Below are 57,671 nucleotides of genomic sequence, written 5' to 3'. Positions count from 1 at the left end.
CCCAAATAACTTTCATTAAGTTCTTATATTCATCATTCGCCAGTTTATATAGCATTCTCGTATGTTCAAAGACAAGTGCTGGATTAAAGTTTGGTTCTGAGAATGCAAGAGATGTTGAAATATCAATTGCATTTTGCTTGTTTAGTGTGAATTTTGCAAATCGATAAGATGTGTTCAATTCATTGATGACGTGTAAAATATCATTTGTTGATGTTGCATCAGGTACATGAGCAACATTGAAGCAGTATATATCCACAGTAGGATGTTCGTTTTGGAAAGCAGCGATAAGTTGAATTTTTGCGCCAGCTTCTGTCTCTAATCCTACTGAAAAATGAACAGAACCATCATTTTCATCTATATTTTCTTCCATGTATATGTCGTTGGATTTTAAGTAGTCTTTAAAATCTGAAATGTTATGTTTTACTGCAGCTTTCATATGTATGAGCCCCCTGGTAATTGGAATAGATTACTACTATTTATTATAATTTAAAAATATTAAAAAAGATAGTTAGAAAGTTCTGATTTTTCATCCTAAAAAAGAAACCGCACTCTACCTCCATAGAGTACGGTTTCTTTTTATTCATTGTCATTAGACGATGTTTCTGTATCTTCACTGCTATTATCATTATGCTTGTTGTTACTTGATTCATGTTTGTTTGTATCCTCAGAGTCAGTTTCTTTCGTTCTCTCTGAGTTTGTTTTTTTCGAATCGGATGTAGATTCTTTCGTTTTCTCTGAGCTTGTTTTTTTCGAATCGGATGTAGATTCTTTTGTTTTCTCTGAGCTTGTTTTTTTCGAATCAGAGTCAGATTTTGTATATGCAGGTAGCCCAAGGTGACTACGAAGTTCGTTTGTAAGATTAGCTAAGTCTTTTTTATCTGGATTGTAGTAGTACGTTCGACCACCACCAGGAGATTGACTACATGTGTCATCACCTTTTGCCATGTAACAGTCTTCACCTTGAATTTGTAATTTTTCAATAGTAGAATCTGATCCATATTTATAGAATGAAAGCATATCGTCGAATGTTAAGTTTGTAACGAATTGGCCGTTAATATCATCAATGATGTTACCAACTTTTGTTACGGACCCAACGCTTGTTAGTTTCTTTAAAATGGCTTCAATAACGAGTTGCTGACGTTGTCCACGCATCGCATCACTATCAATGTGTCGTGTTCTAGCCAGAGCAAGAGCCTCTTCGCCATTTAACTTTTGAACACCTTTTTTCAGGTGAATGGCCTCAGCATTATCATTGCTATCTTGTTCAGTGAATTCAACTGGTACATCAACTTCAATACCGCCTAAGTCATCGACGATTTTTATAAATGATTTAAAGTTAAATTTTACAAAGTAATCGACAGGAACATTCATTAAATTTTCAACTGCATCAATGCTTGCTTGTGGTCCACCATCTTTTCCATTTTTAGTAGAACCGAATGCATGAGCGTGTGTAATTTTATCTTTTTTCTTTTCTACTGGAATATAAGTATATGTGTCACGTGGAATACTTAATAATTTAACAGTTTTGCTATCTTTATTAAACGTTGCAAGTAACAGTGCATCCGTTCTTATAGCTTCACCATATTCTTTCCCACGGACATCACTTTCATCAACACCCATTATTAAGACAGAGACGTTATTTGTAATAGGTTTTACAGCTTTATCACGTAAATCAGATTTATCACCGCGCGCTAAATCGTGAGCGGCGTTTCGAACAGCAGAAGATGCTTTATTGACTAAAAACCAAGTATAACTGCCACCTACTATTAAAAATAATAGAATAACGCTTATAATAATTTTTGTTTTTTTCCTACTCTTATTCGGGTTGTTTCGTGTATTTTCTTGCAAAGATGGGTTTTGCTCCATTTCTTGTACTCCTTCATTTGGATTGAAATACGACACTCATATCCACTTATTATAATGAAATTTAGCGAAAAAAAACATTACAAATCATTTACATTTCGTAAAAATTCAATTTATTTATAAAAAGTCAGATTTTCTATATTTTATTTATAGGATGAAGAATAAGTATAAGCTGTTTTAGTAGAAATGAAAATATGTATTGTGAGAAAGTGATAGAGAAGTAAGATTTGTTGAAATATAGCCAAGAAGAAATGAGTAGTCGTCCTTATATTTTCTATATAATAAAGAAGAATTTTACGGATGAAGGAGAGAGCATAATGAATCATACATCATTCCGAGCGATGGTCGTGAAAGAAAAGGAAAATAATCAATTTGAAAGAACCTTTGTTGAGAGAGAAGTAAATAGTTTACCTGAAGGAGACGTATTAATACGTGTTCATTATTCTTCATTAAATTATAAGGATGCCCTTTCAGCTAATGGTAATAAAGGTGTAACGAGAACATACCCTCATACACCTGGTATCGATGCGGCAGGAGAAGTTGTTAGTAGTAGAACCGCCTCCTTTAAGGAAGGAGATCAAGTTATTGTAACCGGATATGATTTAGGTATGAATACTTCTGGTGGTTTCGGAGAATATATTCGCGTGCCATCATCTTGGGTCGTTCCTTTACCAGAAGGAATATCTTTGAAGGAAAGTATGATGTATGGGACAGCAGGTTTTACAGCTGCTTTATCGGTATATAAGCTTATTAGAGCGGGAATTACGCCTAGTATGGGAGATGTTTTAGTAACTGGTGCTACTGGCGGAGTAGGTAGTGTAGCAGTTAGCATTTTAGCGAAGCTAGGATATAACGTAGTAGGGGCAACTGGGAAAATGGAAGAGGAGCAGATGCTACTACGTCTAGGAGCGAAAAAAGCTATTCATCGTGAAGAATTGAATGATAAGTCTGGGAAACCGATGTTGAAGGGTGTATACGCAGGTGTTATCGATACAGCTGGTGGGAACATGTTAGAAAGTTCTTTAAAGGTAGTTAAGTATGGAGGTTGTGTAACGACGTGTGGTAATGTAGCAGGGCATGAGTTAAATACAACCGTATACCCATTCATATTACGAGGAGTTAGCCTTCTAGGAATAGATTCGGTTCACTGTCCGATAGATGTGAGAATAGAAGTGTGGGCGTTATTAGCGACTGAATGGAAAAATTCAAAGTTAGTATCTTATACAGAAGAATGTACATTAGAAAAATTAGATGAGAAATTTGCACTTATATTGCAGGGCAAGCTAAAAGGAAGAACAGTTGTTAATATGAAATGAAAAAAGAGACGCTAATTAGAGCGTCTCTTTTCCTATTATAATGATTGTTTTAATCCCATTTTACCTTGTTCTCCTAAAACACCATCAGCAATATTTACAGCGTGATCACCGATACGTTCTAAGTTACTTACCATATCAACGAAAATGATGCTTGCATCACCTGAACAGCTACGTTCGTTTAGACGTAATACATGACGTTTACGAAGAACACGTTCCATTTGGTCAATTTTACGTTCTTTAGCAATAACAGTTTGAGCTAGTTCAGTGTCAAAGTTTGTTAAAGCTTCAACTGCGTCTTGTAATGTTGAAATTGTTAACTCAAGCATTTCATTTAGTTCAGCTAGTGCTTCATCTGATAGTGAAACACGGTTTGAAATTTGGAAATCTACAAGTTCTACAAGGTTTTCTACATGATCCCCGACACGTTCAATATCTCCAACAACACCTGCTAGAACTGAATGTTTTTCAGAGTCTGTAGATGAAAGTGGTTTTTCTGATAGTAAAACTAAATACTCGGTAATTTTTTTATCTAAATTGTTAATAGCTCCTTCTAATTGAGTAGCCATGTCAGCGTGTTTTTTATCTTGTGTGTTTAAAAATTGGTTTGCTTCTTTTAATCCATGTAATGAAAACTCAGCCATACGAATAATTTCTTTTTGAGCTTCTGTTAAAGCAATGGCTGGAGATTGTTCAATAAAGATTGGATTTAAGTGTTGCGGTTTGAAATTAATAGCAGAATCTTCGCCGCGAATAATTTTTGTTACAATCCATGCTAATACAGCAATGAACGGGAATTGAATAATAGTATTTGTTACATTAAACGTTCCGTGTGCAAATGCAATTGTCATTTCTGGATTTAAGTTTAATGACGTTTGGAAGTATTGAATTAAATTTGTAAATGGTACTAATAAAATCGTAAAGATAACTGTACCGACGATATTAAAGATAACGTGAACTAATGCTGCACGTCTTGCTGCAATTGAAGTACCGATTGCTGCTAATACCGCTGTAATTGTTGTACCGATGTTATCACCGAATAATACAGGAAGAGAAGCTTGTAAATCGATTGCGCCTTGACCGAATAGTTCTTGTAAAATACCGATTGTTGCACTTGAACTTTGTACAATTAAAGTGAAGACTGTACCGACAACAATACCTAAAATTGGATTGTCGCTCATGCTAACCATTAATTCTTGGAATGACTCTAAAGAGCGAAGAGGCTTCATACCTGTGCTCATTAATTCTAAACCGAAGAATAACATACCAAAACCGAATACAACTTGACCTACAGAATGTACTTTTTTATTTTTAAAGAAGAATAATAAGATAGCTCCAACTGCCATAATTGGGAGCGCGTATTCTCCGATTTTAATTCCGATAATAAATGCAGTAACTGTCGTACCGATGTTTGCACCCATAATAACACCGATTGCTTGTCTTAATGTCATAAATCCGGCACTTACAAGTCCGACTGTTAAAGCGGTTGTTCCTGAACTTGATTGGATTAATACAGTAACTAACATACCTGCTAGTACACCCATAAGTGGGTTTGTTGTAAAGCGATCTAGAATATCGCGAAGACGATCTCCAGCTGCTTGTTGCAGTCCATCGCCCATGTATTTAATCCCGAATAAGAAAATACCTAATCCACCAATGAACTGGAAGATCATATCTTGAATATTGTATTCCACGCATTCCACTCCTTAAATTTCATGTACGATGTAATTATTAACTAAACCTTGAGGCACTGTAAACGGTTCACCTGTAAAATTTACACTAAATTTACAAAGGGGTGAAAAGTTTACAAATCTTTAAAGAAAAACCTGGATTTAATTGGTTTTCATATTCAATACATGATAATTTTGTTAAGAAGTCATATTTATCACACTATTTATAGGTAGTAAAAATAGGTGAGGAAAACTATCGATTAAAATTTCATTTTTCTACATATTTTTTGATGAAAGTTAAAAAAATATGTAGGACAATCAATGATGTTTTAAATTAAAAAAGCTGCCGAATTATCCAGCAGCTTTTTCATTAGTTTTATCCTTCTGTTTTTGTTTCCGTAAGTTTGTGATGTAAATGAAAAGGAAAGCGATAAGTAATAGGGAGGAATAACGATATACAGTTGCATAGTTGGTAAAGTGTGCAATAAATCCAAATATAATCGCTCCAGCACCAATTCCAAGGTCAAATGCTGAGAAAAATGTTGCTGTTGCTACTCCTCGTCGATGTGGTGCTACTCGATCAATCATCCATGCTTGTAGTGCTGGTTGAATTGCTCCGAAACCACTTCCATAGCACGCTGCCGCAATAATTAAGCTCGGAATTGTAGTTGTATACGACAGTAATATAATACCTGTAAACGTTATAATAACTCCTGGAATAATGACGAATGTATGACCTTTCGCATCATATAATTTTCCGGAAAATGGACGAGTTACAGCGATTGCAAGTGCGTTAAATAAAAAGAAGAGACTAATGTCAGCAATGCCAACTTCCGTAGCAAATAATGTGATGAAGCTCCCAATTCCTCCGTACATTAACGTAATACATAATATTAATAATGAAGGAAGTAAAGCTTTACGCTCAATAAATCCATCCAGAAAGGTACCAGATGTTTGTTGTGGTGGTTGCGGCGTTTTTTTGATTTGAAGTAGTTTCGTTAATATTAATGAAACAATTGTACATGAGAGTGCACATAAAAAAAGAATCGTGAAGTTATATGTTTGCATAAGCCAAAGTCCGATAAGTGGACCGAGTGCCATTGCAATAGTGCCAGAAAGACCGAAATATCCCATGCCTTCTCCGCGGCGAGCTTGCGGAATTAAATCTGAAACGACAGTTCCGTATGTAGTCGTTGTAATGCCGAACCCAGCCCCATGTAAAATGCGAACGGCAAGTAGGAGGAAGACGGTTGAAGCGAAAAGGTAGCTACCCATAGCTAATAAACAAATGGCAGTACCAATCATTAAAATGATTTTTTTATTGAATTTTTGCAAGGCGTTTCCAGTTAGCGGTCTAACAAATAGTGCCGCAACGGTAAACATGCCGACAACAAATCCGATATTTGAACTTGTGCCGCCAATTTCTTTCACATAAACAGGTAAAGTTGGAATTAACATTTGAAATCCTAAAAACATACATAAGTTTGCTAGAATTAACGCAATAAACTCTTTCGTCCATAACGGTTCTCGTTTTACGAGTACTGCCTCTCCCATATATTCATCCCCTATATAAAAGTTTTCTCTGTTCTTTCGAGTATATGTATTGGTCAATGTTACAGTCAAGGAAGGTGCATTGAAAACGCATAACAATTTTTAAGGCAGAAAAACTGACAAATTTGTGTAAAGGCTACACAACTATGAAAAAAAGATGTAAAGTATAGATGTATAGACTAGTATTTGTTATGAATGATAGAAATTGTTTTTTCTTTTCAGAAAGCGGATTCAAAAAGTGGTGAACGAGAAGGGGATACATACTTTTTCACTACATATATTTGAAAGGGTTTACAATATGATGAAGAAAGAGGCGTGTACATATGAGACGATTAGGTATTTCTATTTATCCAGAACATTCGACAGTAGAGAAAGATAAGGAGTATTTAACATTAGCAAGTAAATACGGATTTACACGTGTATTCACATGTTTACTATCTGTAGATGGCGAAAAAGAGAGAATTGTAGAAGAGTTTAAAGAAACGATTTCTCATGCGAATGCATTAGGGTTCCAAGTATTGGTTGATATTAGTCCGTCTGTTTTTGAGCAACTAGATATTTCTTATAATGATTTATCGTTTTTCCATGAACTAGGTGCTTACGGTATTCGTTTAGATGTTGGTTTCTCTGGTTTAGAAGAATCGATTATGACGTACAATCCGTACGGCTTAAAAATTGAGATTAATATGAGCAATGGCACAAAGTATGTAGATAACATTATGAGTCATAGACCAAATCGTGAAAATTTAATTGGCTGTCATAACTTTTATCCACACCGTTATTCAGGGTTATCATACGATCATTTTATTAAATGCTCGAAGCAATTTAAAGATTACGGCATGAGAACGGCTGCATTTATTTCATCATTTGATGCAACATATGGGCCTTGGCCAGTAACAGAAGGGTTATGTACGTTAGAGCAGCATCGTGAGTTGCCGATGACAACACAGGCGAAGCATTTGTTTGCGACAGAATTAATTGAGGATGTTATTATTGCGAATGCTTATGCATCAGAAAAAGAACTAGAGGCACTTGGTGAATTAAATAAAGATAAGCAAACTTTTGATATAGAAATTTATGAAACGACAACAGAGTTAGAAAGAATTATCGTGCTAGACGAACCTCATTTTTATCGCGGGGATGTATCTGAATATATGATTCGTTCTACTCAAAGTCGTGTGAAATATAAAAAAGAGGAATTCAAACCGCATAATACGCGCGGGATTAAGCGGGGGGATCTTTTAATTGATAATGAACAATACGGTCAATATAAAGGTGAACTACAACTTGCCTTAAAAGATATGGTGAATACGGGGAAAACAAATGTAGTTGGCCGAGTTGTAGAGGAAGAAATTTTCTTATTAGATTATTTACAAGCTTGGGATAAGTTTGGATTTACACTAAAGAAATAAATTAATGTGGAATAAAGAAGGTAGGAGGGGATGCTATGGCATCTTCTTTTTTCTGTTGAAATAGTAGTCTATCGTATATAGAATTCAAAGGGATAGATTTTAACTTGGACGGGAGAGAAGTAGAAGGAAAGAATATAAGAATCATAAAAAAAGAGTCAGCCTCAACGTTGAGACTGACTCTTTTATATAGTAATTAGTTTAAAATTTTCACTTTAACTGTTTGGCGTCCCCAGTTACTTGATGAACCTTTATCTGGCATTAAAACGTCAATTTTATTTCCTTTAATAGCTCCACCAGTATCACCAGCGATTGCTACTCCGTAACCTTCAACCCATACTTTTGAACCTAATGGAATCACGCTTGGATCAACCGCAATTAGTTTCATGTTTGGGTTTGCTGTTAAATTATGACCCATAGATGATTTTACTTGGTCGCCTGCTTTGTAACCATTTTCAAGTGGATCTGCTGTATAAGCTGTTGCTACAACTGTTAACTCACGAGAAGAAGATGGCGCACTTGTTTCAGTTTCTTTTGCAACAGGTTGTTGTGTAGCTGGTTTTTGAGCTTTAGCTTTAGTTGCCTCTTGAGCTTCAGCTGCTTCACGAGCCTTAGCCGCTTCACGAGCTTTAGCTGCTGCTTGAGCTTCAGCCGCTGCCTGAGCTTCAGCTGCTTCACGAGCTTTAGCTGCCTCTTGAGCTTTAGCTGCTGCTTGAGCTTCAGCTTCTTCTTGAGCTTTAGCTGCTTCACGAGCTTTAGCCGCTTCTTGAGCTTTAGCTGCTGCTTGAGCTTCAGCTGCCTCTTGAGCTTTAGTTGCTTCACGAGCTTTAGCCGCTTCTTGAGCTTTAGCTGTTGCTTGAGCCTCAGCTGCCTCTTGAGCTTTAACTGCTTCACGAGCTTTAGCCGCTTCTTGAGCTTTAGCTGTTGCTTGAGCCTCAGCTGCCTCTTGAGCTTTAACTGCTTCACGAACTTTAGCTGTATCTTGAACTTTAGTTACTTTTTCAGCCTTAACTGCTGGTTGAACTTTAACTGGCGCTGTACCTGTTAAGTAAGGAACATGTACATAAGCTGTTTTTCCGTTATATTCAAATTGGATCCAATCATTTTGTACTTGGTGTGTTGTTTCGATTACATCATCTTTTTTAAATTTACCAAGAATCTCTGAATCTGTATTTGCTCCAGCACGTACGTTTAATACGTTTGCTGTTACGTAGTAAGTGTCTTTCGTATAGTCAGCGCTTACGAAAGCTTCTTTACCGTTATTTAATTTAACTTTTGACCATCCATTTTCTGTATGTAGAACATTTACTTTATATCCATCTAATAATTTTCCGACAACTTGTGATTCAGTAGTTGGGTTTTCTCGTACATTTAGTACATCAGTTGTTACGATAGTTTCTGCTTTAGCAGATGTTGTGAAAATCCCAAGACCAAAAACCGCTGCTGTTGCTATACCCATAAATTTTTTCATAATAGCCTCCATTGCATTTGTTTTCGTTGACCTCATTATAGCAACCATTATTTTCTTATTTGCGGAAAACACAAAACTACAAAGCATTCGTAACGAGGCATTAATATTATGTAATAATTCCAGGAATATCCTGATAGCGTTTTCTTTGCGTTTTTCGGGGGATTAGAACATATGATTCATAAAATCAATACTTTTTTAATTACCAATGGATTAACAATGTGTCAATAATGTTACATAGGAGTTTCTGCGACATTACAAAAGAGAGGCATTTAACTGTTTGAATCGTAATGTAGTTATGAAAGTATAATCTTTTTGTGTGTGAAGTCATATATATAGGGTGAATTTTAATAAAATAGAGATATAATTGTTACAAAATAAATTGTAGTATGGAAAAAATTACGCCTTGAATTTGTTCTATTACATATTATTTTTGCAATAATAGGATTGCATAATAGCTTTAACAAGAAGTGAAAGTTTAAATGATAAAAAGATATTCGTAACATAAAACATATATAATAGAAGAAACATGATTTGAAGGGACGATATCGTTATTAATTGGTTCGTGAATCGCTGTAGATTTATATAATAGAAGTTAGAGGTTCATATTTTCGTTAAAACATCGGTAAAGTGAAACTTTAATCCTCCCACTGATTATTAGCCCACACCAATCGGAATAAAATTGTATTTGTCTTCAACAAAATAAAAAGCGTAGGAGTGTAAACTCCTACGTTTTTTATTTACTCGTATCGTAAACATTCAATTGGATCAAGTTTTGCAGCTTTGTTAGCTGGTAGTAAACCGAATGCAATACCGATTAGCATTGAAATACCTACTGCAAGAAGTCCAAGTTCTTTTGAGACAACGAGTGGCCATCCGGCAAAGATTGAGACGATCCAAGCGAAGAAAATACCGAGCATGAATCCGATGAAACCACCGAGTCCCGTTAAAATACAAGATTCAATTAAGAATTGTGTTAATACTTTACCACGTGTTGCACCAAGTGCTTTACGAATACCAATCTCACGTGTACGTTCTGTTACGGATACAAGCATGATGTTCATTACACCGATACCACCAACAAGTAAGGAGATAGCAGCAATACCACCGAATACCATTTTCATCATACCGATTGATTCGTCTAATTGCTTCGTAAATTCACCTAAGTCCTGTGCTTCGAATTTATGCTCAAATTTAGGAGCTTTCATTTCGTTTAAAACAGAAACGGCTTGTTTTTCTACACTTTTACGTTCTGTTGGAGAGGTCATTGTTAATTTTACAGAGTCATACTCATTTACTCCTGAAATGACCGGAGCGTTTTCAAGTGATGTATAACCTTCAGGCATAGCCATTCCGAATTCGTTTTTCGTTTCGTATACACCGACTATTTTATACGGCTTTCCTTTTATATCAGTGTATAAATTTGATTCCCAACCGTTAAATAATTTGTTGAAAGCTTCTTCATTTAATATAACAGCGGGAATTGCTTGGTTTAATTCGCTGTCGTTTAATTCGCGGCCGTGAACTAATTTTATCTTTGAATCTGTCATAAAGGCGCCTGTGCCACCTTTTAAATCAAGAGAGACATCCTTTGAACCAGAAGATGCTTTTACTTTCATACTCACATCTGGATAAACATCTTTAACGCCTGGCACAGTTTGAAGACGTTTTAACATATCAGCTGTGATTTTGGCACTATCTGTTCCGTAATCAGGGTTGTTGTAGTAAATCGTTACTTCATTATCTTTTCCTTGGCCTAACTCTTTTTTAAACTTTGCGTTTGTACCATTACCCATTGAAATGATAGTAATAATGGCGCTAATACCGATAATAATACCTAACATCGTTAATATAGAACGCATTTTATGAGCAAAGATAGAGGAAAGGGCCATGCGTATATTTTCACTCGTGTTCAAAATTAACCTCTCCAATCTTGGACGATATTTCCGTCACGAATTACAATTTGGCGGGCTGCAGCTTCACCAATTTCACGGTCATGGGTAATCATAATGATTGTTGAGCCTTGCTTGTTTAATTCGTAAAAGAGGTCCATAATTTGTGTACTTGTTTTCGTATCAAGTGCTCCCGTCGGTTCATCGGCTAAGATAAATTTCGGGTTATTTACGATTGCGCGTGCAACAGCGACACGCTGCTTTTGACCACCTGATAATTCGTTCGGCAAGTGGGTAGCGCGATCAGCTAAACCTACTTTTGTTAAAGCAGCTAATGAGCGCTCACGTCTTTCTTTTTTATCGACTCCAGCGTAAATAAGAGGTAATTCAACATTTTGAAGTGCTGTAAGTCTCGGTAGTAACATGAAGTTTTGGAATACGAAACCGATCTCTTTATTACGAACGCGTGCAAGTTCTGTTTCAGACATGTTTGAAATATTTTGCCCAGCTAATTCATATGTACCGGTCGTTGGTTTATCTAAGCAACCGATAATATTCATTAACGTTGATTTACCAGAACCAGATGGTCCCATTATAGAAGTGAATTCTCCTTGGTTCAGTGTTACGTCAATTCCGTGTAATATTTGAACTGACTCTGCACCATTTTGGAAGGACTTCGTGATGCCTTTTAAGTTAATCATTCAACGACAACCTCCATACCATCTTTTAAGTCTTTTTCAGGTTTAGAGATAATTTGTTCTCCTTTTTTCACTCCAGCAACCTTTGCTTCGCTATCCGTTTCGAATTCAACCGTAACAGCTTGTTCTTTCGCTTTTCCATCTTTTACAACGAAGACAACATTTTTGTCGCCTTTTTTCACAATACTGCTTTTCGGAACAATCGTACCAGTTGCTTCACCTGATTTACTCGTTACGTATACGTGGAATCCGTTTTGTAATCCTTCACTATTATCTAATGTGACAGTGAATTGATAATTAGAAACTGTTTTATTGTCATCCATGCTCTTTAATGGCGTAGAGCTGATTTCTGTTACTTTTCCTGTCCAAGTCTTACCAGCAACAGTTTTTGAAGAAACAGTTACTTCCTGCCCAACTTTTACACTAGCAAGCTCATATTCAGAAAGTTGGCCTTTTACTTTAAATGGACCATCGTGACGAAGTGTAATTCCACTCATGCCTGTTTTTTCATCAGCAGTTTTAACGATATCATCAATTACGCCATCAGCAGGGCTCGTTACAGAAAGAGTGCTTAATTTCTCTTTTGCTGCTTTAATCATTTCATCAGCTTTTTCTACCTCAAACTTTTTCATTTCAAGTTGTGATTCTAATTGTTGAACTTCGATTTCCGATGCTTTTAATGCTTCCTGAGGAAGGCCAGCATTTTTATCTTTTTGTAATTTTTGTTTTGCTAAATCAATTTGTTTTTGATGTAATGTTACTTCTTTTTGTGCAATTTTCTTTTGCATTTCTGCTTCCGTTACGCCTTGTTTGGAAACTGGATCATTATATTTAAAAAGAAGCTGTCCTTTTTTTACTTCATCACCTTTTTTAACAGCTAATTCATACGTACCTTTTGTTGGATCGAATGAGATTGTTTCAATACCATTAGGGATAACTTCGCCGCCAAATTTTTGTGCGTTTTCAATTTGTTTTTCCGTAACTTTATAACCGCCATATGCCATTGCTACGTCAGATCCACCGCCAGCAAATGCGAAATATGATCCAGCTGCAATTCCGATTGCTACTACACTAGTAATTAACACTTTATTTTTCTTCATCATCTATTTATCACCTTTTCGTTCGTTTTAGTATCTACATTAAGTATAGAAGAGGTAGAGAATCTGACAAATCGTTTTAGCTTACAATAACCTTACAGTTTTGTAAGGTATGAATATGTAGATGTAAGGTAGAGGTTGTACTATTTTAAGCAGATGAATTGACTCTTTGTTTCTTTCTTACAATAATATTGTATGAAGGAGAGGAGGAAGGAAGATGGAAGCTTATTTTAGTGCGCAGCCATTAAAACCATTTATTCCATACTCAAGGCAACATGCCATTATATTATGTATTATGTTGGTGGGGATATTTTTTCTATATCAATACCAAGATTTATTACGTCAAAGTGAGTGGAATATAACGGTTCGATATGCGATTGCATTTCTATTTATAGGAAGTGAAATTGGACTTCATATGTGGGAATGGAAAGCAGGTATTTTTGAGCTAGACACTTCATTACCATTTGAGTTATGTACGATTAGTTTATTGTTAGCGTCAATTATGATTGTAACGAAAAGTTATCGAATATATGAAATTGTGTTTTTTATAGGGATTATTGGTGCATCACAAGCCATTTTAACGCCAAATTTGCAATATGCTTTTCCACATTTTCGTTTCATTGAATTTTTTATCGCACATGTATTGCTCATTTGGGCACCGCTCTTTATGACTTGGGTGGAAGGATATCGTCCTACTTTGCAGTCTATTAAACGGACGATGATATTTTTAAACGTATTAATTCCTATCGTTTCGTTTGTGAATTACAAAACGGGTGGTAATTATATGTTTTTAGCTCATAAGCCAGAAACTGCGTCATTACTCGATATGTTAGGGCCGCATCCTTACTATATTATTTCATTAGAACTTGCAGCGCTTATTGGATGTTTTATTGTGTATATGCCGTTTGTAAAAAGAGAAAAACATGTGCATAAAGAATCGCTAGGCTCATAACCTAGCGATTTTTTATTGTAAATATTTACAATTCAGAAAATTAAGAATAAAATTAAAGGATAAATTATATAGAGAGAAGGGAGAAAATGGTCAGAAAAGTTTTTTTGAATGGGATGGAAATGACGATTCAATTTATCATTTCAATTTTGGGTATTATTTGTTTGGGGGCGCTACCAAAATTATTTTATGGATTTGAGTTGAATGTATCAGAGTATATAAAAAGTCTAAAAGAAGTATTTGCGAAATTAATGGATATTTCCAATATGCAATATGCAAGAGATAAATTTTTATTTCCTCAGTTGTTTGTCCATTATAAAGAAACAATGGTTATTTTTTTGGCCGCATTTTGCATTTCATTATTGGTAGCATTTTGTATCGTTTATATGATTATGAGTAGTTCACCGCGTATACAACATCGAATTAAATCGTTTCTCATCTTTCTAGAATCCATTCCAGACATTCTTCTTATTTTAGGATCACAAATTTTAGTTATATGGTTTTTTAAACAGACAGGTTTTTTACCTTTTCAAATTGCGGCAATTGGAGGCGAGTCCATTAGAGGATTGCCGATATTTTGTTTGAGTATCCCGACTACGATTATGTTCGTAAAGTTATTAGTGTTACGTTTTGAAAATGAGCTAGAAAAAGATTATGTACTATTTGCTAAGGCGAAGGGGCTGGATCGCTTTCATATTTTAAATCGTCATATTTTACGAAATGTGCTACTTAGTACACTTTTCTTTGCAAAAACGAATATTTGGTTTATGCTATCAAATTTATATATTATAGAATGGATTTTTAATACGAGAGGTATTTTTATATTTGTGAAATCATATCCGGATATGAAGATTGAGTTGTTCATTGTTAGTGTGCTGCTTATTTATATTCCGATTTTTATTTTATTTAAGCTGTTTCATTATCTCGTTCCAGCTGCGATGAAGGAGAGATTATAATATGTGGACGTATATAAAACGTGATAAAAGGTTTTGGATAAGCATTGGATTTCTTCTCATATTAGTTCTTTTGAGCATCGGAAATACGATATGGAATGATGGACATATTAGGCAAGTAACATTGCAATATGATGCGGCTGACAATCCAGAAGTACCACCATTTTCACCTTCATCACAATTTTTACTCGGAACAGATCGGAAAGGATATGACCTTTTAAATTTAGTAATTGAGGGAGCGAAGTGGACGATTGGTATATCTGTTTTAATTGCAGCGCTTAGAATGGTAATAGGTGTATTTATCGGTGTTTTCCTCGGAACATACATAAAAAGGGGTTTTTCGAAGATTGAAGCTTTTTTTGACAGTTTTACAGTTATTCCGATAGTCATGATCGCTTATTTCTTCCTTCAATCTGTTAATAAATTTGGAAGTGGAGAGGAGACATCAACTTTTTTTGAGCGAGCTTCATTTCAAGTTGTATTACTTGTAGCGCTTGCTTTGCCAGTTATTGCACTTTATGTTGCGAAGGAAGTTCGTAAATTACAAACGGAAGAATTTATTGATGCTGCGCGCATATTAGGTGGATCGAGAAGGCATATTGTTATAAAGCATCTTTTTCCGCATCTTTATATGACGTTTATACTCGTATTTCTTCAGCAGTTTACTCAGACTCTTACAGTTTTACTGCACTTAGGGTTACTTGAAGTCTTTTTTGGAGGAACAGTTGAATTTGGAGGAATGATGGAGAAAGAGTTAGATTCCTACACACATGAATGGTCAGGATTAATCGGCGTATATTTTCGCTCTTTAACAGTACATCCGTGGATTCCTCTCGTTCCAATTTCATTTTTCGGGCTTACCATCTTTTCAGGAAATATGATTGCAAAAAGTATAGAAGAAGCAATGATGAAAGTTCGATTAGGTGGAGAGGTAAAGAAGGAAGTAGCAGAAGAGGAACAACCGAATTTGCAGTCAAAAGAAGAGTTATTTACATTTAAACATACGATGTGAAAATAAAAAAGAAGCAAGCATGGATTTCATGCTTGCTTCTTTTTTATTTTGTAGAAACTTCACCTTCAGCTTCTGTTTGCGGAATAAAGTATCCGATTATACCACCGATTATTGCTGGAACGATCCAGCCGATTCCTAAGTTATAAAAAGGAATTGTGTGTACGATATTAGCGATAAAACTTGGTATCATTCCCACATTATCAAGTGCATGAATACAGCTAATCATGAATGCTGCGATCATTGCCCCGATGTAGACAGAAGGTTTACGTTTCGTATATTTATCAATAAATGATACGAAAATTAAAATGATTGTAATTGGATATAAAATAATTAATACAGGTAATGTAATTTTAATCAATAAACTTAATCCTAAGTTTGAAATAACGAAGCTAAAGATACAAACGTATAGTACAAGCTTCTTATATGAAACATTTGTTAGTACTGTTGTGAAATAGTTGGCGAATGCACTTACAACACCGATTGCAGTCGTTAAACAAGCAGCTATAATCGCGATACTTAATAAAACATTACCGCTTGTCCCAAAGAATTGATACATAATTGTTGCTAGTAGCTGACCGCCATTTTCGAATTGTCCTAAGTTTCCATTTGAAGCCCCGATATAACCGAGTAAGAAATAAACAATTGTTAAGAAAAGGGCAGCAATGCTTCCGCAAATAATTGTATATTTCGCAATGGATTTTTTCTCTTGTATACCGTTTTGACGAATTGCATTTACAACAATTGTTGATAATACGAGAGCTCCGATTGCATCTAAAGTTAAAAATCCTTCAAGAAACCCTTTGAAAAATGGGATGTCTTTATAGTCACCGATAGGCTCAGCGAATGATCCTGGTGAAAGAATTGCTTTTGTTGCCATAATTGCAATAATTCCAAGTAAAATTGGCGTTAATATTTTACCGATATGATCTACTAATTTGGATGGGTTTAATGATAAGAAGTAGACGACTGTAAAGAAAATCGCACTAAAGACTAACATAGAATACCATTGATCAGGGAAAAGTGGTGCAATCCCAATTTCGTAAGATACAGATCCAGTTCGTGGAATAACAAATAGTGGGCCGATTGAAAGATAAATAATGATAGCGAATACTGCTGCGAATTTTGGATGAACACGGCTTGCTAAAGTGTTAAAACTACCACCGGCAAGGGCAACTGCGACGATAGCAAGTAAAGATAAGCCGACGTCTGTAATAATAAATCCTGTAATGGAAACCCACATATTTTCTCCAGAAGAGAGGCCGAGAAGGGGCGGGAAAATCATATTACCAGCACCGAAGAAAACTGCGAATAGTAGTAAACTAATCGAAAGTATTTGCGCTGGTTTTAAAGTTGTACGCATATAAAGAAAATCCTCCTAATGAGTGCTTTTGTCGAAAATTCAAACAATTTGTCGAGTAACTGTTATTATTTTAAAGGTCTGATGACTAGAAAGCAAGAGGGAATTTTATAAATATTAAAAAATGATGCATTAAATTGAATAAATATACTATTTATATGTTAATTAGGAAGGATTTAACTTTTAACGTAAAAAAACACATATCGTTAGGATATGTGTTTTAAAAATAAATTTTTCGATCACGCTCTTCTTTTAAAATTTCTACTGCTTCTCGGAATCGTTGTGAATGAACAATTTCTCGTTCGCGTAAAAAGCGTAAGCTGTCATTTATGTCTGGATCGTCGGATAAATCAATAAGCCATTGATAGGTTGCTCGTGCTTTTTCTTCAGCTGCAATATCCTCATATAAATCTGCAATAGGATCTCCTTTTGCTTGAATATAAGTAGCGGTAAAGGGAACGCCACCTGCATTATGATAAAACAAAGCGCTATCGTGATTAGCGTATTGCGCGTCTAATCCAGCAGCTTTCATTTGTTCAGGTGTTGCATCTTTTGTTAATTTATAAATCATTGTAGCAATCATTTCTAGATGTGCGAACTCTTCTGTACCAATATCGGTTAGTAAGCCAACGACTTTGTCGGGAATTGTATAACGTTGATTTAAGTAACGAAGGGCAGCGGCTAGTTCACCGTCCGCACCACCATACTGTTCAACTAATAATTTTGCAAGAGCTGGATTACAAGTACTCACTTTAACAGGATATTGTAATTTCTTTTCATAAATCCACATATTTTCTCTCCTTCATCTTGTGTTAATGGACAGTAATAAGCATTCTTCTAGGCGAAGAAATAGCTGGGAATGCATAGTAGGCTTCATAATGATTTGGATTAAAGAATTCAAAACTAATGAAAGTTTTATGTTATATTTGCCATGGCCAAGGTCCTTTGCTCCATTCCCATGGAGCGTTAGAATAACTATTTCCAAATTGCTGAAGTGGACCAAATTTCTCTTCAATTTTTTGTTTTAATACTCTTCGTTTATAGGAGAAATCGTTGAATTGATTTATAGCTGTAGTATCGTCGGGATGCGTATCTAAATAGAGGGTAAGTTCAACTAATACAAAATCAAGTTCTTGTAGTTCTTCAATCCATTTGTAATATTCATCAGGCAATGTTTGTGTCACGTTTTTGCTCACCGTCCTTTTTTGTGAGGGTTTTCATAAAAATCATAAAATGCAGGCCATAGAGTCCCTTTTCTTAAAGCCTCTTTTGGTGGGAATTGGGGTAAATTAGTTGGTTGAAAGCCCATGTATAAGTGGGGGGGAGTTGAGTAATATTTTTTTCCGATTGGAGGGCAAGGATCGTTTGGGCCGTGAAAAGGTATGTAGGATTTCATGAATTCATCCATGTTACACTCCTCCTTTATAAATGAAATATTCATCACTATGTATTGTATTCGTACATAATTGTAAATTATGACTCATATAGAAAACTAATAGAGACAGGGGGAGTGCGGATGGAAAGTATTACAACATGTATTGTATTAGAATCCAAAAACTTAAAGGAAACATTATATTTTTATGAAGGGATTCTAGGTTTTAAACCAAGCGAGGAGAGGCCACAATTACGTGTAACAGGTGTTTGGTATGATATTGATTCAACGAGAATTTGTTTTGTTGTAAATCGGAATTTTGGGGAGAATAGAGAGACTGTCACATCATCAGTTAAGGAAATATTTTTAAAAACTGCAAATATCGAGCGAATAAAGAAAAAGTTAGAATTTTATCATATATCATTTACAGAAGAATGCTGTGGTGAAGAAGTAAGAATAACTTGCTATGATCCAGACCGTTTTAAGCTCCAAATTGTTTCAACAGAGAATATAGAATAGCGTCTTTTATAATGTAATAATCTTAGTGGCAAATGAAAAAAATATTGACAAGCCTCTCCAAATATTTTAATGTGATTGTATAAAATTGTGTATATAAAGGGGAGTAACTTATTACAATAGAGTCGTCATTACAGGGAGAAACCCTCGGCTTTATTGGCAACGTTTCGTTGTTAGTGAGACCTTTACCAGCAATGGTAAAGGCCCCTTATTGTCTTTTTTAGGACCCTTACCATATTTGGTAGGGTCCTTTTTGTATACAAAGAGAGGAGAAATAAAATGAAAAAACTTATAAGTAGATTAAGAGTTGTATTTCATGTTCGCCGATTTGTTCCATTTTTATTTGACTTTTTCACTTCAAAAGAGGTTTCAATAAAGAAGAAAATCTTATCTATTGTTTTTTTAGTAGGGTATGTTGCTATGCCACTCGATTTAATTCCAGACTTCTTACCGTTTATTGGTATTTTAGATGATATTGGAATTGTTTTATTCATTTTGAACCGAATCGTAAAGATGGCGCCAGTACATTTGCAAGAAAAGCATAATGTGAATATAGGATAGGAGTTAAAAGTGTGGAGCAAATTATTTTAGATATAATTGAGTATTTAAAGCAGTTTTCTTATTTTGGAGTTGTGTTAGCTTTAACTTTTGAATTTATTCCAGCAGAGGTTGTTTTGCCGCTTGTCGGGTATTGGGTGTACGAGGGTGATATGAATTTTTGGCTAGCTGTGTTAGCCGGAACACTTGGTGGAACGACAGGGCCATTAACTTTATACGCGCTCGGTTATTACGGTGGTCGTCCTCTGTTGCTAAAATATGGGAAATACTTCTTTGTTAAAGAAGAACAAATTCAAAAAGCAGATGATTTCTTTGCGAAGTATGGCCCGGTTGTAGCATTTGTTGGACGCTTCGTTCCAGGGGTCAGAACACTTATTTCTGTTCCATGTGGTATGGCGAAAATGAACATATGGCAATTTATCATATATACATTTATAGCAATGTTTCCGTTAACGGCCTTGTATATTTATGTAGGGATGAAATTAGGACCGCATTGGGAAAAAGCAGGGGCTATTGTAGGGGAGTACATGTTACCTATACTAGTAGTTGTTCTTGTGATTGTGGGTAGTATCTTAATCTATAAATATATGAAAAAGAGGGACAAAACGGAATCTATTTAAAGATAAAGTGAAACTTTAATCAGTGGGGGTTTTGTTCGTCCCCCACTGATTATTAGTTGAACCAATCGGGCGTTTACGGGCAGTTGATCTCCCACCTAACTTCCTCGCATTCTCCGAATTTTGAGGTGGGAGTCTTACTGCCCGTTAATGCGGGATAAAGGTGCATAATTTCTTGTGAATATAGATGAATAATACAGGCAAAGGACTCTAAAGGACATACAAATATAATGAATTAAAAACAGCAAACCAAACATTTGTACAATCAAAAGTGGCAGAAGAACAGCCAAAAACACCGAAAGAAAAATTACAAGTGAATATTGAATCTGCAAAAGCTTTAGTAAAAAAAGCGCAAGCTGGAGAAATAACAGATGGATCAGTTAAATCATTAAGTCAAAAAATCACAGTTGCAGAAGCGGTGTTAAAAGATAAAAATGTAAAAGATGAGTATGTAGAATCAATGAATCGTACGTTAGAGCATGCTATTTCATTGGTTGAAAAAAGCATTAACAAATAAGGAAGAAGAAAAAGAAGCTTATCATGATAGGCTTCTTTTTTGTTATACTAAAAGTAGAATAGAAAAAGGGAGCGAATAATTTGGAAGAGAAAAAGATAAAAAGAATTCTTGAATATGTATGGATCGCTGTTGTGCTCCTTGTAGGATATTATTTATTAAAAGATAAAAGTATATGGGTTCTATTTTTAATGACATTTTTATTAGCGGGATTAGGAACGCTATTTATTAACTTTTTCTTTGATAGTGTAAACGCGTGGAGAAAGAAAAAGAAGGAGACGAAGTAAGGGAAAATAAGCATGCAAAAGTTGAAGTTTATGAATTAACTTGCATCGGCATATTTGTCATTTTACAATCGTTAACTAAACAACAGAATAGAACATGAAAATAGCTCGCCTTTTTTATAGGCGAGCTATTTTTTATGCTTCTTTTTTCTCATCGTTTGTTTTTTCAGTAGCTAAATGACTATGCTTTCTAGAGTAGAAGAAATAGACGCATAAACCGATAATAAGCCAAACTGCAAAGCTAATCCATGTCGTTTTAGACAAATTAATCATTAAATATAAGCAACAAAGAATAGCGACAACAGGTAGTACAGGTACAAGAGGTGCGCGGAATCCACGTTTTAAATCAGGATGAGTTTTTCGTAAAATAAGTACAGCACAGCAAACGAATGTGAAGGCTGTTAACGTACCGATGTTTACTAAATTCGCAAGTAAATGTAAGTCTAAAAGTCCTGCTAATAAAGCTGCAAATATCCCAGTAATCCATGTGTTTAGTAAAGGGATTTTCACTTTTTTATTTACGCGTGCTAACGCTTTTGGAAGTAAACCGTCTCGGCTCATTGCATACGAAACGCGAACTTGTCCATACATAACGACTAAAAGAACGGTTGTCATTCCTGTCATCGCACCAACTGCAAGTAGCCCAGCGATAGTATCTTCTCCAACGAAATGTAGTGCAAATGCAACGGGATCAGAAACGTCTAATTGAGTATAGGGAACCATACCTGTTAAAACGAAAGATACGATCATGTATAAAACGGTACAAATAAGAAGGGAACCGATAATACCGATTGGTAAATCACGCTGTGGTTTTTTCGTTTCTTCCGCAGCAGTTGCGATTGCATCAAAACCTAAAAATGCGAAGAAGACAGTGGCAGCTCCAGTAATAATGCCGTCGTATCCGAATGGAATGAACGGTGTCCAATTTTCAGGCTTTACATATTTTGCGCCTGCTACGATAAAGGCGATAATAACTGCTAATTTTATAAGGACCATAACATTATTAATGCGTGCGCTTTCACGTATACCAAAACTTAAAAGTCCAGTAATGATAAGTAAAATACAAACAGCTGGTAAATCAATGAGACCACCTTTTCCCATACCGGGGGCCGAGGCAATAATGGCGGGAAGGTGTATATTGAACCCTTGAAGCAATGATTGTAAATATCCAGACCAACCAACAGCCACCGCTGCAACTGCGAGTAAATATTCGAGCATTAAACACCAACCAACGATGAAAGCGACAACTTCTCCGACGGTCATGTATGCATAAGTATAAACACTTCCTGAGACTGGTATAGAAGAAGCGAATTCTGCATAACAAAAGGCTACACAAGCACAAGTAAATGCGGCAATAAGGAATGATAGCATAATACCAGGACCAGAATGTTTTGCCGCTACAATACCTGTTAATACAAAAATCCCTGTCCCAATTACGGCGCCGATTCCTAAAAACGTTAAATCTAATGCAGTTAGTGTTCGATCTAGCTGCCGTGGTGATTCAGTACTAAGCGCTTTTTTTCGTAATAATGATTTCACTTTGGACTCTCCCCCCATTTTTTCGTCTCCATAACTGCGAATAGTGTGAACCCATTGGAAAAGAGTACGTAAGTGAATGAAGGTACAGTTATGGTATGTAGTTTTTTGAAATTTCTGGATTAATTTTAATATAATTCAGAATATTTTGTCAAATAAAATTTTAACAAATAAAATTCCAGTTGTAAGGAGAAACTATGTGCAGAAATAGATGCAGATTAACAATCAGTAGAGATGAAGAATAATCCACTGATTAAAGTTTTACTTTATATAGTAGGAGAAGATGCTATGTTATTTTATTTCGAACTTGTTGTCATTTTACTTTGTACGAAATTAGCTGGTGATATTAGCGTTAGACTTGGCCAGCCTTCTGTACTCGGTAAATTAATCGTTGGTATTATTATCGGTCCGGCCGTGCTAGGTATTATTAATAGTTCTGAACTTATTGATGAGCTTAGCGAAATTGGTGTTTTGCTACTTATGTTTATGGCGGGACTCGAAACAGATTTAGAAGAGTTAAATCGGAACTTAAAATCGTCATTTGCAGTAGCGGCTGGTGGAATTATTTTTCCTTTCATTGGTGGATATGTAACGGGACTGTTTTTTGGATTGATACAATCCCATGCTATTTTTTTAGGATTATTACTTTGCGCAACATCGGTTAGTATTACGGTACAAACGTTACGAGATTTAGGGAAAATGAATACGAGAGAAAGTACAACAATTTTAGGAGCAGCTGTATTTGATGATGTGATAGTCGTTATTTTATTAGCGTTTGTAATGAGCTTTTTAGGAACGCAAGATGTGAATATAACGCTTGTTATTGCAAAGAAAATTATTTTCTTTGTAAGTATTGTTTTTATCGCATGGAAAGTTGTTCCGTGGATTATGAAAATGCTCGTACCACTTCGTGTATCTGAAGCGTTAATTAGCGCGGCTCTTATTATTTGTTTTTCATTTGCTTATTATAGTGAACAAATGGGAATCGCAGGTATCATCGGAGCTTTTGCAGCAGGAATTGCAATATCTCAAACAGCGTATAAGCATGAAGTGGAACATAAAATTGAACCGATTGCGTATGCGATATTTGTACCAGTTTTCTTTGTAAGTATCGGGATGGAAATTACATTTCAAGGTATCGGAAGCCAACTTTGGTTCATTATCATTATGACGCTTATTGCGATTTTCACAAAGTTAATTGGATCAGGTTTAGGAGCAAGACTAACAGGGTTCAACTTACAATCCTCTATTAGTATTGGTGCGGGGATGGTGTCGCGCGGGGAAGTAGCGCTTATTATCGCAGCAAATGGGCTTACGGCGAATTTATTAGCGAAAGAAAATTTCACAGCGATTGTTATTGTTGTTATATTGACGACGATTATTACACCACCGCTTTTGAAGAAGTATTTTGTATAGAGAAGAAGGGCTTATCTGATGTAGGTAAGCTCTTTTTTTATTGGAAAAAGCAATAGTCATATAGCGTGAATAGGTTGTAATTATGGTAAAATCTACGTATATGATAAGTCGAGGAGAGAAAATGTGTGAAGATTACGAAGGGGAAGGTTATCGGTGTAATCATACTTATTGCACTATGCATACCATTTACTGCATGGAAAGAATCAAAAGTGAAAGATTTTCCAGTTTCTATTTTTTCTTCCTATGTAGAAGACGAAAACCCGAAAGACTATAAGTATACTGCTTTTGTACCTGACTTTGCAATTTGGATACATGGATGGGAAAAACAGAAGTCTGAAGGTGAAATAACGTCATATAAAAAAGGGGATCGAACTGTAATTGTTCACCATCCACCTGGTAATGATGGTTTTTATCTATATGATACAAATGATATTAGAGAATATACGCAACCGTAAGAAGTGGAGGTTAAATGGTGAAAGCTTCAACATTACTATTTAAAATTGAAAATAATATGGATCAATTTTCACCAGCTGAGAAAAAGGTTGCCATGTATATAATGGAGAATGCAGAGATTGTTCCGAATTTAACGACGAAAGAAGTGTCTACAAATGCGGGAGCGAGTGAGGCGAGTGTTGTACGTTTTTGTAAAACAATCAGTATTGGGAGCTTTAAAGCATTTAAGTTAGCGCTCGTTCGTGAATTAACGATTGCTGATTATAATATTAACGATTTTTCAGTGATGAATACAGAAGATGGACCGTATGATTTGTTCAATAAAGTTACATATGTGAATAAAGCTGCAATTGAGGCGAGTGTTACCGCGATAGATAAAAAGGAACTCGAGAAAGCAGCAGATAGCATTGTAAATGCTGATAAGGTCATGTTTTATGGTGTAGGTGGGTCAGCTACACCGGCGATGGACGGAGCTTATAAATTTACTCGACTTGGATTTACAGCGATGATGCTATCTGATTTTCATATGATGTTGCCACTCGTCACGAATTTAAAAGAGGGAGATATATTTGTGGCGATTTCTACTTCTGGGCGGACGAAAGATGTGCTCGAAATGGCGCAATATGCGAAGAAGCGAGGAGCTACGGTTATTGCGATTACGAAGCTAGATCAATCATCTCCTTTATATAAAACGGCAGACATTCGCCTTTGTATGCCGGATGTAGAGCAAGATCATCGTATAGCGAGTATTGCTTCAAGGATGATGCAACTCAATATGATTGATGCTTTATACGTTATTACTTTTAATCGTATTGGTAATAATGTGATAGATCAATTTATGGAGACGAGAGAAGAAGCAGTAAGGTTACGGAAGTTAAAGTAAAAAGATGGGGCAACCCATCTTTTTTTGTGGCTGGACATAAATTTGTCATGAAAAGAAATAAAATTTCATAAAATAATAAAGTAATATTGATTTTAAATTTCTTGAAGTTATAATAAAAGCGTGAAATTAAATTTCAAAGAAGGTGACAACATGCTAGAAAATTTATCTACAGAACATCGCAATGAGAAGACGATGAATTTAGATGAGATGAGTATAAAAGAAGTTTTACAAAGCATGAATCAAGAAGATCGAACTGTTGCGTTAGCAGTTGAAAATGAAATAGAAGAAATTGAAAAGGTTGTACAGATTGTTATTAAGTCTTTTGAAGAAGCTGGACGATTAATTTATATTGGGGCTGGTACGAGCGGCCGTTTAGGTATTTTAGACGCAGTGGAATGTCCACCGACATATGGAACAGATGACAAAATGGTGCAAGGATTTATAGCAGGTGGATTGAAAGCGTTTACTAAAGCGGTAGAAGGTGCTGAAGATCGTGAAGAGTTGGCAGAAGAAGATTTAAAAAGTATTGGATTAAACGAGAAAGATACGGTGATTGGAATTGCAGCAAGTGGCAGAACGCCTTATGTAATTGGCGGATTGAAATACGCAAATAGTGTGGGAGCGAGCACAGCGAGTATTTCTTGTAATAAAAATGCTGCGATAAGTAAATATGCAAAACTAAATGTGGAAGTGGAAACAGGAGCAGAAATATTAACAGGTTCAACACGTTTGAAGGCTGGTACAGCGCAAAAGTTAGTACTGAATATGATTTCAACAGCATCTATGATTGGTATAGGAAAAGTATATAAAAACTTAATGGTAGATGTTCAATCTACAAATGAAAAGCTAGTAGAACGCTCAAAACGAATTATTGTTGAAGCGACAGGCGCTAGTTATGAAGTAGCTACAGAGTATTACGAAAAAGCAGATCGAAATGTGAAAGCTGCAATCGTTATGATATTACTACAGTGTGAATATGGGGAAGCACTAAAAAAATTAAACGAAGCGAAAGGATTTGTGAAGAAGGCACTCTAAACTCTGGGGAGGGGGATTCTGTTATGAAGAAAGAAGTGAGAATGGCAAGTGAGATTACGGAGCAACTTGGGGGAGTAAAAAATATTCGTGGCATTGCTCATTGTATGACGAGGTTACGATTAACGCTTCATGATGAAAGTAAAGTGAATATGGACCTTTTGAAAAAAGTTGAAGGCGTTATGGGTGTGATTGAAGATGAAACATTTCAAGTTGTCGTTGGTCCAGGAACGGTAAATAAAGTAGCGGCAGAAATGGAAGTTTTAACAGGATTACGAATTGGTGAGGTGGCAGATTATCACCTTGAAGATATCGGCCAAGAGATAAAGTCAGGGATTAAGAAGAAAAACAATACACCAGTGAAAAACTTTTTAAGAAAAATAGGAAGTATTTTCATTCCGTTAATACCTGGTCTTGTTGCTTCAGGAATTATAAATGGAGTCGCTAACTTTGCGAAAAATGCAGGTGCTGATCCGAATGCAACATGGCTACAAATGTTACTTTTAATTGGCGGGGGTATCTTTACATTCTTAGGAATTTTAGTCGGTTGGAATACAGCGAAAGAATTTGGAGGGACACCAGTTCTTGGGGCAATTGCTGGTATTTTAATTTTCAATCCGGCGATGGCCAATGTAAAATTATTTGGTGAAGCGCTAGTACCCGGACGGGGCGGATTATTTGCAGTTATTTTTGCAGCATGGCTCATGGTTGTAGTTGAGAGACGAGTACGAAAAGCAGTGCCAAATGCAGTTGATATTATTGTAACACCTCTTATTACTGTATTAGTGGTAAGTGTAGTAACGATGTTAGTGATTCAACCAGTTGCAGGCTTCTTATCTGAGGGAATTACAAACGGAATTAATGCTATTTTAAATATTGGTGGAGCATTTGCGGGAGCCGTGCTTGCGGGAACATTTTTACCGCTCGTTATGGTCGGATTACATCACGGTTTAACACCGATTCATATGGAATTTATTAATCAAACGCACGTAACACCGCTATTACCTGTATTAGCAATGGCAGGTGCTGGGCAAGTAGGGGCAGCGATTGCGATTTATGTGAAAACAAAAAATAAACGACTTCGAAATGTTATTAAAGGTGCATTACCAGTCGGTTTTTTAGGGATTGGTGAGCCGTTATTATACGGGGTTACATTACCACTTGGGAAACCGTTCCTTACTGCTTGTTTAGGTGCAGCTGTCGGTGGTGCATTCCAAGCGGTTATGAAAACGGCTGCACTCGGAATTGGTGTATCAGGATTATCTTTAATTCCGTTAATTGCTGATAATAAATATCTATTATATTTCTTAGGGTTAGTAATTGCATATACTTTCGGATTTATCTTTACGTACTTCTTCGGATTTAAAGAAGAAATGGCAGAAAACATATAGAGAAAGGGGTCCCTTTCTCTTTTTCTATTAATAGAAAGGGAGATTCATATGATAGGAGTTTCAATTTATCTTTCAAAAGAGCGAGTAGAGAAACAAGAAGAATGGTTGGAAATAGCACAGAAAAACGGATTTTCATCTATTTTTACATCTCTTCACATTCCAGAAGACGATCCAAATACGTATAAAGAATTAATACAAATACTTGGGAAACAAGCGCTGAAGTATGAAATGGAATTAATGGTCGATGTCTCTCCGAAATCTTTACATCATTTAGGAATAACGTATGAAAATGTGGAAGAGTTAGTGGGGTGGGGCATTACAGGATTACGAATGGATTACGGTATTGCGCCAAAAGAAATCGCATGCGTATCACATAAGATGAAAGTAGCGTTAAACGCGAGTACGATTACAGAATCATTTTGGAAAGAGTTAATGGCAGAAAATATACGAGTAGATCGTGTAGAAGCGTGGCATAATTTTTATCCGCGTCCAGAAACAGGACTAGCAAAATCATTTTTGCAAAAACAAAATAAATATTTACATGAGTGCGGAATAAAAACGATGGCATTTATTCCAGGGGATAGTGAAAAACGAGGTCCTTTATATGAAGGTTTACCGACTTTAGAAAAACATCGATATATGCGCCCGCTTGAAGCGTATTTAGAGCTTGTCCAAGAGTGCGATGTTGATAAAGTGTTAATTGGAGATATAAGCGGGAGCCTAGAAAGTGTACAAGAAATCGCGAGTGCGAGTGGTGGAATTATCCCGGTGCGGTATCAATCATTTATGAATGATAGCGACGCGTTACAGCTGATAGAACGAGTGCATACGAACCGGCTTGATCTAGCGCGTGATGTAATTCGCTCTGTAGAATCGCGAGAAGAAAGTAATGTTGTATTACAACCGGTGAATACAATTTTAAGAAAAAGAGGCAGTATTACAATTGATAATGAATTGTACGGTAGATATGCGGGTGAAATGCAAATTGTTATAAATGATTTACCTGCAGATAAGAAAGTGAATGTCGTTGGAATGGTGATTGAAGAAGATGTATCGCTATTGTCTTATATAGGTGCTGGAAAAAAGTTTCAACTTTTTTTACGTGATTGAGTGAAACCTTGAATTAGCGCTATTTTGTAAAAAAACATTATCTGTAAAAGGGGTAATGTTTTTTTACTTTCTTTAAAAAAGTATTTGACGAATGAAAGGAAATACCGTATTGTTTTGTCTTGTGAATAAAAGTTTATCATAACAAAACAAAAAGGAGAGTTCAGAATGAATCAATATATTGGTAATTTAATTATTCGTATCGTGTTAGGAGTTACTTTTTTTGCACACGGTTTAGCAAAGTTTCAATCAGGTATCGATAACGTAGCAGGATGGTTTACAAGCATCGGCTTACCAGGTGGTCTTGCATACGGTGTAGCAACAGTTGAATTAGTTGGTGGTATATTATTAATTATCGGTTTAGGTGTGAGATATGTAGGATTGTTATTTGCTCTTATTTTAGCTGGAGCTATCGTAAAGGTAAATGGAGCAGCAGGATTATTAGGAGATGGAAAGAATCCGGGATATGAATTAGATCTTGCATTATTGTCAATGGGTGCGTATTTATTCATTGTAAAAGCAGAAGGATATGTAGATCGTTTTTTAAAAGAGAAAGTAATGAAAACGAAGTAAATTTCATTTTTTAAGTGTTGACTTGACGACTAGATGTAAATATAATAGTTACATCTAGTCGCATAGTTACGGAACAGCTAATATTTTTTTGTTATAAATGTAACTTAATCAGTTACAGCTGAAGTGGAAAAATAAAAAATGTGGAGGAAATAGCATGACTAAGTCAAATTTAGAAATGATTCGAAGCACATATGAAGGTTCGGCTTCTTCAAATGCAAAACATTTAGCGGAAGCCCTTTCTAGAAAAGTAGAATGGACAGAGGCAGCGGGTTTTCCGTACGGCGGAACGTATATTGGTGTAGAAGCAGTAATGAAAAATGTATTTAGTCGTTTAGGATCAGAATGGAATGATTATAAGGCTAATGTAAATACGTACCATGAAGTAAACGGAAAAGATGTGATTATTGCTGAAGGTGTTTACTCAGGAGTTTATAAAGAGACGGGAAAATCCTTTGAAGCAGACTTTGTTCACGTATGGAAACTTGAGAACGGAAAAATCGTGAAGTTTAAGCAGTATGTGGATAGTTATATTGTACGAGAAGCGATGAAGGCTTAAAATGAAATAAGGAAACAAATGGAATCGACTATGTGCAGGTGATTCCATTTGTTTATGTAATTATTAGGGGGAATGGGGAGTACATAATATGAAAAAATGGATAATAGGGACAATTACAATGATTGTAATTGTGATGGGGGCTTTATTCGGTGTTACTAAATTTCTTAATTATATAGAGGAAGAGGAGAAGAGCCTTAAAGTACAAAAAGTAATGGATCAACAGGAGAAGAAAGTAAAGGAAGAGAAGCCACAAGTTAGTGAAGATGAAATTATTTCTACAATGCATAGGATGGTACATCAAAAAGTGAAATCCTCTGAGAAATGGGGATTTATCGAAATGACAAATAAGGAAATTAGTAGTGCGAAGAACGCAGTAGAAAGCAGTACTAATTTTAAATATAAATCAAAGCTACTTTCTACTTTGGAGCGTTGGGAGAAAGGAGACTTTTCACAAACGGTTGAGGAGCATAACTTTTTGTGGGAAATTCAAGGTGGTGATACCGGAAAGGCAACAGAACGTTTATCGCCAGAAGAAGAAAGACAGTATGTGAAAGAAATGAAGGGTAAATAAAAACATCGCCACTTTGGTGGCGATGTTTTTTCATTAAGAATGTTTTCGTACTAAAGTTCTAGTCGTTTGAGGAGAAACAGTTTTAAAATGAGAAAATAAATAACATCCTGTCACGACGATAATTGTTCCGAAAATTTGAATCCATGTTAGCTCTTCTCCAAGGAAAATAAATGCTAAAATAGCTGTGAAAATTGGATTGAAATTTAGAAAAATCCCCGATGTAGTAGCTCCTAATTTCTGTACACCAATGTTCCAAAACACCATACAAAGGACTGTTGAAATCAATCCTGTATATAAAAGTGATGTAATGAAAGAAGAATTGATATTGGAAACAGTGAAGTTGCCTATGTTAAATGGGAGTAATAAAATAACGCCAAAAATACCAGAATATAAAGTTGCCATGAGTGGTGTAGTTGTTTTTGTCGCCCATTTACTACAAACAGAATAAATGCCCCAAATACAAACAGCCGCAATCATCCATAAATCGCCGCTATTAAAATGTAGTGAAAATAAAAGAGCGAAATTTCCTTTTAAAAGAACGAGGATGACGCCGAAAAATGAAAGAATCATGGATAAAATTTGAAGTGTATTTACTTTTTCTTTTAAAAATAAAGATGAAAATAGTGCAATTGAAATAGCGTTCAATGTAGATATAAGACCTACATTTGTTGCGGATGTTTTTTCTAATGCTAAAAATTGAAAAATGTTAAAAAGAGCGACTCCTGATATTCCCATAAGTATTAGCGGAAGTATTGCAGAGCGTGGTGGAATGATTTTCTTCTCTTTAAACCATACCATTGGTAATAAACAAACAATCGCAATCATCCATCTTAAACTTGTCAGTGTCATCGGAGACGCATGATCGACGAGTGATTTCCCAACGACGAAATTTCCTCCCCATAATAAGCTCGTTAATAATAATAAAAAGACGTAAAAATAAGGCATACTAAAAACCCCTTTGTTGAAATAAGAATGAACTGTAAATAATTTTAGCATTTTTCTTTATTGTCTAATATATTCTTTTGTATAATGGTGAAAACTCAATAAAATGTTTTGTTGGAAATCTTATTCGCAGAAAAATATTCAGTTTTATATAAGTTATGAGATGTTTCTTCGAATAATCGTCGGTAAGAAAAAAAGGGGGAATTTTGATGGAGTCATCTGTTATTAAAGTGCTAGATGATTTGGATATACAAATTTTAGATATATTACAAAAGGAGTCACAAGTAAGCAATGCGGAACTTGCACGCCGCGTTAACTTATCACCGGCTGCTATGCATGCAAGAATAAAAAGGTTAGATGGGGAAGGTTTCATTGATAAACAAGTGGCGATTTTAAATCAAGAAAAGCTAGGGTTTGATTTACTTTGTTTCATTTTTATGAGTACAAATATTCATCAGTCGGAAAAGCTTGAGGTGCTAGAAAGAGAATTAGAATCTATGCCTGAAGTGCTAGAATGTCACTGTTTAACAGGAGAATATGATTATTTATTAAAAGTGGCGAATCGTGACAGAAAAGAACTAGAGCATTTTATTAGAAAGCTGAATAAGCTAGGCATTACACGGATACAAACGAGTTTAGCACTGCGTGAAATTAAATATTCTACGGTATTGCCGATACGGAATGAGGAACCAAGTACGAAATAGAGTGCTTGGTTTTTTTATTTGTGTAAAATTCAGAAAAATAATTGACGAGGCGAAAAGAGAATTGTATTATTATATGAAATTACGAATTAATATTCATTTATTTTTATAAATATTAATGTGCTGGTTAAGGGGATATAATATGGAAATTTGTAATGCTGTTACAAGTGATGTGAAAGAGGTTTATAACTTAATTGAAGTGTATGCGAAAGAGGGAGTTGTTTTACCACGTTCTCTCTTGTCTCTTTATCAATATTTACAATGTTTGTATGTTGTGAAAGAAGAAGAGAGCATTATTGGAGTCGCTGGTTTACACGTATTAGGAGAGGATCTTGCAGAAGTACGATCGTTAGTAGTTTCGCATACATATGCAGGAAAAGGGATTGGGCGTATGTTAGTGAATCATGTAATGAATGAAGCAGCAAAAATAAAAGTGAATAGAGTAATTTCTTTAACATATGAAACAGAATTCTTTCAAAAGTGTGGGTTTGATTTTGTGCATAAAGAATCATTGCCAGAGAAAGTATGGGTTGATTGTAGACATTGTCCAAAGTTTGATAGCTGTGATGAGGTGGCGATGATTCGGTATGTTGGGTGAAATTTTTAGAGAAAAAAGTGCCCACTATTATTTAGATAATAGTGGGCATCTGTATTTTAATAAGAAATGAGATGTTATTAGGAATTTGAATTCGTTTGTCTCATGGCAAAATTATAAAGTGGATCTCTAAGTTCATAGTTATACGTAGAACCGTCGACAAGCCCTACAACTTTGTCGCTATCATAAAGGTCGAGCATAAATTGTGCCATTTGTTTTGCAGTATGAAATTTCGGTACAACATTATCGTATTGGAACTCATCAATATTAAATGAACGTTTCGCGAATTCTGTTTCAGTTGCGCCAGGAGCTAAAACTTTTGCTTGTAGTTTTGCACCTTGTTCTTTCAGTTCGTGAGACAGTCCTTCTGTAAATGCACTTACATAGAATTTCGTAGCGCAGTACGTAACAGCGTTAGCAACAATCGTGTATCCACCGCCCGATGAAACGTTAATAAGCTGTGTTCCTTCGGTCATTGAATAATCTCGAACGAAAAGAGAAGAAAGTATTGTTAGTGCTTCTATATTTACATGCAACATCGTTTCGATTTTGTTTAAATTTTGTTCAGCAATTGAGGCGAAATTACCAAAACCTGCGTTATTAATCCACGTTTCAATTTGAAAACTTTGTAGACTTTCATAAAGTTTATAGACTTCTTCAGTGACGGATAAATCAGTTCTTCGAATGACAACATCCAATTCCGGATTCATTTCGTTAATTTTCAATTTTAATTCTTCTAATTCTGCTTGTCTTCGTGCTACAAGTATTAAGTTTTTTCCGCGAGATGCAAAGGCTAAAGCTGATTCATAGCCGATTCCTGAACTAGCACCAGTAATAACTGTATATTTCATATAAACTCCCCCTGAATTCAAATTGACTTATTTATGTTTAGATTGTATTAGTTAGAGTACACTCTAAGTCAAATGTTTTTTGAAATTTAGATAAGGTAGTAAAATATATGAGGATACATATCGTGTGAAGGAGAATAATTATGTACACAATTAGCGAGGTAGCGAAATTATTAGGAGTGAGCACACATACATTACGATATTATGAAAAGGAGAATATATTAATTGCAAACCGTGATGCCAATGGGAATCGACTCTATGAAGAGTCACATATAAAGTGGTTGCAGTTTGTAATGAAGTTAAAACAAACGCAAATGCCGATAGCGAAAATAAGAGAATACGCTAGATTATATACAGAAGGGGAGCATACAACCGAAGCCCGGTTACAGCTTTTAGAAGATCATAAAAAATCTATTCAAACTCAAAGAGAAAACTTAGTAATTACAGAGAAGATGCTTGAAAATAAAATTATTGCTTACAAAGCCTCTTTGGAAAATAAATAGCGTACAAAACACTGTGTTTCCTTTTTTATGTGGAAAAGGGAATTCAGTTTTTTTGTTTTGGAATTGATTTGTGAGCATTTCATCATAATGTAATGAAAAATTAAAAAAGAGCAGCTAGCTAAAAGCAACTGCCCGATTCAAAGGGATCTCCAAGGGGGAATGGAGAAAATATTTTGTTACTACCATTATTGACAGAGTATTAAAAAATATACAGTCGAGTTGAAATTTTTTTTATAATCCCCCTTCACATATATATGGTGAGGGGATTTTTGTTTCTTTTGTCCTTATTTAGCATGAAAATTCGCTGTTGACACTTCACAAATTGTTCATGTAGAATGTTTATGAATGACATTCAGTCATTTTTCGTGAGAGGATGTAGATAAGCAATTTATACAGGAAGATAAGGGAACACGAGAGCTCATTAATAGGGGGATGTTAAAATTACATTGAATCTCTTTTGGGGCGTAAGAATTTGAAAGAACTTTATAATCTTAGTCAGCTTGGTGACGGAACAAATATAATGATAAAAGAGGATGATATCGGTTTATATATTATTTAGTGTGAGATTATATTTAAAAAAAACAAACAAATAAACTGACTGACGGTCAGTCAGTTATAAAAGGTGAGAGGTATGAAAAATAAAGCTTGGTTATATGTCATATTAACATGTATTTTTGAAGTCTTCTGGGTGTTTGGTTTTAATACAGCCCATACTTGGTGGCATTGGGTCATTATTGTAGGAGTTATCGCTGTTGATTTTCATTTTCTTTCTAAAGCGTGTGAACATCTGGCGACAGGGACAGTATATGCGGTGTTTGCTGGTGCTGGTACTGTAGGAACTTTCTTAATGGATGTTTTTCTTTTCGGTGGAAGTTTTAGTTTAGGAAAATTATTCTTCATTGTGATGGTTGTAGCTGGCGTGATCGGTTTAAAATTGGCTGATAATAAAGCAGAGACTGTGGAAGAAACTATGGAAGGAGCTGCTTAAAAATGGGTTGGATTTTCGTATTTTGTGCTGCAATTAGTGAAATAGTCGGTGTGATAGGCCTTAAAATGTATAGTAAAGATAAGACGTTAGCAAATGGAGCGATTTATATAGGTGGATTTGCAACTTCCTTCGCATTCTTATACACATCTTTCTTGTTCTTACAAGTAAGTGTGGCCTATGCGGTTTGGATTGGCATTGGAACAGCAGGCGCAGTTTTATTAAATATGTTTCTGTTTGGTGAATCGAAAAGTAAGGCACGTATTATTAGTGTAGCTCTTATTGTATGCGGAGTGACGGGATTAAAGGCTCTTTCTTAAGAAGTATACTATAGCACAAATTATATATTATATTTTTGTCTCCTAATAGAACAATGAATCGTCTATTAGGAGATTTTTTCTATATAATAAGATGAAATAATACACTATGATTGACAGTATAATGCACTTTCTTATAAAATGAGTGACAGTCATTCAATACGCGTGTGAAAGGGTTTAGATGATGAATAAAAAAGAGAAAATTATCTTTGCAGCTATTGAAGTGTTTCAGGAAAAGGGCGTTGAAAAAACAAAAATTTCTGATATCGTGAAATTGGCTGGTATTGCGCAAGGAACTTTCTATTTATATTTTCCTTCTAAGTTATCTGTTATGCCTGCAATAGCAGAAGTGATGGTTGAAAAGATGATACTTGCAGTAAAAGAAAAGGTACAGAACGATGGACCTTTTTCAAAGAAAGTTACGCAAGTAATAGATGCTGTTTTTGACTTTATAGCGGAATATCGTGAGATACAAGCTTTAATGTATGCGGGTATTGCATCTACTGAACATATAAAAGAATGGGAAGCTGTATATGAGCCTCTTTATAAATGGCTAAGTGAATTTTTAAGCGAAGCAAAAGAATTAGGTGAAATTCGTGATTCAATTCATGCAGAAAGAACAGCAAAGCTATTTATCGCTCTTGTTGAATCAGCAGCTGAACAAGTTCATTTATATGATCATAAAGATGATGAGCAAGTTGAACTCCAAAAAGCAGAGGTGTTAGATTTTTTAACACATGCACTACATATAAAGTGAAACTTTAATCAGTGGGGGGACATTTCCCACTGATTATTAGCCCACACCAATCGGGCATTTAAGGGCAGTTATCTCCCGCATAACTTCCTCGCATTCGCCGAATTTTGAGGTGGGAGTCTTACTGCCCGCAAATAGCGAGGTAAAAGAATAAACGACTGGGTGAATTCATCAGAAATAAAAGGGTGGATTCATTTCATGCACAAACTGAATGATAATCATTCAGTTTGTTTTTATGCATATGCTGAAGGGTAAAGCGAAACTTTAATCAGTATGGGGGTTCCACCCTCACCAATTGGGATAAAGAAAAAACTTCTTGGGCATTATTTTTGAGAGGAATTGTACAGAAATGAGTTTTATGGGAAGAGGTGTTAATCATTGAAGAAACCAATAAAAGAACAAAAGATGGTATTAATCATTCTTCTAAGTAATATATTTATTGCTTTTTTAGGCATTGGATTAATCATTCCAGTTATGCCGTCCTTTATGAATGATATGAATTTAACAGGGAAAACGATGGGATATCTCGTTGCAGTATTTGCAATGGCCCAGCTTCTTACTTCACCAATTACTGGTCGATGGGTCGACCTTTACGGTAGGAAGAAAATGATTATCATTGGATTATTTATTTTTGGAGTTTCAGAGCTTCTTTTTGGATTAGGAAAAGATGTATGGATGCTTTATGTAGCAAGGATGCTGGGCGGGATTAGTGCTGCGTTTATTATGCCAGGTGTTACAGCATATGTTGCTGATATTACATCTATTCAGGAACGTCCAAAAGCGATGGGATATCTGTCTGCGGCTATTAGTACTGGCTTTATAATAGGACCTGGAATCGGCGGATTTATTGCAGAATATGGTATACGTGTACCGTTCTTTGTGGCAGCAGTTATTGCCTTTATGACATGCATTATTTCTATATTTATTTTGAAAGAGCCGTTAACGAAAGAGGAGCTTGCAGAGATTTCTACTAATACGAAGGAATCAAGTTTTATCGGAGATTTAAAGAAATCTTTAAATCCAATGTATGCTATAGCATTTATTATTGTATTTGTACTCGCATTCGGTTTATCCGCATATGAAACTGTTTTTAGTCTGTTTTCTGATCATAAATTTGGTTTCACACCGAAGGATATTGCTGCAATTATTACAATTAGTTCAATTTTTGGGGTAGTTGTACAAGTATTTATGTTTGGGAAATTAGTGGACATATTTGGTGAAAAAATGCTAATTCAATTATGTTTAATTGTAGGAGCAGTGTTAGCGTTTGTTTCAACAATAGTCTTTAATTATTGGATTGTGCTCCTTGTTACTTGTTTTATTTTCTTAGCTTTCGATTTACTGCGTCCAGCGTTAACGACGTTTTTATCAAAAGCAGCTGGAAAAGAGCAAGGGTTTGTTGCTGGAATGAACTCAACTTATACGAGCTTAGGAAATATTGTTGGACCAGCGATGGGTGGAATATTATTTGATGTAAATATTCATTATCCATATGCTTTCTCAGGAGTTGTTTTAATAGTTGGTCTCGGCATTACATTTATGTGGAGAGAGAAGCAGTTAGCTGAAAGTTTGGCGAGGTAATTTAATAAGTAACGAAAAACCCCTTACCGTTGTAAGGGGTTTTTATTTTATAAATTTAATCCAAACCGTTTTAATTCTATAAAGATACTTTCTAATTGCTTTCCTTTATCCGTCAATGTGTACTCTACACGAGGCGGAACTTCTGGATACACTTTTCTCGTTATAATCCCTTGCGTTTCTAACTCTTTTAGTCGAAGTGACAATGTTTTCGGACTAATGCCATTCATTGATTTTTGTAAATCACTAAAGCGTAATGTTCCTTCAATTTAAGAAATACGTTGAAAATCTTTACTCATACAGGACTGTTTTAGTTTTTTTGATTTTATTAAATATTTAATATCAGAGGTGTTATCATATGAAAGCTGAATATGATAATAGTTAATATACTCAAATAATGCAACAACATAAACAAATAGGGAGAATGATAGCCCGCCAAAAGGTAAGTGGGGATACCAAATCAAAAAATCGATAATAAACATAATAAGTCCTGTGATAATCAATCCTATATTTATCTTTTTTAGTCTTTTTAAATATTGAATGATCCAAATAGGCGTAACAGATGTTTTTTCTTTTTTTAGTCTTTTCCACTTTACGTACCAGTAAACCGTTCCTTGTAGTAAGAGAAACTCTAAAAGAAGAAATGAGACCCAAAAAGAATATAGGGAATATAAATGTAATGTAGGATAAGCATAATTAATTAAATAACTTGCACAAATAAAAGTAATGACTGAAAATAACTCACCTGTGTATAGATAGGAAAGCCTTTTTTCTAGGTTGCCTTTCATGGTTTCTCTCCTTTTATAAAGAATATATATGCGAAACCCTCACATTTTAGTACGGGGATGGCTGTATCCATAACTTCGCAAAATTCGCCCAACCGAATGAATCAATTGTTACGTTTTTTAAAGAAGAGGGATATGTTTTTCTTTTTAAAACGTGATAGTTAAATAAAATAATGTATTCAGCTTGCAAAAACTCTTCAATTTCATACATAAGTTCATAGCGCTTTTCTTTATTTTCTTCTAATAAAAAGGTATCTAGTAAAAAATTAATTTGTTTTTCATAGTGCGGGTCCATGAACCGATTTACGAAGCAACTTTTATTTTTAAATACATTTAAGAATGCCATTTCATGTTCGGTGGCAAAAACTTCTCCCATTAAAATAATATCGGCATGTTTATCAATAGAACGATCCATATAATCTGAAACGAGAAATGGGTGAAGTTCTACTTGCACTCCTAATTGTTCGCAACGTTCTTTTAGGAAGTCTGCGTCGTTTGTACTATCTTTAAATGCGAAGAAGTAAATATGTATCGTTTCTCCATTGTATGTGCTCTTTTTCAAATATTCTTTCGCTTTTTCTAAAGAATAGGATCTTCTCGGGGTTTGATGACGGCTTCTTTCAGGAAAGAAGCTTGATGCAGCAATTGTTCGTCTTCCTTCTATGTTACAAAGTATCGTTTCAACATCATATATTTCTCTCCAAGCTTTACGAAAGTAAATATCGTGGTGGGGACCAGGTTTTGTAAAATTGAAGCTAGCATAAATGCAACCTATTTCTTCTATTTGAATATCGTGTCTTTCGTTTTCATCTTCATTTGGCAGCTCATAATCAGAATGTATTTTCACATGATCTGGAATACGCCAAAACTCAATACGGTCTAGTAACGCACGCTCTTTAAAATAATGGGTGAAAGCTTCGAGTACGATATTATCTTCAGAGTAATGAGCAAGTTTAAAAGGTCCAGTACCTATGTAGTGATGATTTTGAATGACTGCATCATGTGGCAAGATTGCGAGCTGCATGGAACTCACATAATGTAAGAAAAATAAGTTCGGTTTTGCTAAATGGAATCGTATTTGCAGTGGTGATGGTGTTTCAATTTGAACAATTTCTTCTGTTAACCATTCGAAAGGAGATTGGACTTGCTTTAATCTTTCAAATGAAAATTGAACATCTTTAGAAGTTAAAAGAGTTTCGTTATGAAAATGTATATCTTTTCGTAAATGAAAGGTCCACGTAAGTTGATCCTGACTTAATTCCCACGTATGAGCAAGATGTGGTTCCATTTTTTCTGTAACATCGTTATAAACGACTAATGTATCAAAAATTTGACTAGTAAGATGGCTCTCCGTAGTTACAGCCGCAAAAGCCGGATCTAACGGTAATATCTTTCTTGATATAGGGATCTTTAATATGTCGTACATATCATTTGAAGGTTCATAGCCAAAATGATGATGTAGTTTACTTTCTATTTTTTTCTGAAGTGCAAGAGGAAGGGGTTCTTTTAAAAGAAGAAAGATATCTTTTAACTTTTCTTGCTCTAAAAGTTCATCTGTATATAATTCAATTGCTTCTATTAAAGTATGTGAAAATATAATTTCCGTCTTATTCCCGCGGCCTCGCCCTGGAGTCCAGCAAATTAATTGTTCTTCGCTCATTTTCTTTAATAAAATCTTCACGTTTTTCGTACTGCAATATAAAATATCCGCTAATTCTTGTAAGCTATTTCGCATATGCTGTTGATCTTGTACATGCAGCCTTAGTCTAATATAATAGTCCATAATTTTCATATGTATACACGTCCTTCTGTATAAAAGGGGAAACTCTTTAGAATATTCTAACCTTTTTCTTCCTCTTTTTCAAAGTAAAATGAATAAGCATAAGGAGGGAGAAACGATGGGGTTTTGGAGTATGCATCGAAATATAAAAATTAGAATTATAACATCATTTTTAACACGAACTGTATCAACGATGATTTTTCCATTTATGGCGATTTATTTTTCAATAAAATTAGGCAGTGCGATTGCTGGCGCTTTACTACTAATTAATGTGTTAGCTTCATTAATAATTGGTTTATATGGCGGGTATATTGGAGATCGGCTTGGGCGTAAAAAAGTAATGATTATAGGTCAAAGTATACAGGCCGTTTCCATTGCTTGTATGGGAGTTGCGAATTCGGATTACGTAGACTCACCGTGGTTAACGTTTTTATTTATGTTAGTAAATAGCTTAGGATCTGGACTTATGAATCCAGCGACCGAGGCGATGTTAATAGATGTGAGTACACCTGAAAATCGAAAGGTGATGTACAGCATTAACTACTGGGCTATTAACTTATCCATTGCAATTGGAGCGATATTTGGTGGATTACTATTTGAAAACTATCGCTTACAATTGTTTATTGTATTAACGGCTGTTGCTGTAATCACTTTATATGTTATGGCTGTATATATAGAAGAAGTGTATGTGGCTCGCAAAACAGTAGAGAAGAAAAATGTATTAAGAGATATGGCGGAAAGTTATAAAGTTGTTATGAAAGACCGAGCGTTTTTAATCTTTTGTGCAGCGAGTATATGTACGTTATCTTTAGAGTTTCAAATTAATAATTATTTAGGGGTGCGTTTGCAGAAGGAATTTGAAACGGTTCACTTTTTATTCGGAAATGGTTTTACGTTTGATTTAACAGGTATTCGAATGCTGAGCTGGATATCTGCAGAGAATACAATTTTAGTTGTTTTATGTTCGGCGCTTATTATTAAGATGTTAAAGCGTTTCAACGATTTGAAAATCTTGTATGTAGGTTTATTCATTTACACAATTGGATTTACAATACTCGGAACGAGCAATAGCTTATGGATTTTATTAATTGCAGGGCTATTCCAAACAGTAGGAGAGATGATGTATGTTCCGGTTCGTCAATCCATTATGGCAGATATGGTGCCAAATGAGGCGAGAGGTTCATATATGGCGATTAACGGAATGGTCTTTCAAGTAGCGAAAATGAACGGTGCATTAGGTGTTATGTTAGGTTCATTTATTGCATCTTGGGGAATGAGTGCTCTATATTTTATCGTTGGTATGAGCAGTATTTTATTATTTATGAAGGCAATTGGGAAAGAGAAGTATCAGGATGAGAGAGAAGTTTCGCAGATTGGATAAAACTATATGAAAAGCGAACTAGCTATACGGGGACTCGCTTTTTATATAGCCCCTAAAACGGATCAACTTCAGCTAAGTCAGGATTGGCGTTAGGATTAGTTAACAAATTCTTCAGTACACCTACTTCAGAGAGAGCGACGAGAATATAACCACTAATGAGGACGATGATTCCGATGATCCGTAATGTTTGTAGTGTAATGTCACGGCTATTTTCTTCTGAGTTATTTTTGGGGGGAGAAGGTGGATTGTTGTTCATAGTAGAGCTCCCATCTTTTTTATTTGTCCCGCATTAACGGGCAGTAAGACTCCCACCTCAAAATTCGGCTGTAAAGCAAAGGAGTTAGGTGGGAGATCAACTGCCCGTAAAAGCCCGATTGGTTCAACTAATAATCAGTGGGGGATGAACAAAACCCCCACTGATTAAAGTTTCACTTTATATGTGCGAAATTATTATTTAACTTATGGATAGGGATTGTATAGTCATTTTCACTATATGAGAAATGCCTACGAAAAGTGATTAGAAATTTTGGGACGAGAAAAGAGGCTGCTATGTGCAGCCTCTTTTTGAACTAAAACGAAGAAATCCTCTTCTTTGTTTTCGGTATGATAATAAATTTGATCCATAGCATTCCTATTACTACAATGATAAAGCTAATTAATAATTGTCTTGTAGCAATAAGTACAACGCCTGAAAATACAACTAATTGAATGCTTATTAACATAAAAATTAAGCTGAGAAATTGATTCATTCTTTCATCGGTGCTAATTGGATATAATGCTACGATAATATTTCCCGAAAAATACTTCCACAGGGAACGAAGCTGCATAGAGATCATATATAGGACGCCGTAAGCGATAGCGCCTTTCACGTAAATATTCGGTACAAAATATAGGGTGAAGGCACCGAGAATACTTAAGCGAATATATATACCGAAATAATCATTACCACGTAAAAACGCTAGTGTATGTAAATAGAAGAATGTTGCTTGTTTTTTATGTAATATAGGTTCAATCCAATTTGTAAGCCATTTTCTTTTGTTTACTTGTTTATTCATTTGCGGAACATCAGTGAAGATGCTAGCGAATTGATAAAAGCGTATGTTCATTTTTTCTTCTTGCTCGATTATGTATTCCCACGGTATTCGTTTTGTGGGCTGTTTTTTCGTATAAAGAAGTAGGAAAGCAAGAAGTAATAGTAATCCGCCTAACACAATGATTTTTGCAATATAAAACAGCATGTAAATGATAAGTGTGTTACAAGCAATACGAATGATAAGCCATATATTTTTTTCATGACTATCACGCCATATCCAATGTATGTATATGTTCCAGCCTTTTAAAATCATCAAAACGATAAAGCTTATACATAAAAAAGGTACGGTTAATTGTAATGATTGCATGGCAAGCGGTACCATGATAAGGAACGTAAATACGAGTGGGAAAAGCTGAATGATGTAATTATATAGAAGAGATTTTTTAAAATAAGATGTTAATTTCTCTTCTAGTGCTAGCAAATAGACAGCGTCAGGTTTTTGCATAAAGGTGCGAATTGGGCATCTTGTTATAATGAGTGTAAGTACGGCTGTGATGAGTAATAAAGATATTCCTTTAGACGGAGATGCTTTCAAAAACTGAGCGTAATAATATGCACCAACGCATGTAATAAAGATAAAGCTATATAGTAAACCGTTAATCATACGTGCAAAGTATGTGATGATATTTTGAATATGTTGTTGGAAGCGACTGCTCCATAGCGATTCGATTGACATGTTTTTCACCTCTTTGTTCTATTATATATGTTTTATTAAGTAAAAAACGAGCAAATTGCGTTATGCAACTTGCTCGTTTTTCTTTTCGTTATTTTTTTTCTGATCACGATTCATTAATGGATAGAAGGCAAAGCCGATTACGAATAAACCAATTCCGAGAAGGAATGTTTTTATATCGGATGCGCCGGTTTTAATAACCCATAGTGCATAGCAAAGTGCGATAACTGCGACTATGCCATCCATAATTCTTGCCCGCATTTCATTTTTATATGTTTCACCAGTTGCGACTAGTTTTAACTGGAAGATTGGTGAAACGAGATATGGAATGAGATAGGCTAAAGTTGATACTGTAATAACGAATGTATAAGCTTCCGCGATTGTTCCTGATAATGTTGAGAATAAGAACACTTGCGACATAATGTTTGTTAATCGTAGTGAATAGATTGGGCTTCCTTTTTTATTTGTTTTTGTAAAGAAGGAAGGGAAGAAACCTTCTTTTGCTGCTTGATAAGGTACTTCTGAGCTTAATAAAATCCAGCCTAATATTGAACCGAATAGGGAAGTAAGAGCAAGTAATGCCATAAGTTTCCCACCGCCATGACCCATCGCTGCGTTTAATGCGTCTGCTAATGGACGTTCAGAAGCTTGTAATTTATCAACATGAAGTACACCCATTGTTAAAATTGTAATTCCTAAGTAAATTGCAACTGTAATAAGTAAACCTGCAACAGTTGCACGCTTTACCGTTTTTGGAGAAACAGCACGGTTTGATAAAAGAACTGCGGATTCAATTCCGATAAATGCCCAAAGCGTTGTTAGAGCAGCTAAGTTTACTTGTGATAGAAGACCGTGTGATACGCCTTCTTTATCGATCATCGGTGTGTACCATTGTCCAAACTTTGAAGCTTCGAATGCAAATAAAGTAACGACGATGAATAGAAGGAATCCAGTTACCTTTGTTGTTGTTGCTAAGAAGTTTAGTTTTCCGGCTCCGCTTACACCGTTTGTTAAAATGATATGAGTTCCCCATAGTAAGATGGAACAAATAGTAAATGTAATAAGTTTTCCAACTTCTACGTTAAAAGAACCGATTGAAAACAATAGTCGTGTATCTTTCATAATCGGGAAGAAGAGTGATAAATATCCCGCAAAAGATGTAATGATGGCAACGTTACTTGCCCAGTTTGCAACCCAATATCCCCACACCATGCTGAAACCAGCCATTTTTTTCTTTTTTGGTGATGAGAATAAAGCATATGCATGACTTTGTGGTCCTGTCGTTAAATCAGGACGACGAATTGCTAAATTACCGAAAACAAGAGCTAGCATTAAAACACCAAACCCTGTTGTTAACCAAGCTAAAGTGACACCGAGAGGGCTTGCTGTTTGTGCTAACGTACTTGGCACCATGAAAATACCAGCGCCAACCATGTTACCGACAACGAAAGCTGTTAGTACCCAAAAGCCCCATTTTTTTTGTTGCATAGAAAATACCTCCAAAGTTAGTATAACCAAGTCAAGCGAGGAGATATGTATGTCTTCCAGGTAAGGAAGAGAAGTTCCAAACAAAACAAAAAAAGCACGTAAACTTGCCGCTACATGCTTTCTATCTTATAAGAAACCCACGACATACCTCTCGATAGCTCTCCACAAACGAAACGTTTGTGACAGTTCTGCACTTATTAAATGCAGACCCAGCAAGCGTGCATGGTGGACACGGCTTACTTCGGCAACCATTCCTTTCTCATTCATTCATCAATGCCACTACATCTCCTGAAATGATACTCTTAATGATTGCAACCTCTACCTCACCGAGATACGAATGAGGATTTAAATATTAAATTAACGTATTTAAGAGTAACAAATGAATTTTTATACGTCAATGGATATAGTAATAATCAGATTATAGAGAAGAGTATGTTATTAGAGGCTTGGAGGGTTTGAAATAAAAAGCAGCTGACCTAAATATTAGATCAGCTGCTGAATATAAGATTAAACTAAGTTTAATACAGTTACTTTTTCACGTGTCATAGACTCAAGGCTCTTACGAATACCTTGTGCGCCCATACCTGAACCTTTTACACCGATGAATGGGAAGTGGTCAGGGCCGCGCTCTGTGCGTCCGTTAATTTGAACAGAACCAGTTTCGATTTTGTTAGCAATTGCAAATGCTTTGTTAATGTCTTTTGTGAAGACACTTGCTTGCAGACCGAACTCTGATTTGTTAGCAATTTCAATTGCTTGTTCATCTGAAGAAACACGGATGATTGGAAGGATTGGCCCGAATGGCTCTTCCCAAGCAACTTTCATTTCTTCTGTTACGTGGTCGATTAATGTTGGGTAAATTAAGTTACGCTCACGTTTGTTACCGATAACGATTGTTGCACCTTTTTCAGCAGCATCGTCAACTAAACCTTGAACGAAGTCAGCAGATTTATCGTCGATTAATGGAACGATTGTGCTGTCTTGTTCTGGAGATCCAACTGATAATTTAGCTACTTGCTCTTTTAATAAGCCAACAAGCTCGTCCGCTACGTTTTCGTGTACAAGTACACGTTTAATAGCTGTACAACGTTGACCAGAGTAAGAGAATGCACCGCTTACGATATGATTTGCAGCATCTTGTAAGTCAGCATCTTCACGAACGATACCAGGGTCTTTACCACCAAGTTCTAATACAAGTGGAATCATTGCAGCTTTTTTCGCTAAATGTTTACCTGTGTTTGTACCACCTGTGAACGATACCATATTGATGCCTTCGTGCTCTACTAAGTAGTCGCCAATTACAGAACCGCGTCCTGTAGCTACGTTTACAAGACCTTTTGGAAGGCCAGCTTTATGAAGTGCTTCAACCATTTTAATACCACTAATTGCACCTTGAGTTGCTGGTTTGAAAATAACAGCGTTACCCATAATTAATGCTGGTGCAAGTTTTGCAGCAGATAAGTTTACTGGGTAGTTAAATGGTGCGATTGCTAATACAACACCAAGTGGTGCGCGTTGGATAATCGCAAGTTTAGATTTTGTTCCGCCAGGGAAGCTATCGCCCATCATGCTTTCTCCGTGCATATGAAGAGCTTCTTCAATAGTGTAACGAATGAAGTCAGCTGTACGAACAACTTCTTTTTTCGCATCTTTATATCCTTTACCGACTTCTTTCATAATGATATCGGCAATTTCATCTTGCATATTTACGAGCTCATCAGCCCATTTATATAAATATTTTGCGCGATCTTGTAGAGAAGCTTCTGCCCATGATTTTTGAGCTTCTTTTGCAGATGCAATTGCTTCGTCTACTTCTCCGCGAGTAATTGCTTGTACTTGACCAATTACTTCGTGTAAGTATGGAGATGGAATTTCGATTGTTTGACCTGAAGAGCTTTCTCTCCATTCTCCGTTTAAATAAAATTTGTACGTATTGCTAGTTGTCATGATTAGTCCTCCTAAAATAGCAACTTGTAAGAGTGAGTATAAGGTGATTGTAGGAGGTTTGATAATATTTTTCAAATGAAATATTTGTGAAAACGATTTCTTATTATTTTTTTATTTTGTATGCCCTTTCTTACAGAAGATTCTCTTATTTCAAACTGGATTATAAGTAGAATGCATCACGTTCATTTTTTATGATAAAAGATTATTTTATTCTATAGCTAAAAAAACAATTGACAGAATACTCAATAAAGTTATAAGATTATAAATGGAAAATAAATGAAAGGGGTGTGCGTAATGATTGTAATCGTAAATGTAATGGGCTTAGCTCTGTTAAATGGCGGAAAACATTCATATCATTACGCAACCCGTGCGGATATATAGGACTTTTTTGTCTTATGAGAAGCGTACGTTGCGTATATCGTAACGTACGCTTTTATGCATTCCTTTGCATATCGTCAAGCGGCGGTATGCTTTTTTTTGTCTAATTTGCTTGTTTCCATACTTTGTATGGTAACTATAAAAATCAGAATTTGGAAGGTGGAAAAATGTGATGAAATGCTGCGGTTTTCAAAATGTAAATGAGATGACTCTAGATAGCGGATAAAAAGCTTCCGTCAAATAAGAACGAGAAGGGAGAGGTTATATTGTTTTCAGTACTGCAAAAATTAGGATGGTTTTTTAAAGAACATTGGAAAAGGTATAGTATCGCAATTGGGGTACTTTTAATTGTAAACGTAATAGAGGTAATTCCTCCGAAGGTGTTAGGAATTACAATTGATAATATTAAAACAGGAGCCTTAACGAACGAGGCGATTATGCAATATATTTTTATTTTACTTGGGGTAACGATAGGCGGGTATGTGCTCACTTTTATTTGGCAGCATCAACTATTTGGTGGGGCGTTCGTACTTGAGAAAACGATGCGTTCAAAATTTATGGGGCATTTACTCAAGATGACGCCGACGTTTTATCAAAAAAATCGTACTGGCGATTTAATGGCGCGAGCGACGAATGACTTAAAAGCAATTGCGATGACAGCAGGTTTTGGTATATTAACGCTCGTTGATTCTAGTCTATATATGCTTACAATCGTTTGTATGATGGGCTTTTCAATTAGTTGGCAGCTAACATTTGCTGCGCTTATACCGCTTCCGATTATGGCGTATGCGATGAATATATACGGAAAGAAATTGCATGAACGATTTACAGTTGCACAAGATGCGTTCGGAGATATGAATGATAAAGTGCTTGAATCAATTGCTGGTGTACGCGTTATTCGTGCGTACGTACAAGAAAATGCTGATCAAGAAAGGTTTCACCATTTAGGGGATGACGTATACGAGAAAAATATGAAGGTAGCAAGAATCGATGCGCTATTCCAGCCAACTGTGAAAATGCTCGTTGGTCTTAGTTATTTAATTGGTCTAGTGTACGGTGCATATCTCGTATTCCAATCAAAAGTAACACTTGGGGAACTCGTTTCTTTTAACGTCTATTTAGGTATGATGATTTGGCCGATGTTTGCAATTGGTGAATTGATTAATGTTATGCAAAGAGGAAATGCTTCGTTAGATCGTGTGAATGAAACGTTAGCTTATGAACCGGATGTAAAGAATCCAAAAAATCCAAAGGTTGTACAAGAGCCGGATTACATTCAGTTTGATAATGTTTCTTTTTCATATCCTTCATCAAATGAAACAAATTTAAAAAATGTTTCGTTCTCATTAAAACAAGGAGAGACACTTGGAGTTGTTGGGAAAACAGGAAGCGGGAAAACGACGCTCGTTCGTCAGCTTCTTCGTCAATATCCACTTGGAGAAGGAGATATTGCAGTTTCTGATGTGAAGCTAGACAAAATGACGAATGATAACGTACTTGGCTGGATTGGATATGTACCTCAGGAACACATTTTATTCTCAAAAACAGCGAAGGAAAATATTTTATTCGGAAACAGAGAAGCGACGGAAGAAGAACTTGAAAAAGCGATTGAAATAGCTGCGTTTAAAAAGGATTTAGAGTTTTTACCGGAAGGTTTAGAAACGCTTGTTGGAGAGAAAGGTGTTTCTTTATCAGGTGGGCAAAAGCAAAGGATTTCGATTGCGAGAGCTGTTATTCAAAACCCGGAAATCTTAATTTTAGACGATTCTTTATCAGCTGTTGATGCTCGTACTGAAGCGGCAATTATTGAAAATATACGAACAGAAAGAAGCGGGAAGACGACGATTATCACGACGCATCGTTTATCAGCGGTACAGCACGCAGATTGGATTCTCGTTATGGATAACGGTGAAGTTATTGAAGAAGGTTCGCACGAGGCGCTCGTTCGAAATGGGGGCTGGTATGCTGAGCAGTTCGAACGGCAGCAAGGTGAAGGTGCGGATAGTGGGGTGAAAATATGAGCGTTTCAAAACGATTGTTTCAATATGCGATGAAAGTGAAAGGGCCAATTTTTGCAGCTATGGCGATGCTATTTGTTTTCGTCATTGCAGAGCTTGCAGGTCCGTTCGTCGCAAAAACGATGATTGATGAGCATATCGTTGGAATAGAGAGACCTTGGTATGAAACAGAAAAGAGTGCGGATGCTGTTTCGTATAATGGCGCCTTTTATAAGCGAGGCGATCGCTTTCAGGAAGGTGAGAAAAAAGGGAAGGAAGTTCGAGTTATTCAAGTTGGTTTTCAGTACTATTTTGTGCCGAATAAAATAACGCTTGAAGGTTCTCGGTCCGTTAAGGGTGATGTGATTACCGTTCAGAGTGGTAAGGCCGTGCAGGTGTATAAAGCGAAAGCATTAACGAAAGAAGAAGTATTTGCGTTTTATAAACCAGAAATAAACCGACTATTACTACTTGGCGGTGGATATTTCGCTTTATTAGTAGTCGTATCATTATTTGCGTACGGAAAGCAGTTCTTCTTACAGAAAGCTGCAAACAAAATTATTCAAATTATGAGGGAGGATGTCTTTTCTCATATACAAACGTTGCCGATTCGTTATTTTGATCATTTACCAGCAGGGAAAATTGTTTCGCGTGTAACGAATGATACAGAGGCAATTCGTGATTTATATGTAACGGTACTTGCGACATTCGTCTCTAGTATTATTTATATTATTGGGATATTTGCTGCGCTATTTTTACTCGATGTAAAACTCGCGATGTTCTGTTTATTAATTATCCCGATTTTAATTGTTTGGGCGATTTTGTATAGAAAGTATGCGTCTGTATACAATCATAAAATGCGGTCGCGTTTATCGGATATTAACGGAACAGTGAATGAATCGATTCAAGGGATGCCGATCATTCAAGCATTCCGTCAAGAGCGCGAAACGAAGAAGGAATTTGAAGAGTTAAATGGCGATTATTTTAAATATCAAAATAAAATTTTAAATTTAAATGCAGCAACATCGCATAACTTAGTGTCTGTATTAAGAAACATCGCTTTTACAGGAGTGATTTGGTATTTCGGTGGTGCTTCATTAAGTGCTACGGGTATTGTTTCACTCGGGGTACTGTATGCTTTCGTTGATTATTTAACGAGATTATTCTCGCCAATTACAAATATGGTGAATCAGCTTGCTAACTTAGAGCAATCACGTGTTGCATCAGAGCGTGTTTTTGAATTGTTAGAGGAAAAAGGAGAGGCAGTAGAAGAAGAACGTATGCCTCGCTTAAACGGAAATGTGAAATTTGATAATGTGTCATTTTCTTATAATGGGAAAGATGAAGTGTTAAAAAATATTTCTTTTGAAGCGAAACAAGGGGAGACAGTGGCACTTGTTGGTCATACTGGATCAGGAAAAAGTTCCATTATGAATGTACTCTTCCAATTTTATGAATTTCAAAAAGGAAAGCTTACGATTGATGGTCACGATGTAACAGAAATGCCGAAACAGGCAACTCGTGAACATATGGGAATTGTATTGCAAGATCCGTTTTTATTTAGCGGAACAGTCGCATCCAATGTCAGCTTAGAAAATGAAAAAATTTCAAAAGAGCGTATCGTAAAGGCGTTACGTGATGTTGGTGCCGAAAGATTTGCGAACAATTTAGATGAAGAAATTACGGAGAAGGGAAGTACACTTTCAACCGGAGAACGTCAGCTTATATCGTTTGCTAGGGCGCTTGCTTTTGATCCAGCGATTTTAATTTTAGATGAAGCGACTTCTAGTATTGATACAGAGACAGAAGCGATGATTCAACAAGCGTTAGAAGTTGTGAAAAAAGGAAGAACGACGTTTATTATCGCTCATCGTCTTTCAACAATTAAGAGTGCTGATCAAATTATTGTGCTTGATAGAGGAAAGATTTTGGAAAAAGGATCTCATGATGAATTAATGAAAAAGCGCGGGCGTTATTACGATATGTATAAAACGCAAATGGAAGGAAACCAGAGCGCTTAATATTTAGAAGAACTTGCGCTTTTCGCAAGTTCTTTATTGATTAAAATTATATCGACGTTTTGACAAAGGCTATCGATTCTTCGATAAATCATGACAAGCAAGAATAATAAGAAGTATTGTTTTACCTTTTTCTATATAAATGCTATATTAAAAAATGTTACTTATTTTTTGTATGTAGCGTTATTTTTCCATTTTGTTTGATTATGAAGAAAAAGGTTAAACTAAATAAGAACATTTTCATTGAAAAATTGTTCAAGATTGCATACAATCAATATAGTTTTTAAATTCCTATCAGAATACTTGGAGGATCACGGTCATGAAAAAATTATTTTCAGTGCTTGCAGTAACTACATTAGCAATTGGGATTGTAGCGGGCTGCGGCAAAGAAGAGAAAAAAGATACAGCTAGTCAAGATGCGTTACAAAAGATAAAACAAAGTGGTGAACTTGTAATTGGAACAGAAGGTACATATCCACCGTTCACATTCCACGATTCAAGCAATAAATTAACTGGATTTGACGTTGAGCTATCAGAAGAAGTTGCAAAACGTTTAGGTGTAAAGCCTGTATTTAAAGAAACACAATGGGACAGCTTACTTGCTGGTTTAGACGCAAAACGTTTCGACATGGTTGCTAACGAAGTTGGTATTCGTGAAGATCGTCAAAAGAAATATGACTTCTCTAGTCCATACGTTTCATCTTCAGCGGTATTAGTTATTGCGAAGGATAAAGATAAACCTGCTACATTTACTGATGTAAAAGGATTAAAAGCAGCACAATCTTTAACAAGTAACTATGCAGATATTGCTAAGAAAAATGGTGCGGAAATCACTAATGTAGAAGGCTTTAGCCAAGCGGCAGAATTATTAAACACTGGCCGTGTTGATTTCACAATTAATGATAAGTTATCAGTATTAAACTACTTAGAAACAAAGAAAGATGCAAAAATTAAAATTGTAGATACAGAAAAAGAAGCATCACAAAGTGGTTTCCTATTCCGCAAAGGTAGCGACAAGCTTGTACAAGAAGTAAATAAAGCGTTAGAAGATATGAAAAAAGATGGTACGTACGACAAAATAGCGAAAAAATGGTTCGGTGAAAATGTATCTAAGTAGTGCATTGGTCTCAGATCGATTGTCTACATGGGTAGATATTATGCAGTCTTCCTTCATGCCTATGCTGAAGGAAGCTGTGTTTACGACAATTCCATTAACGCTTGTTACGTTTATTATCGGTATTATACTTGCGACGTTAACAGCGCTCGCGCGTATTTCAGGTAGTCGTATTTTACAATGGATTGCTCGTATCTATGTATCTATCATTCGCGGAACGCCACTTCTTGTACAGTTATTTATTATTTTCTATGGTCTTCCAACTCTTAATATTGAGGTTGAGCCATATACAGCAGCAGTTGTTGGATTTTCATTAAATGTCGGTGCATATGCATCTGAAATTATTCGTGCTTCTATTCTTTCTATTCCGAAAGGGCAGTGGGAAGCAGCTTACACAATTGGGATGACATACCCGCAAGCGTTAAAACGTGTTATTTTACCACAAGCAACGCGTGTATCCATTCCGCCGCTTTCGAATACATTTATTAGTTTAGTGAAGGATACTTCATTAGCATCGTTAATTTTAGTAACAGAAATGTTCCGAAAAGCGCAGGAAATTGCGGCAATGAACTATGAGTTTTTAATCGTTTATTTCGAAGCAGGTCTTATTTATTGGGTAATTTGCTTCCTATTATCTATTGTGCAACAAATATTAGAAAAACGTTCTGAACGTTACACTCTAAAATAATCCTTTCATAAAAGGAGTTTTTGTTTTTATGATTTCAATTCAACGTTTACAAAAAAGTTTCGGAGATAATACCGTACTAAAACATATAGATTTATCAGTTGAGAAGGGCGAAGTTGTTGTTATTATCGGGCCATCTGGATCTGGTAAAACGACATTTCTACGTTGCCTCAATGTGTTAGAAACACCGAACGCTGGTAGCATTCGCATCGGTAATAAAGAGCTCGATTTCTCTAAAAAAGTATCGAAGAAAGATATTGTAAATCTTCGTACGCAAACAGGTATGGTATTCCAGCACCATAATCTATTTCCGCATTTAACAGCACTTCAAAATGTAATGGAAGGGCTCGTTACAGTGAAGAAGATGGGGAAAGAAGAGGCGAAGAAAAAAGCAAACTACTTCCTTGAAAAAGTTGGTCTTGCGGATAAAGTAGATTTATATCCGTTCCAATTATCAGGCGGACAACAACAGCGCGTCGGAATCGCTCGTGCACTTGCGATGGAGCCGGAAGTTTTACTATTTGATGAGCCAACGTCAGCGCTTGATCCGGAACTAGTTCAAGAAGTTTTAAAGGTAATGAAAGAACTTGCTAAAGAAGGAATGACGATGGTCATTGTAACGCATGAAATGCGCTTTGCTCATCAAATTGCGAACCGTGTTATTTTCATGGATGGCGGTGTCGTTGTCGAACAAGGTACACCAGAAGATGTATTTACAAATCCAAAAGAAGAACGAACGAAGAAATTTTTACAAATGTTGCAGTAAATAAGAAAGGTCTCAGGGCATATGCCCTGAGACCTTTTTGCCATATATATTTATTTTTGGAATCCACCAAGGCTTTGTTCAGCCATTGCAACTAAACGTTTTGTAATTTCTCCACCAACAGAACCGTTAGCGCGAGCCGTAGAATCTGCTCCTAATTGTACACCAAATTCTTGAGCGATTTCGTACTTCATTTGATCGATTGCAGCTGTTGCTCCTGGTACTACTAATTGATTGTAAGAACTTTGGTTTGCCATAGGAATATATCCTCCTTAGAGTGTAAAAGTTTTTTTGGTTGGACTAGCTGGAGTTGAACCAGATTACCGCCCCGTTTGGCGCTAATCCATCGGTAATTAAGTTTGTACTCATAGTATGGATGTTACCTAGAAAGATATACAAAATAATAATTTGTAAATTTTGTAAAAAACTTCGCTATTTTGTAAATTATGAAATAAGAGTAATCGTTGTATTTTTAAGAAAGAAGGCTAAACTAAGAGCGATATCATATGCGTGTTTTTTCTTTGTATAACCAGCTTGGCTTACTTAACTTATGATTTGTTAAAGTGAGATAAATTACAGCTTAGTAATATAAAAACTAAAAAGGCATCAATTTCGTATTTCTGTTTTAACCCGGGAGGGGGCAGAAAAAGGAACTGACCGCTTCTATGCAGGGCTAGATGCTCTCTTCAATCTAAAAAAAGAGGCTTTTTACAGATGTTTAAACGATAACGTATGGAGGAATAGCGATGGGAATTTGTCCGCTTTGCAACGCACTAGAATTACAAACATATTCTTGTCAAAATTGCCAAGGTGTACTCCAAGATTATGGGAAAACTGTAGATTACTTAGATAATTACAGTGCATATTTGGATCAGGAATTATTAAGTGCGATAGACGGTTTAACAAATAATAATTCACAAGAGTATTGCAATCATGTGTTTTATTGCGGAGTATGTAATCTGGAAACGGAAGTTGTAGTGAAGCTCATATAAAGTGAAACTTTAATCAGTGGGGGTTTTGTTCATCCCCCACTGATTATCAGCCCTCACCAATCGGGATAAATAGAAAACTTCCACCTTATGAGTGAGGTGGAAGTTTTTGTATTTGTGAGTTAATCATAGGGGAAGGGATATTTTCGGTGTTTGACGAAGGCTCTGATTTTATTTGAGACATTTTTTCTTTCGTGTCGCGCAAAGAATGTTCAGTTAAATAGATGGCATATTCATAAAATAATTGGCGTGTAAGTTCACTTTGTTCTTTTAACTTTTCATCTTGGAATACAGTTCGCCCAGGTTTAGAATTTGCTTCAAATAGCCATGGGTTTTCCATCGTGTCTAAACCGATATCAAAACCGATTTCGCCAATGTTCCCGGTTACTTGTTTATCGAGTGCATAACTTATTTGTAAGGCTGTTTGTTTTAATTTATTTTCAATTCGAACTTGCTTTGTTGAATCAGGAAAAAGTTCCTGAAGTAATTTTGTATCACCACCGCTATTTACATGAGTTGTTAAGCTACCTTTGCCAGCGATTTTGGCGACAATTGCACTAACTATCCAATTGCCAAAATGGTTTTTATTTGTATGGATGCGAAAATCGACGGGTTGCCCCTCGAAGCGGAGCAATGAGATGCCTTGCTGTACGATAAAATTTTTTAAATCATGTCCTTTTAACACATGGTTAAGAAGTGCTTCTAATGATTGATACTTCCTTAGTTTGTTTTGGTCATTTTCACGATAACGACAATAGTAGCGATTCTCTGCTTGAGAATAGAGTATTTGATGAATATTTCTCCCGAAGCTACCATGTATCGGTTTCATATAAATATACTTATACGTACCAAGAAGTCGTTCTACTTGTTCAAAATGTTGAAAAGCTTCTGTTTTTGGCAAGAATGGTTTAATCGAATTTTCTTTCATTAGGAGTTGATGAACTTCCCATTTGTTGAAAAACCCTGGATTAAACCATGGGATTGCATAGTCGCGTTCTAATCGTTTCTTTGCTCTCACGATTGGTTTGTAATTTTCTGATTGGCGATTTGGTAATCGGTCGTAAATGACATTCGGTAAAGGGACTTTGTTTTTTACCCATTTTCCTTCTTGAAAGAAGTACCCTTCAATTGTTTCTTCTTCCCAATTTATATGTTGAACGCCAAAGACAAATACAAATGGTCGTAATGTGAATGATGGTGTTAGTAACTCACCGAGAGAAGTTGAACGATTTCCTAAAGGAGTGGGTGAGTCATCGTTAAAGCCAGTTGTAAAAATCCCGATTAATGGGCCAAAAATGATTGTTTGATTTTGTGTGAGGGCATGGATTGTCGTCGAATGTGGAAGTAAAAGTCGGTCTGCAATTTGTTTTCCGATAATGATTTCTCGAGTAAATGAATAATGAATTTTAATATTCTCACATGCGATATAGCGTACACCAAAGGAAAGGGATGTAATCGGTGGTGTAATAGAAAAAACGTAAGGTAAAGTAATACTATTTGGATACTCATCTGAAATGTTTAATGTATATACGTGCTCTTTCAACAGAGTTTCTCCTCCTTTCATTATGGTGTGAAACGGCTAAACTTTAATGGACCATGAAAAATTTGCTCAGCTAACTGATCATTGTATCTGGTGTAAATTTCGTATGACGGCATCGTATTGACGTACATAAGCCAAATGGCCCCTTTCTGATCCATAATGGTAGAAAGTTCTAGTTCGAATAATGAAGAATATGACTGATCAAGTGTTTGAAAAACTTCAGTTACAACGTCATGTAAAGCATCTTTCAATAATTGAACGCCAGTTGAAGAAAGTAAATATTTAATTTTAGAAAATGGATGTAACATAGAACGTTCTGTTGCTGAAAGTAAAAATTGTGCAGGGAATGAACCTTTTTGTATAAATTGACCGAGCACTTCCCAATTCTGCTCTTTATTTTTTTGTATAATGGTTCGAATATGAATTGGATATGATAGTTGATTTGGAGGTTGTAGCATTGGGTGAATCATATGACGGGATAATTGTATGTTAAATTTACACCATGATATAAATTCATCGGTCCGTTTAAATTGAGTAGAAGTATGATGCTGTTCATTTATTGTATCGATATGAAATGTTTTATTTTTGTAAGTGGCTCGATATACATCTTCATTGGAATGTATATTCAGTGGTCTTATAATAATATCTCTTGTTTCTAGTAGTAATTTGAAAATTCCTTGTACTGTTCCTTTTTTAATTTTTGGTATGTAAGGGGAAAGACGTTTATTAGCAAGAAAAAGATTGTGTAAATTGCTTGGATTAATAAGCGTGTTATTTAAAAAAGTAGTGGAAGAACGTTTGTGTAATGAATGAATAATCGGTTTTGCTTGTTGGAATTCCTCATCCTCTTTGAAATGACAACGATCATATATATATGAAGGAATGGGAAAGGTTTGATCTATCCAATTTCCTGTATCTGTATCGTAAATAAGACCGGAAACAAGATCTGTCTTTGAATCAATGCTAAACGGTGTGAATTGGGCAACGACGTTATGATAAAGTCGAGCTCGCTTAGCGATTTCGGTGTAATACGTTTGCTCATGATGAAATTGAGAAGTTAAAAGACCAAGAACCAACGAAATCACTCCTTTATTAACAAGATGTTTGCATAATAGGCGAAGCTATATATTGCAAATACGTTTTTATACCATTATACTTTTGTCCGTATGACGATATGCTATCGTTTTAGAGAAGTGAAAGGTTGAT

At 35.7% G+C, this 57,671-nt stretch carries 57 protein-coding genes, 2 pseudogenes and 1 riboswitch (2 of these 60 cut by a window edge); of the genes and pseudogenes, 34 read left to right on the top strand and 25 right to left on the bottom strand.

All coding sequences use genetic code 11. The features are described from left to right. Both VK90_RS14015 and VK90_RS14010 read right to left on the bottom strand, forming a co-directional pair. Nucleotides 1–436: the 5' portion of a hypothetical protein gene (locus VK90_RS14015; RefSeq protein WP_000642362.1), read on the bottom strand. It extends 5 nt beyond the left edge of the window; only the first 436 of its 441 coding nucleotides appear in the window; the start codon lies at nt 434–436; its stop codon lies beyond the left edge, outside the window. Nucleotides 437–576: 140 nt separating this feature from the next. Beyond that, a complete protein-coding gene (locus VK90_RS14010; protein ID WP_048373716.1) occupies nt 577–1,866 on the bottom strand; it encodes an LCP family protein in 1,290 nt (429 codons plus the stop codon). 227 nt (nt 1,867–2,093) lie between these two features. Between VK90_RS14010 and VK90_RS14005 the strand changes: the two genes are divergently transcribed. After that, nucleotides 2,094–3,179, top strand: a complete 1,086-nt coding sequence (locus VK90_RS14005) for a YhdH/YhfP family quinone oxidoreductase (protein ID WP_156185419.1) — start codon at nt 2,094–2,096, stop codon at nt 3,177–3,179. A gap of 35 nt (nt 3,180–3,214) precedes the next feature. Here the strand turns inward: VK90_RS14005 and VK90_RS14000 are convergent, their stop codons facing one another. Then, the gene (locus VK90_RS14000) at nt 3,215–4,870 is read right to left on the bottom strand and encodes a Na/Pi cotransporter family protein (RefSeq protein ID WP_002170497.1); all 1,656 of its coding nucleotides are present in this window, start codon (nt 4,868–4,870) and stop codon (nt 3,215–3,217) included. A 327-nt stretch (nt 4,871–5,197) separates the two neighbouring features. Then, nucleotides 5,198–6,400, bottom strand: coding sequence for an MFS transporter (locus VK90_RS13995; protein ID WP_025150244.1), 1,203 nt, complete (start codon nt 6,398–6,400; stop codon nt 5,198–5,200). A gap of 320 nt (nt 6,401–6,720) precedes the next feature. On the opposite strand from VK90_RS13995, the gene VK90_RS13990 reads away from it, so the two are divergent. Next, nucleotides 6,721–7,809, top strand: a complete 1,089-nt coding sequence (locus VK90_RS13990; RefSeq protein ID WP_048373615.1) for a DUF871 domain-containing protein — start codon at nt 6,721–6,723, stop codon at nt 7,807–7,809. Between the two features lie 193 nt (nt 7,810–8,002). On the opposite strand, the gene entC is transcribed toward VK90_RS13990, so the two are convergent. The 4 genes from entC to VK90_RS13970 all read right to left on the bottom strand — a co-directional run bounded on the left by entC (nt 8,003) and on the right by VK90_RS13970 (nt 12,967). Then, nucleotides 8,003–9,400, bottom strand: a complete 1,398-nt coding sequence (gene entC / locus VK90_RS13985; protein WP_156185417.1) for a cell wall-binding protein EntC — start codon at nt 9,398–9,400, stop codon at nt 8,003–8,005. 614 nt (nt 9,401–10,014) lie between these two features. Next, the gene (locus VK90_RS13980; RefSeq protein ID WP_048373611.1) at nt 10,015–11,190 is read right to left on the bottom strand and encodes an ABC transporter permease; all 1,176 of its coding nucleotides are present in this window, start codon (nt 11,188–11,190) and stop codon (nt 10,015–10,017) included. 2 nt (nt 11,191–11,192) lie between these two features. Further along, nucleotides 11,193–11,867 carry an ABC transporter ATP-binding protein gene (locus VK90_RS13975; protein ID WP_000609103.1) on the bottom strand — a complete coding sequence of 225 codons (675 nt, stop codon included), beginning with the start codon at nt 11,865–11,867 and terminating at the stop codon, nt 11,193–11,195. Continuing rightward, nucleotides 11,864–12,967, bottom strand: a complete 1,104-nt coding sequence (locus tag VK90_RS13970) for an efflux RND transporter periplasmic adaptor subunit (protein ID WP_048373609.1) — start codon at nt 12,965–12,967, stop codon at nt 11,864–11,866. Before VK90_RS13970 ends, VK90_RS13975 begins: the two co-directional genes overlap by 4 nt. A 211-nt stretch (nt 12,968–13,178) precedes the next feature. Here VK90_RS13970 and VK90_RS13965 point away from each other — a divergent pair, with 211 nt between their 5' ends. The 3 genes from VK90_RS13965 (at nt 13,179) to VK90_RS13955 (ending at nt 15,875) form a co-directional block, all read left to right on the top strand. After that, complete coding sequence (locus tag VK90_RS13965; RefSeq protein ID WP_048373607.1) at nt 13,179–13,913, top strand: YwaF family protein; 735 nt, start codon at nt 13,179–13,181, stop codon at nt 13,911–13,913. 86 nt (nt 13,914–13,999) lie between these two features. Continuing rightward, nucleotides 14,000–14,866, top strand: coding sequence for an ABC transporter permease subunit (locus VK90_RS13960; RefSeq protein ID WP_048373605.1), 867 nt, complete (start codon nt 14,000–14,002; stop codon nt 14,864–14,866). A 1-nt stretch (nt 14,867) separates the two neighbouring features. Continuing rightward, a complete protein-coding gene (locus VK90_RS13955) occupies nt 14,868–15,875 on the top strand; it encodes an ABC transporter permease (protein ID WP_048373603.1) in 1,008 nt (335 codons plus the stop codon). A 43-nt stretch (nt 15,876–15,918) separates the two neighbouring features. Here the strand turns inward: VK90_RS13955 and brnQ2 are convergent, their stop codons facing one another. The 4 genes from brnQ2 to VK90_RS13935 form a co-directional block, all read right to left on the bottom strand. Beyond that, complete coding sequence (brnQ2, locus tag VK90_RS13950; protein WP_025150250.1) at nt 15,919–17,235, bottom strand: branched-chain amino acid transport system II carrier protein BrnQ2; 1,317 nt, start codon at nt 17,233–17,235, stop codon at nt 15,919–15,921. Nucleotides 17,236–17,452: 217 nt separating this feature from the next. Continuing rightward, on the bottom strand, nt 17,453–18,022 hold the full coding sequence (gene cotJC / locus VK90_RS13945) for a spore coat protein CotJC (protein ID WP_002170510.1): 570 nt from the start codon (nt 18,020–18,022) through the stop codon (nt 17,453–17,455). A 130-nt stretch (nt 18,023–18,152) separates the two neighbouring features. Beyond that, nucleotides 18,153–18,416, bottom strand: coding sequence for a spore coat protein CotJB (locus VK90_RS13940; protein WP_048373601.1), 264 nt, complete (start codon nt 18,414–18,416; stop codon nt 18,153–18,155). Between the two features lie 8 nt (nt 18,417–18,424). Next, a complete protein-coding gene (locus VK90_RS13935; RefSeq protein ID WP_002170512.1) occupies nt 18,425–18,640 on the bottom strand; it encodes a spore coat associated protein CotJA in 216 nt (71 codons plus the stop codon). A gap of 108 nt (nt 18,641–18,748) precedes the next feature. On the opposite strand from VK90_RS13935, the gene VK90_RS13930 reads away from it, so the two are divergent. From VK90_RS13930 to VK90_RS13910, 5 genes and pseudogenes are all read left to right on the top strand, one after another. Next, nucleotides 18,749–19,123, top strand: a complete 375-nt coding sequence (locus VK90_RS13930) for a VOC family protein (RefSeq protein ID WP_048373598.1) — start codon at nt 18,749–18,751, stop codon at nt 19,121–19,123. Between the two features lie 276 nt (nt 19,124–19,399). After that, nucleotides 19,400–19,681: a YkvA family protein gene (locus VK90_RS13925; RefSeq protein WP_048373596.1), complete on the top strand. Its 282-nt coding sequence runs from the start codon at nt 19,400–19,402 to the stop codon at nt 19,679–19,681. Between the two features lie 11 nt (nt 19,682–19,692). After that, nucleotides 19,693–20,298, top strand: coding sequence for a DedA family protein (locus tag VK90_RS13920; RefSeq protein WP_048373594.1), 606 nt, complete (start codon nt 19,693–19,695; stop codon nt 20,296–20,298). Nucleotides 20,299–20,521: 223 nt separating this feature from the next. Next, nucleotides 20,522–20,812 (top strand): annotated as a pseudogene (locus tag VK90_RS13915) (LamG-like jellyroll fold domain-containing protein); the annotation flags it as partial. An 80-nt stretch (nt 20,813–20,892) separates the two neighbouring features. Beyond that, complete coding sequence (locus tag VK90_RS13910) at nt 20,893–21,096, top strand: hypothetical protein (RefSeq protein WP_002170516.1); 204 nt, start codon at nt 20,893–20,895, stop codon at nt 21,094–21,096. 132 nt (nt 21,097–21,228) lie between these two features. Here the strand turns inward: VK90_RS13910 and VK90_RS13905 are convergent, their stop codons facing one another. Continuing rightward, nucleotides 21,229–22,650, bottom strand: a complete 1,422-nt coding sequence (locus VK90_RS13905) for an amino acid permease (protein WP_048373590.1) — start codon at nt 22,648–22,650, stop codon at nt 21,229–21,231. A 213-nt stretch (nt 22,651–22,863) separates the two neighbouring features. On the opposite strand from VK90_RS13905, the gene VK90_RS13900 reads away from it, so the two are divergent. From VK90_RS13900 to VK90_RS13860, 9 genes are all read left to right on the top strand, one after another. After that, on the top strand, nt 22,864–24,045 hold the full coding sequence (locus tag VK90_RS13900; RefSeq protein ID WP_156185414.1) for a cation:proton antiporter: 1,182 nt from the start codon (nt 22,864–22,866) through the stop codon (nt 24,043–24,045). A gap of 125 nt (nt 24,046–24,170) precedes the next feature. Next, nucleotides 24,171–24,500 carry a hypothetical protein gene (locus VK90_RS13895; RefSeq protein ID WP_048373586.1) on the top strand — a complete coding sequence of 110 codons (330 nt, stop codon included), beginning with the start codon at nt 24,171–24,173 and terminating at the stop codon, nt 24,498–24,500. A gap of 17 nt (nt 24,501–24,517) precedes the next feature. Next, entirely contained in the window at nt 24,518–25,381 is an 864-nt protein-coding gene (locus VK90_RS13890) for a MurR/RpiR family transcriptional regulator (RefSeq protein ID WP_048373714.1), read from the top strand. A 150-nt stretch (nt 25,382–25,531) separates the two neighbouring features. Continuing rightward, nucleotides 25,532–26,416: an N-acetylmuramic acid 6-phosphate etherase gene (gene murQ / locus VK90_RS13885; protein WP_048373584.1), complete on the top strand. Its 885-nt coding sequence runs from the start codon at nt 25,532–25,534 to the stop codon at nt 26,414–26,416. Between the two features lie 23 nt (nt 26,417–26,439). Beyond that, the gene (locus VK90_RS13880) at nt 26,440–27,804 is read left to right on the top strand and encodes a PTS transporter subunit EIIC (RefSeq protein ID WP_048373582.1); all 1,365 of its coding nucleotides are present in this window, start codon (nt 26,440–26,442) and stop codon (nt 27,802–27,804) included. 48 nt (nt 27,805–27,852) lie between these two features. Beyond that, nucleotides 27,853–28,914 carry a DUF871 domain-containing protein gene (locus VK90_RS13875; protein WP_048373580.1) on the top strand — a complete coding sequence of 354 codons (1,062 nt, stop codon included), beginning with the start codon at nt 27,853–27,855 and terminating at the stop codon, nt 28,912–28,914. A gap of 165 nt (nt 28,915–29,079) precedes the next feature. Further along, nucleotides 29,080–29,484 carry a DoxX family protein gene (locus VK90_RS13870; protein WP_002150357.1) on the top strand — a complete coding sequence of 135 codons (405 nt, stop codon included), beginning with the start codon at nt 29,080–29,082 and terminating at the stop codon, nt 29,482–29,484. A gap of 154 nt (nt 29,485–29,638) precedes the next feature. Further along, the gene (locus VK90_RS13865) at nt 29,639–30,040 is read left to right on the top strand and encodes a nuclear transport factor 2 family protein (protein ID WP_048373577.1); all 402 of its coding nucleotides are present in this window, start codon (nt 29,639–29,641) and stop codon (nt 30,038–30,040) included. Between the two features lie 88 nt (nt 30,041–30,128). Continuing rightward, on the top strand, nt 30,129–30,611 hold the full coding sequence (locus tag VK90_RS13860) for a PRK06770 family protein (RefSeq protein WP_048373574.1): 483 nt from the start codon (nt 30,129–30,131) through the stop codon (nt 30,609–30,611). Between the two features lie 33 nt (nt 30,612–30,644). Here VK90_RS13860 and VK90_RS13855 read toward each other — a convergent pair whose 3' ends face one another. Further along, nucleotides 30,645–31,556 (bottom strand): DMT family transporter, encoded by a 912-nt coding sequence (locus VK90_RS13855; protein WP_048373572.1) that lies wholly within the window; start codon nt 31,554–31,556, stop codon nt 30,645–30,647. A gap of 206 nt (nt 31,557–31,762) precedes the next feature. Here VK90_RS13855 and VK90_RS13850 point away from each other — a divergent pair, with 206 nt between their 5' ends. Further along, nucleotides 31,763–32,257 carry an Lrp/AsnC family transcriptional regulator gene (locus tag VK90_RS13850; protein WP_048373570.1) on the top strand — a complete coding sequence of 165 codons (495 nt, stop codon included), beginning with the start codon at nt 31,763–31,765 and terminating at the stop codon, nt 32,255–32,257. Between the two features lie 139 nt (nt 32,258–32,396). Then, the gene (locus VK90_RS13845; RefSeq protein ID WP_048373568.1) at nt 32,397–32,852 is read left to right on the top strand and encodes an N-acetyltransferase; all 456 of its coding nucleotides are present in this window, start codon (nt 32,397–32,399) and stop codon (nt 32,850–32,852) included. A 77-nt stretch (nt 32,853–32,929) separates the two neighbouring features. Here VK90_RS13845 and VK90_RS13840 read toward each other — a convergent pair whose 3' ends face one another. Further along, nucleotides 32,930–33,700: an SDR family NAD(P)-dependent oxidoreductase gene (locus tag VK90_RS13840; RefSeq protein ID WP_048373566.1), complete on the bottom strand. Its 771-nt coding sequence runs from the start codon at nt 33,698–33,700 to the stop codon at nt 32,930–32,932. A 140-nt stretch (nt 33,701–33,840) separates the two neighbouring features. Between VK90_RS13840 and VK90_RS13835 the strand changes: the two genes are divergently transcribed. From VK90_RS13835 to VK90_RS13815, 5 genes are all read left to right on the top strand, one after another. Continuing rightward, on the top strand, nt 33,841–34,200 hold the full coding sequence (locus tag VK90_RS13835) for a MerR family transcriptional regulator (RefSeq protein WP_048373564.1): 360 nt from the start codon (nt 33,841–33,843) through the stop codon (nt 34,198–34,200). Between the two features lie 631 nt (nt 34,201–34,831). Then, the gene (locus VK90_RS13830) at nt 34,832–35,188 is read left to right on the top strand and encodes a DMT family transporter (protein WP_002170531.1); all 357 of its coding nucleotides are present in this window, start codon (nt 34,832–34,834) and stop codon (nt 35,186–35,188) included. Nucleotides 35,189–35,190: 2 nt separating this feature from the next. Then, entirely contained in the window at nt 35,191–35,505 is a 315-nt protein-coding gene (locus tag VK90_RS13825) for a DMT family transporter (protein ID WP_048373562.1), read from the top strand. Between the two features lie 178 nt (nt 35,506–35,683). Continuing rightward, complete coding sequence (locus VK90_RS13820) at nt 35,684–36,259, top strand: TetR family transcriptional regulator (RefSeq protein WP_048373560.1); 576 nt, start codon at nt 35,684–35,686, stop codon at nt 36,257–36,259. A gap of 375 nt (nt 36,260–36,634) precedes the next feature. After that, nucleotides 36,635–37,837 carry an MFS transporter gene (locus VK90_RS13815; RefSeq protein WP_048373559.1) on the top strand — a complete coding sequence of 401 codons (1,203 nt, stop codon included), beginning with the start codon at nt 36,635–36,637 and terminating at the stop codon, nt 37,835–37,837. A 47-nt stretch (nt 37,838–37,884) separates the two neighbouring features. On the opposite strand, the pseudogene VK90_RS13810 reads toward VK90_RS13815, so the two are convergent. The 3 genes and pseudogenes from VK90_RS13810 to VK90_RS13800 all read right to left on the bottom strand — a co-directional run. Next, nucleotides 37,885–38,103: pseudogene (locus tag VK90_RS13810) on the bottom strand (winged helix-turn-helix transcriptional regulator); the annotation flags it as partial. Then, nucleotides 38,104–38,622, bottom strand: coding sequence for a hypothetical protein (locus VK90_RS13805; RefSeq protein WP_048373557.1), 519 nt, complete (start codon nt 38,620–38,622; stop codon nt 38,104–38,106). It abuts the pseudogene before it with no gap. Between the two features lie 46 nt (nt 38,623–38,668). Next, nucleotides 38,669–40,411, bottom strand: a complete 1,743-nt coding sequence (locus VK90_RS13800; protein ID WP_048373554.1) for an SgrR family transcriptional regulator — start codon at nt 40,409–40,411, stop codon at nt 38,669–38,671. A gap of 106 nt (nt 40,412–40,517) precedes the next feature. Between VK90_RS13800 and VK90_RS13795 the strand changes: the two genes are divergently transcribed. Continuing rightward, the gene (locus tag VK90_RS13795; protein WP_048373553.1) at nt 40,518–41,780 is read left to right on the top strand and encodes an MDR family MFS transporter; all 1,263 of its coding nucleotides are present in this window, start codon (nt 40,518–40,520) and stop codon (nt 41,778–41,780) included. A 52-nt stretch (nt 41,781–41,832) separates the two neighbouring features. Here VK90_RS13795 and VK90_RS13790 read toward each other — a convergent pair whose 3' ends face one another. The 4 genes from VK90_RS13790 to gapN form a co-directional block, all read right to left on the bottom strand. Further along, the gene (locus VK90_RS13790) at nt 41,833–42,036 is read right to left on the bottom strand and encodes a hypothetical protein (protein ID WP_048373552.1); all 204 of its coding nucleotides are present in this window, start codon (nt 42,034–42,036) and stop codon (nt 41,833–41,835) included. A 313-nt stretch (nt 42,037–42,349) separates the two neighbouring features. Further along, nucleotides 42,350–43,549, bottom strand: coding sequence for an ABC transporter permease (locus VK90_RS13785; RefSeq protein WP_048373550.1), 1,200 nt, complete (start codon nt 43,547–43,549; stop codon nt 42,350–42,352). Nucleotides 43,550–43,609: 60 nt separating this feature from the next. Next, nucleotides 43,610–45,034 carry an amino acid permease gene (locus tag VK90_RS13780; protein ID WP_048373547.1) on the bottom strand — a complete coding sequence of 475 codons (1,425 nt, stop codon included), beginning with the start codon at nt 45,032–45,034 and terminating at the stop codon, nt 43,610–43,612. A gap of 147 nt (nt 45,035–45,181) precedes the next feature. Then, a riboswitch (Lysine riboswitch) is annotated at nt 45,182–45,363 on the bottom strand. Between the two features lie 178 nt (nt 45,364–45,541). Next, entirely contained in the window at nt 45,542–46,981 is a 1,440-nt protein-coding gene (gene gapN, locus VK90_RS13775; RefSeq protein ID WP_048373546.1) for an NADP-dependent glyceraldehyde-3-phosphate dehydrogenase, read from the bottom strand. Nucleotides 46,982–47,625: 644 nt separating this feature from the next. On the opposite strand from gapN, the gene VK90_RS13770 reads away from it, so the two are divergent. From VK90_RS13770 to VK90_RS13750, 5 genes are all read left to right on the top strand, one after another. Then, nucleotides 47,626–49,380, top strand: a complete 1,755-nt coding sequence (locus VK90_RS13770; RefSeq protein WP_048373543.1) for an ABC transporter ATP-binding protein — start codon at nt 47,626–47,628, stop codon at nt 49,378–49,380. Beyond that, the gene (locus tag VK90_RS13765; protein WP_048373541.1) at nt 49,377–51,377 is read left to right on the top strand and encodes an ABC transporter ATP-binding protein; all 2,001 of its coding nucleotides are present in this window, start codon (nt 49,377–49,379) and stop codon (nt 51,375–51,377) included. The genes VK90_RS13770 and VK90_RS13765 overlap by 4 nt, the downstream gene beginning before the upstream one ends. Nucleotides 51,378–51,693: 316 nt before the next feature. After that, on the top strand, nt 51,694–52,491 hold the full coding sequence (locus VK90_RS13760; RefSeq protein WP_048373539.1) for an amino acid ABC transporter substrate-binding protein: 798 nt from the start codon (nt 51,694–51,696) through the stop codon (nt 52,489–52,491). Further along, nucleotides 52,478–53,176: an amino acid ABC transporter permease gene (locus tag VK90_RS13755; protein WP_025150287.1), complete on the top strand. Its 699-nt coding sequence runs from the start codon at nt 52,478–52,480 to the stop codon at nt 53,174–53,176. The genes VK90_RS13760 and VK90_RS13755 overlap by 14 nt, the downstream gene beginning before the upstream one ends. A gap of 28 nt (nt 53,177–53,204) precedes the next feature. Then, nucleotides 53,205–53,939 (top strand): amino acid ABC transporter ATP-binding protein, encoded by a 735-nt coding sequence (locus tag VK90_RS13750; protein ID WP_002170550.1) that lies wholly within the window; start codon nt 53,205–53,207, stop codon nt 53,937–53,939. Nucleotides 53,940–53,989: 50 nt separating this feature from the next. Here VK90_RS13750 and sasP read toward each other — a convergent pair whose 3' ends face one another. After that, entirely contained in the window at nt 53,990–54,193 is a 204-nt protein-coding gene (sasP, locus tag VK90_RS13745) for a small acid-soluble spore protein, SasP family (protein WP_000013349.1), read from the bottom strand. 489 nt (nt 54,194–54,682) lie between these two features. On the opposite strand from sasP, the gene VK90_RS13740 reads away from it, so the two are divergent. Next, a complete protein-coding gene (locus VK90_RS13740) occupies nt 54,683–54,928 on the top strand; it encodes a hypothetical protein (RefSeq protein WP_048373536.1) in 246 nt (81 codons plus the stop codon). Nucleotides 54,929–55,013: 85 nt separating this feature from the next. On the opposite strand, the gene VK90_RS13735 is transcribed toward VK90_RS13740, so the two are convergent. Both VK90_RS13735 and VK90_RS13730 read right to left on the bottom strand, forming a co-directional pair. Then, nucleotides 55,014–56,468 (bottom strand): YheC/YheD family endospore coat-associated protein, encoded by a 1,455-nt coding sequence (locus tag VK90_RS13735; RefSeq protein ID WP_048373534.1) that lies wholly within the window; start codon nt 56,466–56,468, stop codon nt 55,014–55,016. Nucleotides 56,469–56,488: 20 nt separating this feature from the next. Then, the gene (locus tag VK90_RS13730; RefSeq protein ID WP_048373531.1) at nt 56,489–57,541 is read right to left on the bottom strand and encodes a YheC/YheD family protein; all 1,053 of its coding nucleotides are present in this window, start codon (nt 57,539–57,541) and stop codon (nt 56,489–56,491) included. A gap of 125 nt (nt 57,542–57,666) precedes the next feature. Between VK90_RS13730 and VK90_RS13725 the strand changes: the two genes are divergently transcribed. After that, nucleotides 57,667–57,671, top strand: the 5' end (the start) of a protein-coding gene (locus VK90_RS13725; RefSeq protein WP_048373529.1) for a DUF445 domain-containing protein. The gene runs 1,141 nt beyond the window's last position; 5 of the gene's 1,146 nt are visible here — the first part of the coding sequence; the start codon lies at nt 57,667–57,669; its stop codon lies off the right edge, out of view.

Origin of the sequence: Bacillus sp. LK2 (assembly GCF_001043575.1) — a bacterium.
Classification (GTDB): Bacteria; Bacillota; Bacilli; order Bacillales; family Bacillaceae_G; genus Bacillus_A; species Bacillus_A paramycoides.
This window is presented reverse-complemented; position numbering and strand designations above follow the sequence as displayed.

Excerpts from the sequence above, each read along its gene's own strand:
- VK90_RS14010 (WP_048373716.1), bottom strand. The coding sequence starts at position 1,866 with ATGGAGCAAAACCCATCTTTGCAAGAAAATACACGAAACAACCCGAAT.
- VK90_RS13995 (WP_025150244.1), bottom strand. The coding sequence starts at position 6,400 with ATGGGAGAGGCAGTACTCGTAAAACGAGAACCGTTATGGACGAAAGAG.
- VK90_RS13990 (WP_048373615.1), top strand. The coding sequence starts at position 6,721 with ATGAGACGATTAGGTATTTCTATTTATCCAGAACATTCGACAGTAGAG.
- VK90_RS13975 (WP_000609103.1), bottom strand. The coding sequence starts at position 11,867 with ATGATTAACTTAAAAGGCATCACGAAGTCCTTCCAAAATGGTGCAGAG.
- VK90_RS13970 (WP_048373609.1), bottom strand. The coding sequence starts at position 12,967 with ATGATGAAGAAAAATAAAGTGTTAATTACTAGTGTAGTAGCAATCGGA.
- VK90_RS13965 (WP_048373607.1), top strand. The coding sequence starts at position 13,179 with ATGGAAGCTTATTTTAGTGCGCAGCCATTAAAACCATTTATTCCATAC.
- VK90_RS13960 (WP_048373605.1), top strand. The coding sequence starts at position 14,000 with ATGGTCAGAAAAGTTTTTTTGAATGGGATGGAAATGACGATTCAATTT.
- VK90_RS13955 (WP_048373603.1), top strand. The coding sequence starts at position 14,868 with ATGTGGACGTATATAAAACGTGATAAAAGGTTTTGGATAAGCATTGGA.
- brnQ2 (WP_025150250.1), bottom strand. The coding sequence starts at position 17,235 with ATGCGTACAACTTTAAAACCAGCGCAAATACTTTCGATTAGTTTACTA.
- cotJC (WP_002170510.1), bottom strand. The coding sequence starts at position 18,022 with ATGTGGATTTATGAAAAGAAATTACAATATCCTGTTAAAGTGAGTACT.
- VK90_RS13935 (WP_002170512.1), bottom strand. The coding sequence starts at position 18,640 with ATGGATGAATTCATGAAATCCTACATACCTTTTCACGGCCCAAACGAT.
- VK90_RS13930 (WP_048373598.1), top strand. The coding sequence starts at position 18,749 with ATGGAAAGTATTACAACATGTATTGTATTAGAATCCAAAAACTTAAAG.
- VK90_RS13925 (WP_048373596.1), top strand. The coding sequence starts at position 19,400 with ATGAAAAAACTTATAAGTAGATTAAGAGTTGTATTTCATGTTCGCCGA.
- VK90_RS13905 (WP_048373590.1), bottom strand. The coding sequence starts at position 22,650 with ATGGGGGGAGAGTCCAAAGTGAAATCATTATTACGAAAAAAAGCGCTT.
- VK90_RS13900 (WP_156185414.1), top strand. The coding sequence starts at position 22,864 with ATGAAGAATAATCCACTGATTAAAGTTTTACTTTATATAGTAGGAGAA.
- murQ (WP_048373584.1), top strand. The coding sequence starts at position 25,532 with ATGCTAGAAAATTTATCTACAGAACATCGCAATGAGAAGACGATGAAT.
- VK90_RS13880 (WP_048373582.1), top strand. The coding sequence starts at position 26,440 with ATGAAGAAAGAAGTGAGAATGGCAAGTGAGATTACGGAGCAACTTGGG.
- VK90_RS13875 (WP_048373580.1), top strand. The coding sequence starts at position 27,853 with ATGATAGGAGTTTCAATTTATCTTTCAAAAGAGCGAGTAGAGAAACAA.
- VK90_RS13870 (WP_002150357.1), top strand. The coding sequence starts at position 29,080 with ATGAATCAATATATTGGTAATTTAATTATTCGTATCGTGTTAGGAGTT.
- VK90_RS13865 (WP_048373577.1), top strand. The coding sequence starts at position 29,639 with ATGACTAAGTCAAATTTAGAAATGATTCGAAGCACATATGAAGGTTCG.
- VK90_RS13860 (WP_048373574.1), top strand. The coding sequence starts at position 30,129 with ATGAAAAAATGGATAATAGGGACAATTACAATGATTGTAATTGTGATG.
- VK90_RS13855 (WP_048373572.1), bottom strand. The coding sequence starts at position 31,556 with ATGCCTTATTTTTACGTCTTTTTATTATTATTAACGAGCTTATTATGG.
- VK90_RS13850 (WP_048373570.1), top strand. The coding sequence starts at position 31,763 with ATGGAGTCATCTGTTATTAAAGTGCTAGATGATTTGGATATACAAATT.
- VK90_RS13845 (WP_048373568.1), top strand. The coding sequence starts at position 32,397 with ATGGAAATTTGTAATGCTGTTACAAGTGATGTGAAAGAGGTTTATAAC.
- VK90_RS13840 (WP_048373566.1), bottom strand. The coding sequence starts at position 33,700 with ATGAAATATACAGTTATTACTGGTGCTAGTTCAGGAATCGGCTATGAA.
- VK90_RS13835 (WP_048373564.1), top strand. The coding sequence starts at position 33,841 with ATGTACACAATTAGCGAGGTAGCGAAATTATTAGGAGTGAGCACACAT.
- VK90_RS13830 (WP_002170531.1), top strand. The coding sequence starts at position 34,832 with ATGAAAAATAAAGCTTGGTTATATGTCATATTAACATGTATTTTTGAA.
- VK90_RS13825 (WP_048373562.1), top strand. The coding sequence starts at position 35,191 with ATGGGTTGGATTTTCGTATTTTGTGCTGCAATTAGTGAAATAGTCGGT.
- VK90_RS13820 (WP_048373560.1), top strand. The coding sequence starts at position 35,684 with ATGATGAATAAAAAAGAGAAAATTATCTTTGCAGCTATTGAAGTGTTT.
- VK90_RS13805 (WP_048373557.1), bottom strand. The coding sequence starts at position 38,622 with ATGAAAGGCAACCTAGAAAAAAGGCTTTCCTATCTATACACAGGTGAG.
- VK90_RS13800 (WP_048373554.1), bottom strand. The coding sequence starts at position 40,411 with ATGAAAATTATGGACTATTATATTAGACTAAGGCTGCATGTACAAGAT.
- VK90_RS13795 (WP_048373553.1), top strand. The coding sequence starts at position 40,518 with ATGGGGTTTTGGAGTATGCATCGAAATATAAAAATTAGAATTATAACA.
- VK90_RS13790 (WP_048373552.1), bottom strand. The coding sequence starts at position 42,036 with ATGAACAACAATCCACCTTCTCCCCCCAAAAATAACTCAGAAGAAAAT.
- VK90_RS13785 (WP_048373550.1), bottom strand. The coding sequence starts at position 43,549 with ATGTCAATCGAATCGCTATGGAGCAGTCGCTTCCAACAACATATTCAA.
- VK90_RS13780 (WP_048373547.1), bottom strand. The coding sequence starts at position 45,034 with ATGCAACAAAAAAAATGGGGCTTTTGGGTACTAACAGCTTTCGTTGTC.
- gapN (WP_048373546.1), bottom strand. The coding sequence starts at position 46,981 with ATGACAACTAGCAATACGTACAAATTTTATTTAAACGGAGAATGGAGA.
- VK90_RS13765 (WP_048373541.1), top strand. The coding sequence starts at position 49,377 with ATGAGCGTTTCAAAACGATTGTTTCAATATGCGATGAAAGTGAAAGGG.
- VK90_RS13760 (WP_048373539.1), top strand. The coding sequence starts at position 51,694 with ATGAAAAAATTATTTTCAGTGCTTGCAGTAACTACATTAGCAATTGGG.
- VK90_RS13755 (WP_025150287.1), top strand. The coding sequence starts at position 52,478 with ATGTATCTAAGTAGTGCATTGGTCTCAGATCGATTGTCTACATGGGTA.
- VK90_RS13750 (WP_002170550.1), top strand. The coding sequence starts at position 53,205 with ATGATTTCAATTCAACGTTTACAAAAAAGTTTCGGAGATAATACCGTA.
- sasP (WP_000013349.1), bottom strand. The coding sequence starts at position 54,193 with ATGGCAAACCAAAGTTCTTACAATCAATTAGTAGTACCAGGAGCAACA.
- VK90_RS13740 (WP_048373536.1), top strand. The coding sequence starts at position 54,683 with ATGGGAATTTGTCCGCTTTGCAACGCACTAGAATTACAAACATATTCT.